The organism is Amycolatopsis sp. ATCC 39116, from assembly GCF_000231075.2.
GTDB lineage: Bacteria > Actinomycetota > Actinomycetes > Mycobacteriales > Pseudonocardiaceae > Amycolatopsis_E > Amycolatopsis_E tucumanensis.
This window is the reverse complement of sequence record NZ_AFWY03000025.1, coordinates 1-53,480: the sequence shown is the minus strand read 5'-3', so window position 1 is coordinate 53,480 and position 53,480 is coordinate 1. Positions and strand designations below refer to the sequence as shown.

The 53,480-nt window shown below is 74.1% G+C and carries 53 protein-coding genes and 1 pseudogene (1 of these 54 running past the window's edge); 29 read left to right on the top strand and 25 right to left on the bottom strand.

Going from position 1 to position 53,480, the window contains the following annotated elements; all coding sequences use genetic code 11:
* The 3 genes in view from bioB to AMY39116_RS0323800 are tightly spaced (each overlapping or abutting the next) and all read left to right on the top strand, a layout consistent with a single transcriptional unit that may run on beyond the window.
* Positions 1-911: the 3' portion of a biotin synthase BioB gene (gene bioB / locus AMY39116_RS0323810; RefSeq protein WP_020420136.1), read on the top strand. It extends 151 nt beyond the left edge of the window; 911 of the gene's 1,062 nt are visible here — the last part of the coding sequence; the start codon falls outside the window, past its left edge; its stop codon occupies positions 909-911.
* Complete coding sequence (locus tag AMY39116_RS0323805) at positions 911-2,170, top strand: adenosylmethionine--8-amino-7-oxononanoate transaminase (RefSeq protein WP_020420135.1); 1,260 nt, start codon at positions 911-913, stop codon at positions 2,168-2,170. The genes bioB and AMY39116_RS0323805 overlap by 1 nt, the downstream gene beginning before the upstream one ends.
* Positions 2,167-3,336: an 8-amino-7-oxononanoate synthase gene (locus tag AMY39116_RS0323800; protein WP_020420134.1), complete on the top strand. Its 1,170-nt coding sequence runs from the start codon at positions 2,167-2,169 to the stop codon at positions 3,334-3,336. Before AMY39116_RS0323805 ends, AMY39116_RS0323800 begins: the two co-directional genes overlap by 4 nt.
* On the opposite strand, the gene AMY39116_RS0323795 is transcribed toward AMY39116_RS0323800, so the two are convergent.
* The 3 genes from AMY39116_RS0323795 to AMY39116_RS0323785 are packed head-to-tail and all read right to left on the bottom strand — an operon-like array spanning position 3,282 to position 5,140.
* A complete protein-coding gene (locus AMY39116_RS0323795) occupies positions 3,282-3,722 on the bottom strand; it encodes a VOC family protein (protein ID WP_039791722.1) in 441 nt (146 codons plus the stop codon). The genes AMY39116_RS0323800 and AMY39116_RS0323795 overlap by 55 nt on opposite strands.
* 45 nt (positions 3,723-3,767) lie before the next feature.
* Entirely contained in the window at positions 3,768-4,319 is a 552-nt protein-coding gene (locus tag AMY39116_RS0323790; RefSeq protein WP_020420132.1) for a TetR/AcrR family transcriptional regulator, read from the bottom strand.
* Between the two features lie 5 nt (positions 4,320-4,324).
* Complete coding sequence (locus tag AMY39116_RS0323785; RefSeq protein WP_020420131.1) at positions 4,325-5,140, bottom strand: mycofactocin-coupled SDR family oxidoreductase; 816 nt, start codon at positions 5,138-5,140, stop codon at positions 4,325-4,327.
* Positions 5,141-5,283: 143 nt separating this feature from the next.
* Between AMY39116_RS0323785 and AMY39116_RS0323780 the strand changes: the two genes are divergently transcribed.
* Both AMY39116_RS0323780 and AMY39116_RS0323775 read left to right on the top strand, forming a co-directional pair.
* Positions 5,284-6,570 carry an MFS transporter gene (locus AMY39116_RS0323780; protein WP_020420130.1) on the top strand — a complete coding sequence of 429 codons (1,287 nt, stop codon included), beginning with the start codon at positions 5,284-5,286 and terminating at the stop codon, positions 6,568-6,570.
* Positions 6,567-7,880, top strand: coding sequence for an alpha/beta hydrolase (locus AMY39116_RS0323775; RefSeq protein ID WP_020420129.1), 1,314 nt, complete (start codon positions 6,567-6,569; stop codon positions 7,878-7,880). Before AMY39116_RS0323780 ends, AMY39116_RS0323775 begins: the two co-directional genes overlap by 4 nt.
* Here AMY39116_RS0323775 and AMY39116_RS0323770 read toward each other — a convergent pair.
* Both AMY39116_RS0323770 and AMY39116_RS0323765 read right to left on the bottom strand, forming a co-directional pair.
* Positions 7,847-8,329 carry a MarR family winged helix-turn-helix transcriptional regulator gene (locus AMY39116_RS0323770; RefSeq protein WP_020420128.1) on the bottom strand — a complete coding sequence of 161 codons (483 nt, stop codon included), beginning with the start codon at positions 8,327-8,329 and terminating at the stop codon, positions 7,847-7,849. The genes AMY39116_RS0323775 and AMY39116_RS0323770 overlap by 34 nt on opposite strands.
* 76 nt (positions 8,330-8,405) lie before the next feature.
* A complete protein-coding gene (locus AMY39116_RS0323765) occupies positions 8,406-9,110 on the bottom strand; it encodes a type 1 glutamine amidotransferase domain-containing protein (RefSeq protein ID WP_020420127.1) in 705 nt (234 codons plus the stop codon).
* Between the two features lie 81 nt (positions 9,111-9,191).
* Here AMY39116_RS0323765 and AMY39116_RS0323760 point away from each other — a divergent pair, with 81 nt between their 5' ends.
* Positions 9,192-10,070 (top strand): LysR family transcriptional regulator, encoded by an 879-nt coding sequence (locus AMY39116_RS0323760; protein WP_020420126.1) that lies wholly within the window; start codon positions 9,192-9,194, stop codon positions 10,068-10,070.
* 1 nt (position 10,071) lies between these two features.
* Here AMY39116_RS0323760 and AMY39116_RS43485 read toward each other — a convergent pair whose 3' ends face one another.
* Complete coding sequence (locus AMY39116_RS43485; RefSeq protein ID WP_020420125.1) at positions 10,072-10,728, bottom strand: hypothetical protein; 657 nt, start codon at positions 10,726-10,728, stop codon at positions 10,072-10,074.
* Positions 10,729-10,829: 101 nt separating this feature from the next.
* Between AMY39116_RS43485 and AMY39116_RS0323750 the strand changes: the two genes are divergently transcribed.
* Entirely contained in the window at positions 10,830-11,828 is a 999-nt protein-coding gene (locus tag AMY39116_RS0323750) for an SDR family oxidoreductase (RefSeq protein ID WP_020420124.1), read from the top strand.
* A 127-nt stretch (positions 11,829-11,955) separates the two neighbouring features.
* On the opposite strand, the gene AMY39116_RS0323745 is transcribed toward AMY39116_RS0323750, so the two are convergent.
* Entirely contained in the window at positions 11,956-12,450 is a 495-nt protein-coding gene (locus tag AMY39116_RS0323745; protein ID WP_020420123.1) for a hypothetical protein, read from the bottom strand.
* 256 nt (positions 12,451-12,706) lie between these two features.
* Here AMY39116_RS0323745 and AMY39116_RS0323740 point away from each other — a divergent pair, with 256 nt between their 5' ends.
* Positions 12,707-13,450, top strand: a complete 744-nt coding sequence (locus AMY39116_RS0323740; RefSeq protein ID WP_020420122.1) for an LPXTG cell wall anchor domain-containing protein — start codon at positions 12,707-12,709, stop codon at positions 13,448-13,450.
* Between the two features lie 43 nt (positions 13,451-13,493).
* Here the strand turns inward: AMY39116_RS0323740 and AMY39116_RS0323730 are convergent, their stop codons facing one another.
* Positions 13,494-16,160: a LuxR family transcriptional regulator gene (locus AMY39116_RS0323730; protein WP_020420121.1), complete on the bottom strand. Its 2,667-nt coding sequence runs from the start codon at positions 16,158-16,160 to the stop codon at positions 13,494-13,496.
* 130 nt (positions 16,161-16,290) lie between these two features.
* Here AMY39116_RS0323730 and AMY39116_RS0323725 point away from each other — a divergent pair, with 130 nt between their 5' ends.
* The 3 genes from AMY39116_RS0323725 to AMY39116_RS0323715 are packed head-to-tail and all read left to right on the top strand — an operon-like array spanning position 16,291 to position 17,797.
* Positions 16,291-16,836 carry a hypothetical protein gene (locus tag AMY39116_RS0323725; RefSeq protein WP_020420120.1) on the top strand — a complete coding sequence of 182 codons (546 nt, stop codon included), beginning with the start codon at positions 16,291-16,293 and terminating at the stop codon, positions 16,834-16,836.
* Positions 16,833-17,306 carry a YceI family protein gene (locus tag AMY39116_RS0323720; RefSeq protein WP_020420119.1) on the top strand — a complete coding sequence of 158 codons (474 nt, stop codon included), beginning with the start codon at positions 16,833-16,835 and terminating at the stop codon, positions 17,304-17,306. Before AMY39116_RS0323725 ends, AMY39116_RS0323720 begins: the two co-directional genes overlap by 4 nt.
* Before the next feature lie 59 nt (positions 17,307-17,365).
* A complete protein-coding gene (locus AMY39116_RS0323715; RefSeq protein ID WP_235716207.1) occupies positions 17,366-17,797 on the top strand; it encodes an archease in 432 nt (143 codons plus the stop codon).
* Positions 17,798-17,799: 2 nt separating this feature from the next.
* Here the strand turns inward: AMY39116_RS0323715 and AMY39116_RS0323710 are convergent, their stop codons facing one another.
* The 3 genes from AMY39116_RS0323710 to AMY39116_RS0323700 all read right to left on the bottom strand — a co-directional run bounded on the left by AMY39116_RS0323710 (position 17,800) and on the right by AMY39116_RS0323700 (position 19,787).
* On the bottom strand, positions 17,800-18,501 hold the full coding sequence (locus AMY39116_RS0323710; RefSeq protein WP_027936182.1) for a 1-acyl-sn-glycerol-3-phosphate acyltransferase: 702 nt from the start codon (positions 18,499-18,501) through the stop codon (positions 17,800-17,802).
* A 367-nt stretch (positions 18,502-18,868) separates the two neighbouring features.
* The gene (locus AMY39116_RS0323705; RefSeq protein WP_020420116.1) at positions 18,869-19,339 is read right to left on the bottom strand and encodes a hypothetical protein; all 471 of its coding nucleotides are present in this window, start codon (positions 19,337-19,339) and stop codon (positions 18,869-18,871) included.
* A 22-nt stretch (positions 19,340-19,361) separates the two neighbouring features.
* Positions 19,362-19,787, bottom strand: coding sequence for a hypothetical protein (locus tag AMY39116_RS0323700; protein WP_020420115.1), 426 nt, complete (start codon positions 19,785-19,787; stop codon positions 19,362-19,364).
* 151 nt (positions 19,788-19,938) lie between these two features.
* Between AMY39116_RS0323700 and AMY39116_RS0323695 the strand changes: the two genes are divergently transcribed.
* On the top strand, positions 19,939-20,445 hold the full coding sequence (locus AMY39116_RS0323695; RefSeq protein WP_020420114.1) for a DUF1269 domain-containing protein: 507 nt from the start codon (positions 19,939-19,941) through the stop codon (positions 20,443-20,445).
* Between the two features lie 3 nt (positions 20,446-20,448).
* On the opposite strand, the gene AMY39116_RS0323690 is transcribed toward AMY39116_RS0323695, so the two are convergent.
* Positions 20,449-21,783 (bottom strand): diacylglycerol kinase family protein, encoded by a 1,335-nt coding sequence (locus AMY39116_RS0323690; protein WP_020420113.1) that lies wholly within the window; start codon positions 21,781-21,783, stop codon positions 20,449-20,451.
* A gap of 111 nt (positions 21,784-21,894) precedes the next feature.
* On the opposite strand from AMY39116_RS0323690, the gene AMY39116_RS0323685 reads away from it, so the two are divergent.
* From AMY39116_RS0323685 to AMY39116_RS0323670, 4 genes are read left to right on the top strand one after another with little or no spacing between them, the layout of a single operon-like run.
* Positions 21,895-23,325, top strand: coding sequence for a DUF2252 domain-containing protein (locus AMY39116_RS0323685; protein ID WP_020420112.1), 1,431 nt, complete (start codon positions 21,895-21,897; stop codon positions 23,323-23,325).
* A gap of 34 nt (positions 23,326-23,359) precedes the next feature.
* Entirely contained in the window at positions 23,360-23,845 is a 486-nt protein-coding gene (locus AMY39116_RS0323680) for a hypothetical protein (protein ID WP_020420111.1), read from the top strand.
* Entirely contained in the window at positions 23,829-24,374 is a 546-nt protein-coding gene (locus AMY39116_RS0323675) for an RDD family protein (RefSeq protein WP_084506146.1), read from the top strand. Before AMY39116_RS0323680 ends, AMY39116_RS0323675 begins: the two co-directional genes overlap by 17 nt.
* Positions 24,375-24,411: 37 nt before the next feature.
* Positions 24,412-24,879 (top strand): hypothetical protein, encoded by a 468-nt coding sequence (locus AMY39116_RS0323670; RefSeq protein WP_235716206.1) that lies wholly within the window; start codon positions 24,412-24,414, stop codon positions 24,877-24,879.
* On the opposite strand, the gene AMY39116_RS0323665 is transcribed toward AMY39116_RS0323670, so the two are convergent.
* Entirely contained in the window at positions 24,845-26,179 is a 1,335-nt protein-coding gene (locus tag AMY39116_RS0323665; RefSeq protein WP_020420108.1) for a hypothetical protein, read from the bottom strand. The genes AMY39116_RS0323670 and AMY39116_RS0323665 overlap by 35 nt on opposite strands.
* The gene (locus AMY39116_RS0323660; protein ID WP_039791719.1) at positions 26,172-26,405 is read right to left on the bottom strand and encodes a hypothetical protein; all 234 of its coding nucleotides are present in this window, start codon (positions 26,403-26,405) and stop codon (positions 26,172-26,174) included. Before AMY39116_RS0323660 ends, AMY39116_RS0323665 begins: the two co-directional genes overlap by 8 nt.
* Before the next feature lie 215 nt (positions 26,406-26,620).
* On the opposite strand from AMY39116_RS0323660, the gene AMY39116_RS0323655 reads away from it, so the two are divergent.
* Both AMY39116_RS0323655 and AMY39116_RS0323650 read left to right on the top strand, forming a co-directional pair.
* Positions 26,621-29,236: a LuxR C-terminal-related transcriptional regulator gene (locus AMY39116_RS0323655; RefSeq protein WP_020420106.1), complete on the top strand. Its 2,616-nt coding sequence runs from the start codon at positions 26,621-26,623 to the stop codon at positions 29,234-29,236.
* Positions 29,237-29,303: 67 nt separating this feature from the next.
* Entirely contained in the window at positions 29,304-31,907 is a 2,604-nt protein-coding gene (locus AMY39116_RS0323650) for a LuxR C-terminal-related transcriptional regulator (protein ID WP_235716205.1), read from the top strand.
* Here the strand turns inward: AMY39116_RS0323650 and AMY39116_RS0323645 are convergent.
* Positions 31,893-32,504, bottom strand: coding sequence for an HdeD family acid-resistance protein (locus AMY39116_RS0323645; RefSeq protein ID WP_020420104.1), 612 nt, complete (start codon positions 32,502-32,504; stop codon positions 31,893-31,895). The genes AMY39116_RS0323650 and AMY39116_RS0323645 overlap by 15 nt on opposite strands.
* Positions 32,505-32,754: 250 nt before the next feature.
* Here AMY39116_RS0323645 and AMY39116_RS0323635 point away from each other — a divergent pair, with 250 nt between their 5' ends.
* From AMY39116_RS0323635 to AMY39116_RS0323625, 3 genes are read left to right on the top strand one after another with little or no spacing between them, the layout of a single operon-like run.
* Positions 32,755-33,165: an SHOCT domain-containing protein gene (locus AMY39116_RS0323635; RefSeq protein ID WP_020420103.1), complete on the top strand. Its 411-nt coding sequence runs from the start codon at positions 32,755-32,757 to the stop codon at positions 33,163-33,165.
* Positions 33,166-33,197: 32 nt separating this feature from the next.
* Positions 33,198-33,782, top strand: coding sequence for a potassium channel family protein (locus tag AMY39116_RS0323630; RefSeq protein WP_020420102.1), 585 nt, complete (start codon positions 33,198-33,200; stop codon positions 33,780-33,782).
* A complete protein-coding gene (locus tag AMY39116_RS0323625; protein ID WP_020420101.1) occupies positions 33,742-35,556 on the top strand; it encodes a glycoside hydrolase family 15 protein in 1,815 nt (604 codons plus the stop codon). Before AMY39116_RS0323630 ends, AMY39116_RS0323625 begins: the two co-directional genes overlap by 41 nt.
* On the opposite strand, the gene AMY39116_RS0323620 is transcribed toward AMY39116_RS0323625, so the two are convergent.
* Genes AMY39116_RS0323620 through AMY39116_RS0323610 form a run of 3 tightly spaced genes read right to left on the bottom strand, consistent with a single transcriptional unit; the run spans position 35,531 to position 37,057 of the window.
* Positions 35,531-35,794, bottom strand: coding sequence for a lipopolysaccharide assembly protein LapA domain-containing protein (locus AMY39116_RS0323620; protein WP_020420100.1), 264 nt, complete (start codon positions 35,792-35,794; stop codon positions 35,531-35,533). The two genes, AMY39116_RS0323625 and AMY39116_RS0323620, sit on opposite strands and share 26 nt — an antisense overlap.
* Positions 35,778-36,617: a YhjD/YihY/BrkB family envelope integrity protein gene (locus tag AMY39116_RS0323615; protein WP_020420099.1), complete on the bottom strand. Its 840-nt coding sequence runs from the start codon at positions 36,615-36,617 to the stop codon at positions 35,778-35,780. Before AMY39116_RS0323615 ends, AMY39116_RS0323620 begins: the two co-directional genes overlap by 17 nt.
* Positions 36,614-37,057 carry a hypothetical protein gene (locus AMY39116_RS0323610; RefSeq protein ID WP_020420098.1) on the bottom strand — a complete coding sequence of 148 codons (444 nt, stop codon included), beginning with the start codon at positions 37,055-37,057 and terminating at the stop codon, positions 36,614-36,616. Before AMY39116_RS0323610 ends, AMY39116_RS0323615 begins: the two co-directional genes overlap by 4 nt.
* A 110-nt stretch (positions 37,058-37,167) precedes the next feature.
* Between AMY39116_RS0323610 and AMY39116_RS0323605 the strand changes: the two genes are divergently transcribed.
* Genes AMY39116_RS0323605 through AMY39116_RS0323590 form a run of 4 tightly spaced genes read left to right on the top strand, consistent with a single transcriptional unit; the run spans position 37,168 to position 41,221 of the window.
* Positions 37,168-38,913, top strand: coding sequence for an MFS transporter (locus tag AMY39116_RS0323605; RefSeq protein ID WP_051123588.1), 1,746 nt, complete (start codon positions 37,168-37,170; stop codon positions 38,911-38,913).
* A gap of 10 nt (positions 38,914-38,923) precedes the next feature.
* Positions 38,924-40,078, top strand: coding sequence for an AI-2E family transporter (locus AMY39116_RS0323600; protein WP_027936179.1), 1,155 nt, complete (start codon positions 38,924-38,926; stop codon positions 40,076-40,078).
* 2 nt (positions 40,079-40,080) lie between these two features.
* Positions 40,081-40,728 (top strand): HD domain-containing protein, encoded by a 648-nt coding sequence (locus AMY39116_RS0323595; protein ID WP_235716204.1) that lies wholly within the window; start codon positions 40,081-40,083, stop codon positions 40,726-40,728.
* Positions 40,709-41,221, top strand: coding sequence for a hypothetical protein (locus tag AMY39116_RS0323590; RefSeq protein WP_020420094.1), 513 nt, complete (start codon positions 40,709-40,711; stop codon positions 41,219-41,221). Before AMY39116_RS0323595 ends, AMY39116_RS0323590 begins: the two co-directional genes overlap by 20 nt.
* On the opposite strand, the gene AMY39116_RS0323585 is transcribed toward AMY39116_RS0323590, so the two are convergent.
* Together AMY39116_RS0323585 and AMY39116_RS0323580 are read right to left on the bottom strand one after the other, a co-directional pair.
* Positions 41,178-42,914: a SulP family inorganic anion transporter gene (locus tag AMY39116_RS0323585; RefSeq protein ID WP_020420093.1), complete on the bottom strand. Its 1,737-nt coding sequence runs from the start codon at positions 42,912-42,914 to the stop codon at positions 41,178-41,180. The genes AMY39116_RS0323590 and AMY39116_RS0323585 overlap by 44 nt on opposite strands.
* Positions 42,915-43,149: 235 nt before the next feature.
* Positions 43,150-44,805 carry a sigma-54-dependent Fis family transcriptional regulator gene (locus AMY39116_RS0323580; protein ID WP_020420092.1) on the bottom strand — a complete coding sequence of 552 codons (1,656 nt, stop codon included), beginning with the start codon at positions 44,803-44,805 and terminating at the stop codon, positions 43,150-43,152.
* Positions 44,806-44,925: 120 nt separating this feature from the next.
* Here AMY39116_RS0323580 and AMY39116_RS0323575 point away from each other — a divergent pair, with 120 nt between their 5' ends.
* From AMY39116_RS0323575 to AMY39116_RS0323565, 3 genes are read left to right on the top strand one after another with little or no spacing between them, the layout of a single operon-like run.
* Positions 44,926-46,578 (top strand): FAD-dependent oxidoreductase, encoded by a 1,653-nt coding sequence (locus tag AMY39116_RS0323575; RefSeq protein ID WP_020420091.1) that lies wholly within the window; start codon positions 44,926-44,928, stop codon positions 46,576-46,578.
* Positions 46,579-46,592: 14 nt separating this feature from the next.
* Positions 46,593-47,060 (top strand): nuclear transport factor 2 family protein, encoded by a 468-nt coding sequence (locus AMY39116_RS0323570; protein WP_020420090.1) that lies wholly within the window; start codon positions 46,593-46,595, stop codon positions 47,058-47,060.
* The gene (locus tag AMY39116_RS0323565; protein WP_027936178.1) at positions 47,060-47,905 is read left to right on the top strand and encodes a mycofactocin-coupled SDR family oxidoreductase; all 846 of its coding nucleotides are present in this window, start codon (positions 47,060-47,062) and stop codon (positions 47,903-47,905) included. The genes AMY39116_RS0323570 and AMY39116_RS0323565 overlap by 1 nt, the downstream gene beginning before the upstream one ends.
* A gap of 2 nt (positions 47,906-47,907) precedes the next feature.
* Here AMY39116_RS0323565 and AMY39116_RS43480 read toward each other — a convergent pair whose 3' ends face one another.
* The 4 genes from AMY39116_RS43480 to AMY39116_RS0323545 all read right to left on the bottom strand — a co-directional run bounded on the left by AMY39116_RS43480 (position 47,908) and on the right by AMY39116_RS0323545 (position 51,952).
* Entirely contained in the window at positions 47,908-49,023 is a 1,116-nt protein-coding gene (locus AMY39116_RS43480) for an LLM class flavin-dependent oxidoreductase (RefSeq protein ID WP_020420088.1), read from the bottom strand.
* A gap of 610 nt (positions 49,024-49,633) precedes the next feature.
* Positions 49,634-50,587 (bottom strand): threonine/serine dehydratase, encoded by a 954-nt coding sequence (locus tag AMY39116_RS0323555; protein ID WP_020420087.1) that lies wholly within the window; start codon positions 50,585-50,587, stop codon positions 49,634-49,636.
* Complete coding sequence (locus AMY39116_RS0323550) at positions 50,581-51,351, bottom strand: inositol monophosphatase family protein (protein ID WP_020420086.1); 771 nt, start codon at positions 51,349-51,351, stop codon at positions 50,581-50,583. Before AMY39116_RS0323550 ends, AMY39116_RS0323555 begins: the two co-directional genes overlap by 7 nt.
* A 1-nt stretch (position 51,352) precedes the next feature.
* Positions 51,353-51,952, bottom strand: a complete 600-nt coding sequence (locus AMY39116_RS0323545) for a GTP cyclohydrolase II (protein ID WP_020420085.1) — start codon at positions 51,950-51,952, stop codon at positions 51,353-51,355.
* 53 nt (positions 51,953-52,005) lie between these two features.
* Here AMY39116_RS0323545 and AMY39116_RS0323540 point away from each other — a divergent pair, with 53 nt between their 5' ends.
* On the top strand, positions 52,006-52,698 hold the full coding sequence (locus AMY39116_RS0323540; RefSeq protein WP_020420084.1) for a creatininase family protein: 693 nt from the start codon (positions 52,006-52,008) through the stop codon (positions 52,696-52,698).
* 70 nt (positions 52,699-52,768) lie between these two features.
* On the opposite strand, the pseudogene AMY39116_RS45645 reads toward AMY39116_RS0323540, so the two are convergent.
* A pseudogene (locus AMY39116_RS45645) lies at positions 52,769-53,440 on the bottom strand (YbhN family protein); the annotation flags it as partial.
* Between the last annotated feature and the right edge of the window lie 40 nt (positions 53,441-53,480).

Sequence of the window (53,480 nt, the reverse complement as noted above, 5' to 3'; positions counted from 1 at the left end):
ACACCGTCAAGGTCAACTACCTGGTGAACCTGAAGTCCGGTCTGTGCCCGGAGAACTGCAACTACTGCTCCCAGGCGCTCGGCTCCGCGGCGCCCATCCTCAAGTACTCCTGGCTGTCCACGGAGGAGGCCCTCAAGCAGGCCGGCGCCGGGATCTCCGGTGGCGCCGGGCGGGTGTGCCTGGTCTCCTCCGGGCGCGGACCGTCCAACCGGGACATCGACCGCGTCGCGGAGATGGTCGGGGCGCTGAAGGCCGAGCACCCGGACGTTGAGGTCTGCGCCTGCCTCGGCCTGCTCTCCGACGGGCAGGCCGAGCGCCTCGCCGACGCCGGGGTGGACGCCTACAACCACAACATCAACACGGCCGAGAGCCACCACCACAACATCGTCCAGACCCACACCTACGCCGATCGGGTGGACACCGTGGAGAAGGCGAAGCGCGGCGGGCTGTCGCCCTGCTCGGGACTCATCGCCGGGCTGGGGGAGACCGACGAGCAGCTGGTCGAAGCGCTGTTCGCGCTCAAGGAGCTGGACGCCGACTCGATCCCGGTCAACTTCCTGATGCCCTTCGACGGCACCCCGCTGGCGGACACGTGGGAGCTGTCCCCGTTGCGGTGCCTGAAGATCCTGGCCATGGCGCGGTTCGTCTGCCCGGACAAGGAGATCCGCATCGCGGGCGGCCGCGAGATGCACCTGCGTTCGCTGCAGCCGCTCGCGCTGCACGTCGCCAACTCGCTCTTCCTCGGCGACTACCTCACCTCCGAGGGGCAGGCCGCCGAGGCGGACCTGGAAATGATCCGCGACAACGGTTTCGTCGTGCTCGGCTCCGAAGAGGACATCGCGGCACGGGAACCCGTCGACCCGGCGATCCGGCGGCGCGGCGCGGGCACCGCCGTCGTCCCCAACGCCTGATGACCCCTGCCGAGCTGCTCGCGTTCGACCGCGGGCACCTGTGGCACCCGTACACCTCGATGACCGATCCGGCCCCGGTGCGGCTGGTCACCGGCGCGTCCGGCAGCCGGATCACCGTCGACGGCGCCGGGGAGGTGGTCGACGGCATGGCGTCGTGGTGGTCGGCGATCCACGGCTACCGGCACCCGGTGCTCGACGAGGCGGCGCGGCGCCAGCTGGCGACGATGTCGCACGTGATGTTCGGCGGCCTCACCCACGAGCCCGCCGTCGAACTCGCAGCGCGGCTGGTCGACCTCACCCCGGCCGGGCTGGAGCACGTGTTCCTCGCCGACTCCGGCTCGGTGAGCGTCGAGGTGGCGATGAAGATGGCGCTGCAGTACCAGCGCGGCACCAGCCACCCGGAGCGGACGCGGTTCCTCACCGTTCGCGGCGGCTACCACGGCGACACCTTCGACTGCATGAGCGTGTGCGACCCGGACGGCGGCATGCACGCGATGTGGTCGGGGGTGCTGCCGGAGCAGGTGTTCGGCGCCCGCCCGCCCCGGTCCGAAGTGGACGTCACCGGGTGGGCGGCGGGTTTCCGCGCGCTCGCGGCCGAGCACGCCGGACGTCTGGCCGGGCTGATCGTGGAGCCCCTGCTGCAGGGCGCCGGCGGCATGCACCCCTATCCGGCGAGCTGTCTGCCGGTCTTCCGGGAGGTGGCCGACGAGCACGGGCTGGTGCTGATCTTCGACGAGATCGCCACCGGTTTCGGCCGCACCGGCACGCTCTTCGCCGCCGACGCCGCGGGCGTGGCGCCGGACGTGATGTGCGTCGGCAAGGCGCTCACCGGCGGTTACCTGTCGCTGGCCGCCACCCTGTGCACGACCGAGGTCGCCAGGGGACTGTCGGCCAGCGACTCCGGTGTGCTCATGCACGGGCCCACGTTCATGGGCAACCCGCTGGCCTGCGCGGTCGCCAGCGCCAGCCTGGACCTGCTGTCCAGTGTGGACTGGCGGGCCGACGTGCTCCGGATCAACGCGGGATTGCAGGCGCTGCACGGGATCGAGGCGGCCGACGTGCGGGTGCTCGGCGCGGTCGGCGTGGTCCAGCTGGACCACCCGGTCGACGTGGCCAAGGCGACCGAGGCGGCGCTGGCGGAGGGCGTGTGGCTGCGGCCGTTCCGCGACCTGATCTACACCATGCCGCCGTACGTGTGCACCGACGACGACATCGCCACGATCTGCCGTGGCATCGCGGCCGCGGCGGCGGTCGCATGAGCTGGGCGGAGTGGCTCGCCGCGCAGCGCGCCGCGCGAGAGGCCGCCGGCCTGCAGCGCACGCTGCGCCCGCGGGCGGCCGGGGATGACCTCATCGACCTGGCGAGCAACGACTACCTGGGGTTGAGCGGCGATCCCGGCGTCCGCCGCGCGGCAGCCGAAGCCGCGCTCGTCTGGGGCGCAGGCGCCGGCGCGTCCCGCCTGGTGACCGGCACGACCACGCTGCACGCCGAGCTGGAGCGCGAGCTGGCCGAGTTCACCGGCCGCGAGGCGGCGCTGGTGTTCTCCACCGGCTACCACGCCAACCTGTCGGCGGTGACCGCGCTGGCGGACCGGGACACCGTGATCGTCTCGGACGCCCACGTCCACGCGTCCCTGATCGACGCCGCGCGCCTGTCCCGGGCCGCCGTCCGGGTGGTCCCGCACAACGACGTCACCTCCGTCCGGGATGCGCTGGCCGCCGCCGGGGGCCGGCGGGCGCTCGTGCTGACCGAGTCGGTGTTCTCGGTCCTTGGCGACGCCGCGCCGCTCGCCGAGCTGGCCGGGGTGTGCGCGGAGCACGACGCGCTGCTCGTCGTCGACGAGGCCCACGGGCTCGGCGTGGCCGGCGACAGTGGCCGGGGACTGCTGCACGGCCTCGGCCTGTCCGGTCATCCGCACGTGGTGATGACGGCGACGTTGTCCAAGTCGCTGGGCGCGATGGGTGGCGCGGTCCTCGGCTCCGCCGCGCTGATCGACCACCTCGTCAACCGGGCGCGCCCGTTCATCTTCGACACCGGGCTGGCGCCCGCGCCCACCGCCGGGGCTCTGGCCGCGTTGCGCACACTGCGCGCCCGGCCGGACCTCCCGGCCCGGATCCACGAGCGCGGCGCGGGACTGGCCGAGCGGCTGAGCGTGCCGCGCTCGGCGGGCGCGGTGCTGTCGGTGCCGATGCCTTCGCCGCGCGCCGCGCTCGCCGCCCAGGCCGACGCGCTCACGGCGGGAGTACGGGTGGGGTGTTTCCGGCCGCCGTCCGTGCCCGACGGGATTTCCCGGCTGCGCATCACGACGCAGGCCGGGCTGGACGAAGAGCGCTGGACGCGCGCGGTCGACGTCTTGGCCCGGATCGCCGCTCAGTCGAGCTCCTCGGCGAGCGCGACGAAGATCCCGGCGGGGCCGCGGACGTAGCAGAGCCGGTAGCTGTCCCCGTACCGCACCACTTCGCCGACGGGTTCCGCGCCGTGCGCCCGGAGGCGGTCGAGCACGTCGTCGATGTCCCGGACGGCGAACATGATGCGGTGCGCGCCCAGCGCGTGCACGGTCTGGGCGCCGTCCGGGCTGGCGGGTGAGTGGTACTTGGTCAGCTCGACCCGTCCGTGGCCGTCGGGGGTCCGCATCATCGCGATGTCCGTCCGGACGCCGTCGAGCCGGAGGAGGCGGTCCACCAGGCTGCCCTCCAGTGTCGCCTCGCCTTCCAGCTCCAAGCCGAGTTCGGTGAAGAACGCCTTGGCGGCGGCGAGGTCGTCGACGACGATGGCGATGTTGTCCATGCGCTGCAGCGCGGTGTCGGTCATGGTGACCACTGTCCCGCCGTCCCGCCGCCCGACGCGAGCTGGAGCTCAGCCGAGCCCGTTCAGCAGCAGGTCCGCCACCACCTTCGCGGCCAGTGGGGGCGCGCCGGGCGTCACCGAGGTCGCCGATGACGTCGCCACGAGCATCCGCGCGGCGGCGTGGTGCCGGGGCGCCGGTCTGGCGTCCCCGGTCACCCGGGCCAGGTAGGCGCTCACCGCCGTGATGATGGAGTCGTGGATTTCGCGGGCGCGGGCCTGCAGCTCCGGGTGGTGCTCGCTTTCCCGGAACACGATCCGGTGCATCGGCGTCTGCTCGCCGAGGTGCCGCGCCAGCCGCCGCCAGAGCTCGGCCACCGCGGCGTGCGCGTCGGGCGGGACGGTGGCCGGCACCAGGTCCGCCAGCGTGCGCGTCGACCGTTCCCGGATCAGCGCCAGCAGCAGGCCTTCCTTCGTGCCGAAGTGGTAGAAGATCAGCCCCTGCGGCACCCCGGCCGCGGCCGCCAGGCGCGCGGTCGACGTGCGCGCGTACCCGCGCTCGGCGAACAGCTCCTCCGCCGCGGCCAGGATCCGGTCGCGGCCGGAGGCGGCGGGTTCGTCCACGGCGCTCAGAACTCGGTCACCCCCGCGTCCGGAGCCAGCTCGTGCGCGGTGACGTACTTCGACTCGTCCGAGGCGAGGAACAGCACCATGTCGGCGACGTCCTCGGGCTCGGTGATCACCACCGGCAACAGGTTCGTCAGCATCCCGGCGAGCTTCGGGTCGCGCTCGAACCCCTTGGCGAACGCGGCCTGCAGCCCCTCGCCGGTCATCCCGGTGTTCACGCCCGTCGGGTGCACGCTGTTGACCCGGATGTTGTGCCGCGCCAGCTCGGTCGCGAAGGCCTTGGCCATGCCGCGCACCGCCCACTTGCTCGTCGTGTACGGCACCAGGAACGGCTGCACCTTCATCCCGGCCGCCGAGCTGATCAGGATGATCGACCCGCCGCCCCGCTCGACCAGGTGCGGCGCGCCCGCCATCACCGTGTTCCACACGCCGCGCACGTTCACGCCGATCGTGTCGTCGAAGATCTCCTCGGTCACGTCGTCCCACGGCGCGGGCACGCAGATCCCGGCGTTGGCCACCACGATGTCCAGCCCGCCCAGCTCGGCGACGCCCGCGTCCACGCCCGCCCGCAGCGCCGCCAGGTCCCGCACGTCCGCCTGCACCCGCACCGCCCGCCGCCCGGTCTTCTCCACCAGGCTCACGGTCTCGTCCAGATCGGCGAGCGTGGGGGAGGCGTAGGTGACGCTGGGCAGCGTGGCGGCGATGTCCACCACGATCACGTCGGCGCCCTCCTGCGCCAGGCGCACCGCGTCCGCCCGGCCCTGGCCCCGCGCGGCGCCGGTGATCAACGCGACCTTGCCCGCAACCCGTCCCGCCATGGTGAGTCTCCTCGTCTCCCGCGCCGTCGCGGGTCGCCGCCGACACTGCCCCTGAGTGAGTACTCAGTCAAGAGCCTTGACGGGTTCGTGCCCCGATGCCATCCTTCCTCCTCATATCAGGGTCTCTGATGATTGGTGGTTCGATGACGCACCAGCCAGCCGTCTCCGCGCAGGCCTCGGGCACCCGCGAAGCCCGGCGGGTCGCCGTGGCGAGTTTCGTGGGCACCGCCATCGAGTGGTACGACTTCTTCCTCTACGGCGCGGCCGCCGCGCTCGTCTTCGGGCCGCAGTTCTTCCCCTCCAGCAACCCCGCGGTCAGCCAGCTCGCGTCGCTGACCACGTTCGCGGTCGGGTTCCTGGCGCGCCCGGTCGGCGGGATCGTGGCGGGCCACTTCGGCGACCGGATCGGCCGCAAGCGGATGCTCGTGATCTCGCTGCTGATCATGGGCACGGCCACCGTGCTGGTCGGGCTGCTGCCGACCTACGCCCAGATCGGCGTGGCCGCGCCGATCCTGCTCGTGGTCCTGCGGCTGGCACAGGGCGTCGGCGTCGGCGCCGAATGGGGCGGCGCGGCGCTGATGGCCGTCGAGCACGCGCCGCCGTCCCGCCGCGGGCTCTACGGCGCGGCGCCGCAGCTCGGCGTCCCGGCGGGCGCGATCGTCGCGAACCTGTTGCTGCTGGTCGCCTCGACCTCCACGCGCGAGGCGTTCGTCGAGTGGGGCTGGCGGCTGGGCTTCCTGGTCAGCTTCGTGCTGGTGATCTTCGGCCTGGTGATCCGGCGCCGCCTCACCGAAAGCCCGCTGTTCGAGGAGGCGGCGCGGCACCGCCCGGCGCGCGTGCCGCTGCTGGAGGTGCTGCGCGACCACCCGCTGGCCGTGCTGCGGGCGGTGTTCGTGACCGGCGCGTCGACCGCGATGGGCTACATCATCCTCACCTACATCCTGTCCTACGGCACCGCGGAAGTCGGCTACTCCCGCAACGAGCTGCTGATCGTCGTGATCCTCACCAGTGTGGTGCAGCTCGGCGCGATCTACGGGCTGTCCGGGCTGGCCGACCGCTTCGGCCGCCGCAAGGTGATCGCCGCGGGCGCGATCGCGCAGGCCGTCGCGGCGCTGCTGTTCTTCCTCGTGTTCGACACCGGCGTGTTCGTGCTGGCGCTGGTGGCGTGCGTGGTCACGGTCATCACGGTGTCCGCCCAGTACGGGCCGCTGCCCGCGCTGCTGTCCGACCAGTTCCCGACCCGCATCCGCTACAGCGGCGTGTCGCTGGGCTACCAGCTGGGGAACGTGGTCGGCGGCGGCCTCGCGCCGGTGGTGGCGACCGCGATCTTCACCGCATCCGGCAGCTCGCTGCTGGTGGGCGTCTACCTCGCCGGGATGGCCCTGTTGGCGCTGGTCGCCGTCGCGCTGACCCCGCGGGGTGAGGCGTGACCCGCCGTCTCGGGGTCCTGCTGCTGGCGCTGGTGCTCGCCGTCGTCCTGCCCGCCGCGCCGGCGAGCGCCGCGACCCGGCTCACCGGGACGTTGCCGAACGGCGCCACCTGGATCGCCGACGTGCCCGCCGGCTGGAACGGCACGCTGGTGTTGTTCAGCCACGGTTTCCGCCCCGGGCCGGACAACCCGCCCGCCGACGCGCCCGACGCGGCGACCGCGCAGGCGCTGCTGGACCGCGGCTACGCGCTCGCCGGATCGTCCTACGCGCACGCGGGCTGGGCGCTCGACACCGCGGTGGCCGACCAGCTCGGCACGCTCGCCGCGGTCGAGGAGCGCATCGGGACCGCGCGCGAGGTGGTCGCGCTGGGGCAGTCGATGGGCGGCCTGGTGTCCGCGCTGCTCGCCGAGGGCGGTCGCGTCGACGGGGTGCTGACCACGTGCGGTCTCGTCGGCGGCGGGGTGAACCTGAACAACTACCAGCTCGACGGCATGCACGCCCTCGCCGAGCTGTTGCTGCCCGGGCAGGAGGTCCAGCTCACCGGGTTCACCACGCCGGCGCAGGCCGCCGCCACCGTCACCGCCCTCACCACCGCGGTGCAGCGGGCGCAGGCCACTCCGGACGGCCGCGCGCGGATCGCGCTCGCGGCGTCGCTGATGAACATGCCGACGTGGTCCACGGGGCCGCGGCCGCCTGCGGACTTCGCCCAGCAGCAACAAGCGCAGTACACGTGGCTGTTGCAGACGCTGCCGTTCGTGATCCCGTCGCGCGTCAGCATCGTCTCGGTGGCCGACGGCGACAGCGGCTGGAACACCGGCGTCGATTACGCGCGGCTGGTGCACCGGTCCGCGCAGCTGCCGCAGGTCGCCGCGCTCTACCGGGAGGCGGGCCTGGACCTGCACGCCGACCTGGACGCGCTCACCCGCGCCGCGGACATCGCCCCCGACGCCGGGGCGCTGGCCTGGATGCGGCGCACGTCGACGCCGACGGGGGAGCTGCGGGTGCCGGAGCTGACCCTGCACACGATCGCCGATCAGCTCGCGCCGGTGGAGTACCAGCGGGACTACGCGCTGCGCGTGGCCCGCGCGGGGGAGAGCACCCTGTTGCGGCAGGCGTATGTGCAGCGGGTGGGGCATTGCGCGTTCACCCCGGCCGAGTACCTCGCCGGGTTGTTCGCGGTGCAGCAGCGCATCCGCACCGACGCGTGGTCGGACGCGGCGCGGCCGGAGCGGCTGCAGGAGGTGGCTTCGACGATCGGGGACGCGGCGTTCGCGCGTTACTCGCCGCCGCCGTTCGTCAACGCGCGCTGAGCGTTGGCGTGCGAGGCGAGCATGCCGTAGCCGTCCTCCAGGTCCCGGCGGAACCCGGCGCGGCGGTCGTCGTCCATGCCGGAGAGCATCCGGTCTTCGAGCTCCCGGACCAGCGGCGTGCACTCGTCGAGGACCTGCTTGCCGCGCTCGGTGAGGGTGGCGAGCAGGACCCGGCGGTTGGCCGGGTCCTCCGCGCGCTCGATGAGCCCGTACTTCTCCAGCGTGAGCACCATGGTGTGCATGGTCTGGGGCCGGACGAACGAGCGGCGCGCGAGCTGCGCGGACGACAGCCCGTTGCGGTGCCGCAGCGCGGTCAGCGCGGTGTACTGCAGGGTGGTCAGCCCGAACGGGCGCAGCGCGTCGTCCATCAGCGAGCGGATCACCAGCTCCAGCCGCTTGACCAGGTAGAGGGTCAGCGGGGCGTCCTCGGCGCGGGATTCGGTCACCACCCCATGCTGCCACGGTCCGCTGTGGACTCCGCGCGCACCAGCCAGTCCTGGTGGCTGGTGCGCGTCGGCTCCTGTGTCAGGACGCGGACCCGGCAGCCAGCAGTTTCAGCAGTTCCGCGGCGAGTAGAGCGGACGAGGCGGGGTTCTGCCCGGTCACCACGGTGCGGTCGGTCACCACGTGCGGCGCGAACGGCTCACCCGTCTCGACCTTCAGGCCCGCCTCCGTGAGCCGGTCCTGCAGCAGCCAGCGCGCCTTGGCGGCGTTGCCGGCCAGCTCCTCCTCGGCGTTGCTGAACGCCGTGATCCGGTAGCCGGCGAAGGCGTTGCCGCCCTCGTCGGTGGTGGCGGCCAGCAGTGCGGCCGGCCCGTGGCAGACCACGCCGAGCGGCTTGCCCTCCCGCAGGGCGCGGACGAGGATCCGGCCGGAGTCGGCGTCGGAGGCGAGGTCCTCCATCGGGCCGTGCCCGCCGGGCACGTACACCGCGTCGAAGCCGTCCAGGTCGACGTCGGCCAGCGCGACCGGGTCGGCGAAGTCGGCGGCGGCCGCCTCGCGCAGGTGGGCGGCGGTCTCCGCGCCGCCGGTGGCCTCCGGGCTCAGGCTGGCCTCGTCGACGGGCGGCACCACACCGCCGGGCGTGGCCACGGTGACCTGGTGCCCGGCCGCGGTGAAGGCCTCGAACGGGACCACGGCCTCCTCGGCCCAGAAGCCCGTCGGGTGCTGGGTGCCGTCCGCCAGCGTCCAGCGGTCGGCGCCGGTCATCACGAAGAGAATGTTCGCCATGCCTGCGACGGTAGGCGGGAAGCCATCGGAAATCGAATAGAAGTGGCGATCGATCCCATAGGTTTTCCGATACCTTGGGGTGTGGACCTGAACCTGCTGCGCACCTTCCTCGCCGTCTACCGGTCGGGCTCGTTCACCGCGGCCGCGCCCCTGCTGGGCCTGTCCCAGCCGACGGTGACCGCGCAGGTGCGCACCCTCGAGCAGCAGCTGGGCCGCGCGTTGTTCACCCGCCTCCCGCGCGGCGCCGAACCCACCCATCTGGCGCACGAGCTGGCGGGCCGGGTCGCGGGGCCGGTCGACGCGCTGGCCGCCGTCGCCGCGACGGCCACCGTCCACTCCGGACCGCCGGAGCCGGTGTACCTGGCCGGCCCGGCCGAGCTGCTGTGCGTGCGTGTGATGCCCGCGCTGGCGCCGCTGGTCGCCGGTGGCGTGCGGCTGCGGGTGGCGACCGGGCTGACCGATCCGCTGCTGGAGCAGTTGCGCGCCGGGCACCACGACCTGGTGATCTCGACCCGCCGTCCCCGCGGCCGTGCGCTGGTGGCGTACCCGCTGATGGACGAGGACTACGTGCTCGTCGCCGCGCCGTCGTGGGCCGCGCGGGCCGGTGACGACCCGTGCGGCGCGGTGGCGGGCCTGCCGCTGGTGACCTACGCCGAGGACCTGCCGATCGCGCGCCGGTACTGGCGGGACGTGTTCGGCAAGCGGCTGACCGCCGAGGCGGCGGTGACCATGCCCGACCTTCGGGGGGTGGTGACCGCGGTGGCCGCCGGCGCCGGGTACAGCGTGTTGCCGCGGTACCTGTGCGCCGCCGAGCTCGCGGCAGGCGCCCTCGTCCCGCTGCACGAGCCGGAGGAGGCGCCGTTCAACACGGTGTTCCTGGCGCAGCGGCCCGGCGCCGAGGTGAATCCGGCGGTCGAGCGCGTGCGGGACCTCCTTCTGCGCGAGGCTCGCACCTGGTAGCTCAGATGACGATGCCCCGTTCCCGGATCGCGTCCCACGTGTCCAGGGGCAGCTCGGTGAGGGCGAAGACGTCGTCGACGGCCGAGAAGCGGGCGCCGGCGCGGGCGTCGACGATCTGCTGCGCGACCGCGGGGTCGACGGCGCAGGTCTGGGCGATCGCCGTGGCCGGGGCGGCGTTGAGGTCGACCAGGCCGCCGTCGTCGTAGTCGCGGGGCAGGTCGGGGCGGCCGATGCGCAGCTCGCGCGCCATCGCCGGGTCGTTCGCCGCCAGCTCGCGAGCCTGCCTGCGGCGTTCCCGGGCGGCCTTCACCCGGGCCACCGCCGGATCCTCGGGTGGCGCGGCCGGGCGCGGGGTGTTCGCGCGGCGCCGCAGGAAGTGCTGCTGTACCGAAGCGAGGGCGATCATCGCGATCATCACGGCGCCGCCGATGGCCGAGCGCGTGTCGTCCGCCGGGGTCGGCGTCGGGTCGGCGGGCGGCAGGACCGCCAGCACGGCCACCAGCACCGCGAAGTACAGGACCGCCCACAGGTGGATCCGCGGCCGGCGCAGCCGCACCGCGGCGTGCACGAACGGCACCCACGCCAGGATGCCGAGCGACAGGATCGTCACCGGCAGGTACCACCAGCCGGTCCAGCGGCCTCGCGTGCTCCTCGTCATCCCGGTCCTCCCCTTGGCTGTTCCTGCTTCGACGCGCGCCGGGGGCGTTTGGTTGCCACCCCGGCCGAGCGGGTACCGCCCCGGGGACGGAAGGAGACGCCATGCCGAAACCGGTGTCCGAGCAGGTGGTCGTCATCGCGGGGGCCTCCAGTGGGATCGGGCGGGCCAGCGCGCTCGCCTTCGCGGAGCGGGGCGCGCGGGTGGTGTGCGCGGCGCGCGGTGTGGAGGCGCTGGACTCGCTGGTGCGGGAGATCCGCGACGGCGGCGGCCAGGCTCTGGCGGTGCCGACCGACGTCGCGGACCCCGCCGCAGTCCGGCGGCTGGCCGACGAGGCCGAGCGCGAGTTCGGGCGGATCGACACGTGGGTGAACGCCGCGGCGGTGGCGGTGTTCGGGTATGTCGAGGAGATCAGCGACGCGGAGTTCGAGCGCGTCATGCGGGTGAACTTCCTGGGCCACGTGCACGGCGCGAAGGCCGCGCTGCCCGCGTTGCGGCGGGCCGGTGGCGGGGTCGTCATCGGGATCGCCTCGGTCGAGGGCGTCCGCGCCGTGCCGTTGCACGCCCCGTACACGGCGAGCAAGTTCGCGCTGCGCGGGTTCTACGACTGCCTGCGGATCGAACTGGCCCAGCGCGGCGACCCGATCGCCGTGTCGACGATCCTGCCCGCGGCGATCGACACCCCGTTCTTCGAGCACTCGCGCAGCAAGATGGGCGCCCTGCCGAAGCCGCCGCCCCCGGTGTACGCGCCGGAAAGCGTGGCCGAGAGCGTGGTGTTCGCCGCGGAGCATCCGCGACGGGAGATCCCGGTCGGCGGGGCGGCGCTGGCGTTCTTCCTGGGGCAGCGGCTGTCGCCCGCGTTCACCGACGCGGTGCTTTCGGTGCGGCGGCTGGGAGCCGGGGCGTTCCGCAACGAGCGCCCGGACAACGGGGTGGACAATGTGGACAGTCCGGTGGCGGAGACGGGGAGCGTGCACGGCAGCGAGGCCGGCCGGGTGTTCCGGGGCAGCGCGTTCAGCCGGGCGGTCGGGCGCCTGCCGCGCCCGGGGGAGCTGCTGACGGCCGCGGTGTCGGCGCTGCACCGCCGGGAGGCGTCGCGCTGACTCGGCTCGCCGTGCCGGCCGGCCTGCGCAATGCTTGCCGCGCCCGTCGCGTGCCGGAGACCGGCCTGCTCGCGACACGAACTGTACGAAGTGGAGCTCGACGGGGCGGGCGGGTTCGTGGTGCGTGCTAGCCCCGGGCGTCCCGCTGCGCCTGGCGGATGAGGTCGAGGACGTGCTCGGCGTCGGGCACCTTGTGCAGCACCAGCGGCGGGACGAGCAGGCCGCTGGCGCGGTGCCCAGGGTTCTCCTGCGCTCGCGGGTCGCCGAAGGCGATCGAGCCGTCCTCCAGGAGCTTGGGCGTGGTGAGGTCGGTGAGCAGTTCGCTGCGCCGCACCCGGAAACCGTTGATCCGCCGCTCGACGATGATCCGCCGCGAGGTCACGGTGTAGTGGCCGAGGGTGAGCGACCACCGCGTCCACAGCGGCCGGGTGAGAACGCTCAGCAGCGCCAGTACCGCCGCGTTGAGCAGACCGTTCCAACCGGACACCAGGATCGAGGGCCCGACGATCACGGCCGCCAGCGTCGCGTACACGCAGACTGCGATGACGGCGTTCCGGCGGCGGTACCAGGGCGGCACCGGACCCGCCTCGCCGGTCCACAGCACGGTTTCCCCCGGATCCACGGTGGAGGAATCGCATGGCCGGTGGAAGTCGTTTCACGACGTTCAGTCAAAGAATCACCCACCACTGCTCTACACCGTGGTTGAAACACACTCGCGTTTACCGGTGTTCTACTTCGGAACGAGCACCAAACGGACTCGAAACGGTCACCGAGCGCATTCCGGCGTGATCAGGTTCCGCCATCCGGGGTAGCGTGCGCCTGCTCGTAGCGCCGCCCGGCGGCGCGCGAAATCCCCGACCCTTCCTGGAGTTCCCACGATGACGTTCATCGGACGCCGGTCGCTGCGCGCGGCCGTCGCCGGGGCCCTGCTGGCCACCGGTTTCGTTCTCGGCACCGCGACGGCCCACGCGGCCGCCGAAGACCCCCGCGCCACGCGGCACGAGGGCAATGCCAGCACCTGCGCCGATGCCAAGCTCGCCGGCTCGATCCTCACCTCGCCGGACGACTACACCTACACCCGCGGCAAGCTCGAGGACGACCAGTACCTCGACATCCTCACCGTCTCCCCGGACATCACGGTGACCGGCATCGTCGTCAAGGGCGGCAGCGCCTACAACGTCTACGAACCCGGCAAGCTCGGCCTGCCGGACAGTCCACCGTGGATGGACCTGCGGGCCCCGGTGACCGGCCAGAACGCCAACATCCCGCAGCTGAGCCACTGGTTCGTCTGCGGCACCGAGAACACGACCACCACCACGACGACCGCGCCCAGCACGCCGGGGACCGGGACCACCACCGCGACGACGACCGCGTCCCCGGGCACGTCGTCGTCGAGCGCCGTGAGCACGACGCCGGAGTCCAGCGCGGGCACCACCAGCAGCTCCGCGGCCGGCGGCGGCGCCGTCGCGACCACCGGTGGCGGCCCGAAGGCGACCACGCAGAACGCCGAGGAACTGGCCTACACCGGGTTCGACGGCGGCTGGCTGATCGCGCTCGGCGCGGCGCTGGTCCTCGGCGGCGCGGCGCTGCTGTTCGTGGTCCGCGCCCGCCGGAAGGCCTGATCCACCCGCCCGGCGGACCGGTCACCTCCGGTCCGCCGGGCGGTCAGCCGACGCCGGCCGTGCGCGCCCACTCCGCGATCTGCGTGCGGTTGGCCAGGTTCAGCTTGTTCAGGATGCTGCGCACGTGGCTCTCCACCGTCCGCTCCGAGAGCACCAGCCGCTCGGCGATGGCCCGGTTGGACAGCGCCGCCGCCAGCAGGCCGGCGATCTCCCGCTCCCGCGCGGTCAGCGGATCGGCCGCCCGCAGGCGGTCCAGCAGCTCCGACGCGCGCCGCACGGCGCCGGGCATGCGCAGGCGCCGCGCTTCCGACAGCGCGGCCCGCGCGAGTGGTGCGTCGCCGGTCAGTGCGGCCAGCGCGAGCCGGTTCAGCGCGACGTACGGGCGCGCGCCGGTGCGGGTGTCGATCGCGATGGCCTCGGCGAACCAGCGCCGCGCGTCCTCGTCCCGGCCCAGCACCGCCGCGGCACGCGCCCGCCACGCCACGAACGTGTCCGAGCAGAACACCCCGGCCCCGCCGGAGACCACCGGTGGCAGCGTGGCGAGGTGGTCGGCCACCAGTCCGGCGATCTCGCGGTCGCCGAACTCGTCCGCGAGCAACAGCAGGTGGAACGCGGTCGCCGGGTTCTGGGCGAGGAACGCGGTGTCGACCTTCGGCCGGACCGACTCGTAGCGGGCGGCCGCCTCCGCGCGCCGCCCGAGCACGAGCGCCACCACCGGTCCCGACACGACGGCGATCGCGAGCGCCGGGGTCGGGTCCAGCGCCAAGTCGGCGCCGTCGGGGATCTCGCCCGGGTCGCCGGTGACCGTGGCCAGCTGCTGGCGGAACGCGAAGGACAACCCGGCCGCGGTCTCGTCCTCGGCGAGCTCGGCGGTGGCGACCTCGGTGGCCAGCTCGTCCAGCTCCCGGGCCGCCGCGAACGACCCGCGGTAGGCCAGGACCGACGCGCGCAGCCGCAGCTCGTGCCAGCGCACCAGCGGCAGCCGGGTGGCGCGCGCCAGCTCGGAGATCGCGGCCAGCTCGACGTCGACGGCGGTCATCGTGCCGACCTCGAAGGCCGCGTCCAGCCGCCACTTGTGCCCCCACAACGCCAGCAGCGGCTGGCCGGTCCGGGCGGCGAGGTCGATGGCGAGTGTGGCGAGCCGGAGCCGTTCCGGCAGCGGCAGCTCGATCGGCCACACCTTGAACCGCGCCCGCACCGCGTCCACGAGCGCCTCCGGGTCGCCGCTGGACTCGGCGAGCGCGAGCGCCTCGTCGGCGAGCCGGGCGGCTTCCGCGGTGCTCCCGGTCTCGGCCGCCAGTGACGCGCACTGGGCCAGCAGCCGGGACCGCGGCGCGGGATCGTGCACGACGCCGAGCGCGGTCGTGGCCAGCTCGGCCAGGCCCGGCACCAGATCCGGGGCGGCGATGTCCCGCACGACCAGTGCCGCCGCGGCCGCGAGGTCGGGACGGCCGCGCGCGGCCTCGCGGGCGTGCTCGAAGGCCTGCCGGAAGCGGCCCGCGCGGTACTCGGCGGTGGCGAGCTCGATCAGCAGCTCGGGCAGGCGCGACAACTCGCCCGCCCGGCGCAGCGCGTCGTGCGCGAAGCCCAGGAACCGGGCCGCTTCGGCGAAGGCGAGCGAGCGCGTCGCCTCCGCGGCCGCTCGCCGGGCCCAGTCCGCGGCGCGCGACAGTGCGGGTGTGTCGGCGGCGGACCGCAGCCAGTGCCCGGCGACCACCCCGGCCAGCGCCGGATCCCGCCGCGCCCGGTCTTCCAGCGCCCGCGCCGCGCGGGCGTGCAGGGACTCGCGGACGCTCGGTTCGAGGCCGGCGTAGATCCCGTCCCGCACGACGGCGTGCGCGAAGCGGCGCAGCCCGGCGCCTGCCGGCACCAGCACCCCGGCCCGCACGGCGGGATCGAGCCAGCGGGCCACATCGTCCACTCCGGACACTTCGGCGAGGACGGCGCTGTCGACCTCCTCGCCGAGCACGGCGGCGATCTCCAGCAGTTCCCGCGTCTGCGACGGAAGCGCCGCGACCGTCGTGCGCACGAGGTGGCCGAGCGGAACGCCGTCGCCGGACCGCGCGATCGCCCGCAGGTACAGCGGGTTGCCGCCGGATCGCCGCAACGCGTGCCGGGCGTCGAGGCCGCAACCGTGGTGGGCCAGGAACTCGCGCACCTCCGCTTCGGACAGCGGCGGCAGGGTGATGCCGTGCGCGCCGGGACGGCCGAGGAGGTCCGGCAGCGCCGCGTCGAGCCGCCCCGGCTCGGTGTCCCGGTAGGTCGCGAGCACGGCGAGCCGGGACCGGTGCAGCTCGCCGGCCAGGTGCCGCAGCAGTCGCAGCGACGTTTCGTCCGCCCAGTGCAGGTCCTCCAGCACGAGCACCAGGCCCTCCGGCTCGGCGGCGGCCACCAGCGCGTCGGTGGCGGCCGCGGCGAAGCGGAACCGCGCGGCGGCCAGGTCGCCCACCTGGTCCGGTTCCGGCACGTCCAGCCCGGCCAGGACGCGGCGCCACGGCCACAGCGGCGGCGCGCCCGGATCGTCGACGCACCGGCCCCACCGCACCGGCGCCGGGCCGCCCGCGGTGGCTTCCTCGCAGAGCCGGGTCTTGCCGATGCCTGCCGGGCCCGCGACGAGCAGCAGTCCGCCCGCGCCCGCGGCGGCGTCGCCGAGCAGGCGCGCGACCTCGCCCCGCGCCGCGGCGCGGCCGACGAACGGCTCGGTGCCCACGCCAGGAGTATCGCCCGCGCGGCCCGCTCCGTGACGGGATTCAGTGCCGCGCATCCGTGCCGGCACTGATGTGGCGGCCCCGCCCGCGGGCGGACAGTCGTGCGGTCACCACAGCGGGAAGGAGAACCCGATGTACGCCACCGTTCACCAGTTCCGGCGCTCGTCCGGCGACGGAGACGAGGACCGGGGCACGTCCCGGCCCGGCTCCCTCGGCGGCTGCGTGCTCGCCGAGATCGCCGGCGCGGCCGGCGCCGAGATCACCTTCTGGCCGGACCGCGACAGCGCTGCCGCGGGCGGCGGTTCGGCGGTCTACCAGGTCGAGTTCGCCGGCACCGCGCCGGGCGAACCGCGGTTCGCGCAGGTCACCTGGTTCGCCGGGCCGCGCAGGCAGGAGGTCTCCGACGCCGGGGCGCGCGCGGGACGCGACCGGATCTGGCCCGCCGTCCGCGAGGTGCCGGGAGCAGGCAACTGCTACGCGCTGGTGGGGGAGGACAACGCCTGCCTGGTGCTGGGTTTCGCCGACAGCGTCGAGGCGATCGAGGCGGCGCAGCGGGCCGTGATGACGACCGAGCTGCTGCCGGGCGAGGACGAGGCCCTGCTCCCCGGCCCGGACCGCGTCGACGTGCACCGCGTGCTCCACGCGGACCTGCCCGCGCCGGTGGGTGATCCCCGATGACCGCCGTGCGCAGTGGGAACTGGACCGTCGTCGCCGCGGGCACCACCGCGCGGTTCGCCGTCCGGAACCTCGGGTTCAATCGGGTCACCGGCACCATCCCGGTGCGCGGCGGCTCGGTGCAGGGCATGGCCGTGCGGGCCGAGCTCGACCTCGCGGGGCTGGAGACCGGCCACGCGAAACGGGACGCCGACCTGCGCAAGCCGAGCCTGCTCGACAGCGCGGCCCGGCCGGTGCTGCGGTTCACCGGCACTGCTGTCGACGCCGGGCGTGTCGACGGCGCGCTGGAGCTCCGGGGCGCCATCTGCCCGATCACGCTGACGGTCCAGCCGGCCCCGGACGACCGCCCGGAGGCCCCGCACCTGATCGCGACCGGCGTCCTCGACCGGGCCCCGCTGCGGATGCGCGTCCCGCGGTTCGTGATCGGCCGTCACATCGAGATCACTGTGGACGTCCGCCTGGCGCCCGGTTGACCACGGTTCATCCCCGGCGGGTGGTGCGTGCGGCCGCGGGCGGGCGGATCGTGGACCGCGTGGGATCGCGGGCACTGGCCGGCCGGGACGGCCGCCGTCCGGTCCACGCCGCGGATCTGCGGATCCGGGCGTGGGCCGCCGGCCGCGAGGCCTGCCTGGCCGAGGCGGTGGAGGCGATGGTCCGCAGCTTCCTGGGCCGGGTGCCGCGGCCGTCGTCCGACGTGCGGTTCAGCGTGTCCGGCGGCAGCGACACCGACCTGCTCCGCGCCCTGCTCACCAGGGCGATCGACTGCATCCGCGTGCTGAACCGCATCCCGGTGTCCGTCACGGTCGTCCGCACGGCCACCGGGTTGTCGGTCGAATGCGCGACGGTGGACGCGGGCGCGATCCTGCCGTGCGGCGCGCTCCCGAAGCGCGTGTCCGCGACGGGGTTGCGCTGCGAGCCGGCGGGTGACGGGCGGTGGCTGGCCACCGCGCTGATCGACGTCTGAATTCAGGGCGCGGGCGCGGTGCCGCCGAGGTGGGCGGGCAGCCACCACAGGTCTTCGGGGCCCGCGGGCTTGTCCGGGTACTCCGCCTGCGCCTTGTCGAGCAGCAGGCTCATCCGGTCGCGCAGCTCGCGGGTGACCGCGTCGGCGTCGTCGTCCGGGCCGGGGCGCAGCGGCTCGCCCATCAGGATCGAGACGGGCACGTGCCGCTGTGTCAGGTTGCGCGGCCTGCCCTTCGTCCACAGGCGTTGCGAGCCCCACACCGCCATCGGGATCAGCGGCACCCCGGCCTGCGCCGCCATGCGCGCCGCGCCCGACTTGACCTCCTCGACGGTGAACGACGGGCTGATCGTGGCCTCCGGGAAGACGCCGACGACCTCTCCGGCGCGCAGCCGGGCGACCGCCTCGTCGTAGGCGCCGCGACCGGCCTTGCGGTCGACCGGGATGTGGCGCATTCCGCGCATCAGCGGGCCGGAGATCCGGTGGTCGAAGACCTCTTTCTTGGCCATGAAGCGCACCAGCCGCTTCGCGGGCTGCGCGCCCAGCCCGCAGAAGACGAAGTCCAGGTAGGAGACGTGGTTGCAGGCGATGACCGCGCCGCCGCGGGCCGGCACGTGCTCGCTGCCCTCGACCCGCAGCTTCAGGTCGAGGACCCGGAACATGGTCTTGGCGAACAGGACGACGGGCGGGTACACGAGCTCTGCCATCCCGTCAGGTTACGGGACCGTAGGTTACTTTCGCGTAGGGTGCGGATGTGACGTTCGTCCGGTTCTCCGGTCGGAAGGTGACGGGCCGGCCAGGGCGTCGAACAGGTCCGGCAGCGGTCATCGCGGCGATCGTGTCCGGCCGACGCCGTGCTCGCCGGCGTTCCCCGCAGTTCCACGGCTCCGGTCAGGAAGAAGTTGCGCCACGTCGCTCTCCGCGGGCGCCTCGGTGCCGGGGGTGACCTGGACGACCACGCGCACGAGGAGCGGGTCGATGACGATCACCCCGGCTTCGCCGTCGTCCGCGATTATCCGGGGATCCGTCAGCGCTCCCAGGAAAATCCGTGTGGCGCAGGGCCCTCCGCGGCCGTCACCGCTGGAGCCGGCGTGCCTCGCCGCCGTGGACGACCACCGCCCAGATGACCACCACGTCGAGCGCGATGACGAGCGTGGCCCACACCGGGTACGCCGACAGGAACGCCAGCTGGGCGACCGCGTTCACCGTGGCCAGGACGACCGCCGTGACACGGGCCCACGCGGCGCCGGTGAACAGCCCGATGCCGGCGGCGACGGCGAGCGCCCCGACGATCAGGTGCACCCAGCCCCAGCCGGTCAGGTCGAACACCAGCGTGCCCGCGGCCCCGACGAGGTAGTACTCGTCGTTGAACAGGGCGACCAGCCCCTCGATGACGTTGAAGATCCCGAGCAGCACCATCATCGCGCCGCCGAACCACACCCAGCCCATCCAGGCCGAGCGTGACTCGTACGGGGCGGGCGCCGGTTCCGGGGGACGGGTGCCGCCCAGCGGCTCGACGTGGGGCTGCGCATGCTGCTGAGTCATGGGTTCCTCCTGCTGGAGCGGATCAGTCGGTGAGCCGCATCTCCCGCCCGTGCGCGATGAGCGCGTAGATCACGAAGACGTCGAGCGTGATGACGATGAGCGACCAGACCGGGTACGCGGGCACGAAGGCGAGGTGGATGATCGCGCTCGCGCCGGCCAGGATCGCGCCGAGGTACTGCGCGACGCGGTTGCCGGCCAGGACGCCGCAGCCGATGACGACGGCGGTGACCCCGAGCCCGAAGTGCACCCAGCCCCACACGTCGTAGGAGACCTCGACGACGAGACCCGACGAGGGCACCGCGAAGTAGTCCTCGTCGAACACCGCGACGAGGCCCTCCACCGCGTGGAAGAGGCCGAGCAGGACCAGCATGATCCCGCCGAAGGAGACCCACCCGGTCCAGCCCGTGGCCGTCCGGGGTGGGGTGGAAGAGGTGTAGCTGTCGGTCATGTCGCGCCTCCCGCGGAAGCCGGGGTCCGGACGTTCCACGGTGCACCGCCGCCCGCGCGGACGCCTCATTCCCCGCGGGTGATGGCACCGGGCCGCGCGCCGCGCACAGTCCCCCGCGTCGAAACCCGAACCGGGTGAACAGGAGGACGGTATGGGCACGTTGAGCGTGTGGAAGTTCGAGTCGCCGCACGGGGCCGAGAACGCACTCGGGCTGCTGACCAGGCTGCAGAAGGAACAGCTGATCAGGATCCAGGACGCGGCGTACGTCAGCTGGCCCGAAGGGCGGAAGAGGCCGAAGACCAAGGAACTGGGCAAGCTGACCGGTGCGGGCGCGCTCGGCGGCAGTTTCTGGGGCTTCCTGTTCGGGCTGATCTTCTTCATCCCGTTGCTGGGCATGGCGGTGGGCGCCGCGATGGGCGCGCTGGCCGGGTCGATGCGGCACGGCGGCATCGACGAGGACTTCATCCGCGAGGTGCAGCGCCAGGTGACGCCCGGGACGTCGGCGCTGTTCGTCGTCACCAGCGAGGTCGTGGCCGACCGGGTGCTCGAACCGTTCAAGGAGACCGGCGCGACCCTGATCACCACCAACCTCTCCGCCGAGCAGGAGACCCGGTTGCGCGAGGCCTTCGCCGAGTCGGAGGAGGCGCAGCGGGTGTGACCGTCAGGTGGTCCGGCCGGACAGCACCCGGAACAGTGCCGCGACCACGGCCCGCGTCCCCGGTGGCAGCAGCGCCGCCGGGGACGCTCCGGGCGCGTCGCGCGGCACCCGCACCCGCAGCGCGCCCGGCAGGATCCGGAACCGCAGCGGCGGCGCCAGCCGCGCCGCCTCACCGTCGACGCCCGCCTCGACCGCGGGCAGTCCCGACTCCACCACGAACTCCGGCGCCGACCACGACCGGTACCCGGGGAACCGGGAGATCCGGCCCGCCATCTCCGCCGAGACCAGCCGCGGCACCTCGGCCGCGCGGTTCACCGTCACGGTGACCACGCCGAGCGATCCGCGGTCCAGGCGTTCCCGCGTGCCGAACCCGCTCAGGTGCTCCAGCCGGTAGGGGCCGTTGGACACCAGCACCACGTCGGCCGATTCGCTGCGGGAACCGTCCGGCAGGCCGAACCGGAGGTCCGGCCGCGGCGCGTCCGGGCCGAGCAGGCCGGGCAGCTGCCGGGCGACCGTCGCCGCCTTGGCGTCGCGGTAGTCGGGCGACTGGACGACCGAGGCGTAGACGCCGAGCGAGACGTTGTTGACGAACACCCGCCCGTTGAGCTCGGCCAGGTCGATGCGGCGTTCCAGCGCGTCGCCGAACGCGGCCAGCGCCGCGGGCACGTCCTCCCGGTCCAGTCCCAGGTCGAGCGCGAGGTGGTTGCGGGTGCCCGCCGGGACGCAGACGAACGCCAGTCCGTGCCGCCGGGCCACGTCGGCGACCAGCGCCTGCGACCCGTCGCCGCCTGCCATGCCGAGCACGTCCGCGCCGCCGTCGGCCGCCTGTTCGGCCAGTGCCCGCAGGTCGTCGCCGGGGCGCAGCTCGACCGGCTCCACCCCGAGCGCGCGGGCCCGCTCCGCCAGCCCGAACCGGGCCGCCTTCCCGCCGCCCGACCGCGGGTTCAGGATCAGCACCCCGTGCCGGGCCGGGCCGACGCGCTTGCCGTCGGCGGACGGCGGGTGCCCGAGCGCGGCCCGCGTCGCCGCCCCGGACAGCGCGACCAGCACGACCACCACGAGGAACCACAGGTAGGCGCGCAGATCCGGGAGGGCCACCGTGGCGGCCAGCGCGAGCACCGCCACCGCGGCGGACAGGACGCGCCGCGGTCCCCGCCGCACCAGCGCCGCCCACGCGGCCGCCACGGCAACCCCCACGAGTACCGCCGCGACCACGAGCTCGAGCGGGTCCCGCAACAGCACCAGGACCGTGACGGCGAGCGCCGCGGCGCCCGCGAGCAGAGCGGCGAGCGCGAACCCGCGCCGCGCCGCGGGGACGCGAACCGCACGACCGGTCATCGCCACACACCGCCTCCCGCTGCCGGGCCACCACTGTGACCGCGGGGCCCGGGACCGGCCTCACCCGGGCCGGAGGAGGCGTTCCGCGGCGCCGGCGCGGACCGTGCCGGGATGACACGCACCACGACACGCACGATGCCCCTGGCGGCCGTGGACGGCGCCGGCCTGACCCGCGCCGAGCGGGCCGGACGCGGAAAGGCCGCGCGGACGCGGGTTCCGCGGTCCCGGCACGCCGCCTGGACCCGTGACGGGCCCGGGCCGCTGGAACTTCTCGCCGGCCAGGACGCCTCCCGCGTGCCCGAGCTGGTGCCCATCCGCTACGGGCGGATGGCGGTCACGCCGTTCACCTATTTCCGCGGCGCCGCGCTGCCGATGGCCGCCGACCTGGCCGGCACGCCGGTCACCGGGTTCACCGTGCAGGCCTGCGGTGACGCCCACCTGATGAACTTCGGTCTCTACGCTTCGCCGGAACGGCGTCTGGTCTTCGACATCAACGACTTCGACGAGACGCTGCCGGGGCCGTGGGAGTGGGACGTCAAGCGGCTGGCGGCGAGCGTCGAGGTCGCCGGGCGGGACAACGGCCACACCGGCGGGCAGCGGACGACCGCCGTGCTCGCGGTGGTCGGCGAGTACCGGCGCGCGCTGCGCGAGTTCGCCGCGAGCACCGCGCTGGAGGTCTGGTACGCCCACGCCGACGTGGAGACCGTGCGCGAGGTGTACGCCGGCGAGCTCTCGGCCGGGCGGCGGCGGCGCCTGGACCGGACCGTGGCCAAGGCCCGCAGCTCCGGCCACAGCGGCTCGTTGCGGCGGTTCGCCGCGGTCGACGGCGGGCGGCTGCGGATCGTCCCGGACGAGCCGCGGATCATCCCGCTGGACCGCGTCGCGGGCGACGGGGTGGACCCGGCCGAGACGGCGGAGCGGCTGGACGCGATCCTGCAGGCGTACCGGCGCTCGCTGGAGCCGGAACGGCGGGCGCTGCTGGACCGCTACGCGGTCGCCGACATGGCGCTCAAGGTCGTGGGCGTCGGCAGCGTCGGCACCCGCTGCTGGATGATCCTGCTGCTCGGCAACGACGAGCACGACCCGCTGTTCCTGCAGGCCAAGGAGGCGGGCGAATCGGTGCTGGAGCGGTTCGCCGGACCGAGCCGGTTCGCCAACGCCGGGCAGCGCGTCGTGGTCGGCCAGCGCCTGATGCAGACGGTGAGCGACATCTTCCTCGGCTGGGTGCGGGTGCGCGGGTTCGACGACCGCAGCCGCGACTTCTACCTGCGCCAGCTGCGGGACTGGAAGGGGTCGGCGGCCGTGTCGGGCATGCGGCCCGAGGGGCTCGCCGCCTACGCGCGGTTGTGCGGCTGGACCCTGGCCAGGGCGCACGCGCGGTCCGGCGATTGCGTGGCGATCGCCGCCTACCTGGGATCGTCTCCGGTGTTCGACCACGCGGTCCGGGACTTCGCCACCACGGCCGCCGACCAGAACGAGCGCGACCACGGTGCGCTGCGCGCGGCGATCGACGAGGGGCGCATCACCACCCGGGACGGGTGAGGCCGGCGCGGGCGGTCCGCGGCACGATCCCGGCATGGTGGCAGCGGAGGGCCCACGGCCGGGTCCGGCCGCCGCGGATCTGGTGCTCGGCGGCGGCGCACTGGCCGTCACCGCGCTGCGAAGCCTGGCGCGCACGGCCCTCGCGCCCGTGCGGCCGGTGCTCGCGCCGGTCGTGCGGACCGGGAACTGGCCGGCCCCGCTGCGCGAGCTGGCCGAAGACGGGCAGCGGCGGCGGCAGGAGGCGGTGGCGCACGGTGTGCGCCTGTTCCGCCGGGTCGCGCCCGCCGTGGTGGTGACCGTGCTCGACGAACTGGACCTGGCCGGGATCGTGCGCGGCGTGATCGAGGAGATCGACCTGCCGGAGATCATCCGGACCTCGACCGGGTCGGTCGCGAACGAGTCGGTGCGTGACGCGCGGATCCAGGCGATGGCCGCGGACGACGCGGTGGCCCGATGGGCGGGGCGGATCTTCGCCGCACGGCGGCGGCCGCTCCCGGCCGGGCATGACGCCGCGACCTGACGGTGGGCCGGGTGCGGCCTGGTTCGCCGCGCTGCCCGCACCCGCGCGCGCCCACCAGGGCAGGCCCGCCGGACTGGTCAGCCGCACCCTCGCCGCGGTCGTGGACTGCGTGGTGCTGGGCGTGGTGCTCGCCGGCCTCTACCTCGGGTGGGCGGTGGTCGAGTACTCGCTCGACCCGGTGCGGTTCACCTTCCCCGCGCCGGCCAGGCTCGTGACGTTCGCCGTGGCCGCCGGGATCGCGGTGCTCTACCTCGCCGTGTGCTGGACCGCGACCGGCCGCAGCGTCGGCGACCAGCTGCTCGCGCTGCGCGTGGTGGACCACCGCGGCCGTCCGCCCCGCCCGGTGCGGGCGCTGGCGCGGGCGCTCGGGTGCGTGTTCGTCCCGGTCGGCCTGTTGTGGGTGGTGGCCGGTGGCCGCCGCCGGTCGCTGCAGGACCTGCTGCTGCGCACGTCGGTCGTCTACGACTGGAACCCCCGGCTCCGGCCGGTCTCACCCGGAACGAGTGACGCCGGGGACAGCGCGGCGTAGTCATCGTGGCGGGGTTTCCGGACGAGGGGAGGCGATCGTGGTGGATGCTCGCGTGCGGTCCGCGGGCGTGGCGCTGGGCGCCGCGGCCGTCCTGTGCGCGGTCGCCTGCGGTGGGGAGGGCGGCTCGGCGACGTCCACCACCACCGCCACCACCGGCGGCAGCCCCGCGACGAGCGCCACGAGCCGTCCCGAGTGCGCAGCCCTCGTGTCCACCGGGCAGGCGCTCGTCGAGACGGTCACCCAGTTCGTCAACGGGCAGGCCACCGGCGAGCAGGTGCGCGTGGCGGCCGAGCAGCTGGCCGCGTCGGTCGAGATCGTGCGCGCCGTCGTCGGCGCGGACACCGCCGCCCGGCTGGACGAGGCGAAGGCCGCGCTGGAGCGCCTGCGGTCCGCGCTGACGGCGCAGCCGCCGGACCTGCCGCAGGTGCGGGCCGCGGCGAACGACGCGCTCGCGGCCCTGCGCGAGGCCGTCACCCTGTGCCAGGCGAGCCCGCCGTCCGGTTGATCACCTCGTCGCCGCGGGGCTGGTCCAGGAACTGCAGCACGCCGAGGGCGAACACCAGCACCAGTGCGATCACCAGCACTGTGAGCCCGCTGGGGCTGCTCAGCGAGACGAAGACCAGCACGGCGACGCCGAGCAGGCCGAACCGGAGCGCGGTGAGGTGCGCGTGCACCCACGGGCCGACCGGGCCGGTGCGCAATCCGGCCTTGGCCTCGCCGCGGCGCAGCCAGCCGATCGCCTTCCCCGCGCCCCGGCGGACGCCCACCGCTGTGGCCGACGGCCCGGCCAGGAACGCGCCCAGCGCGACCACCAGGCCGATGGCGAACACCAGCCGCAGGCCGTCGCGCAGGAACCGGACGATCAGGTCGTAGGAGACCCCGGCGGCCACGGTCGCGCGCGGCGGCACCGCGCCGACCAGCACGCCCCGGGTGATCAGCAGCGCCGCGGCGATCACCAGCATCCCCAGCGACACACCGAGGCCGGCGCCGATCAGCGCGCGCCGGTGGCGCCGGGCGGCGTAGACGCCCAGGGCGATCAGCGCGAGCGCGACCCACGGCAGCCAGGTGGCCGCCTTGTCCAGCAGCGAGTAGCCGTTCTTCGCCCGTTCCAGGGTGGTGGCGTCGGTGATCGCGATCGTCGGGTGGACGTCGGGGATCCGGCTCGCCACGCCGAACCCGGACTGCACCAGCTGGTTCTTGGCCTCGGCGATGAACGGCGCGAGGTCCAGCCGCACCTCGCCGTCGGACACCACCACCGCCTCGCTCCGGCCGGACAGCACCGCGTTCATCTGCTCGCTGGCCGTGCGCAGCGAGCGGTCCCACAGTTCGGCGACGCGGGGGCCGGACACGATCGCCGCGACCCGGTCGCGCACGAACCCGCGCAGGCTCGACTCCAGCGGCCCGGCGAGCCCTTGCAACCGGTCGGTGACCGCGGGCGGGACGCCCTGGGCGCTGAGCACACCCAGCGCGTCGGAGGTCAGCTCGGGCACGTCGACGTACTCGAACACGGTGGCGGTGACCCGGTCGGTGATGGCGGTCTGCACTGACGGTTCGCGGATGACGGGGCTGGTCGTGTCGACGAAGCGGTCGGTGTCGGCCACCTGGTTGTGCACCCAGACGGTCAGCAGGGCGACCGGCATCAGCAGGCACCCCAGCGTCAGGATCACGCCCGTGGCCAGCGAACGCCACCGGATCCGCCGTCTCGGCGTGCGCTCGCGCAGCGTGGCGATTTCCGCGCGCAACCGGTCGAGTTCCGCGCGCTCGCCGTCGGTCAGCGGCGTGGCGCGGCTCGAGGTGTCAGTCATCACCGGTCTCCGTTCTGGGCAGCTCGGGGATCCGGTGCACCGACACGATCTGCAGGCCGAAGTCCTCCAGCAGCAACAGCAGCCCGTGCAGGTGCGCCTGGTCGGAGACCGCGCCGTAGATGATGGTCTCCGGCGGAGCGGGGACGACGCGCACCTCGCTGAACTCGCCCACCGCCTGCCGCAGCTGCGGTGAGCACCGCCCGTGGACACGGAACTCGTAGTTCATCTCCGGCACGACTCCGCCTCCTCGAGCAGGTGGGGGCGACGGCATCCGGCCGCTGCCCGGCAGCGCCACACTCCGTGCCGGGCGGGCCGCTTTCCTCGCCTGCCCTGGGTGAGATGCCACTGGCCGCTGGAAACGGCCGCGCCGGGTGTCCACACTGGGAGCCGGCGAGAGGGAGTGTGATGCGGGACCCGGGGAGCGGGGAGGATCGCGGGCGCGTGCCGAGGAGCAAGATCACGGCGCCCGATCTGCCCGCGCACTTCGTCTCCCGTCCCCGGTTGCTGACGCTGCTCGACCGAGCCGCCGCTCCGGTCACCGTCGTCCGCGCGCCCGCCGGGGCCGGCAAGACCCTGCTGCTCGCCGAATGGGCGCGCAGCCGCGGGGCCGGCCCGGCGGCGATGGTGTCGCTGGATCCGGACGACCGCGACGACCACCGGTTCTGGTCGGCGGTCCTCGACGCGTTCGCCGCGGGACCGGGGATCCCGCCCGGCAGCCCGTTGCGCACGCTGAGCGTGCCCCGCGACCCCGCCGCCGCCCCGGGTTTCCTCGCCGAGGTCCTCGACGCGCTGGACGTCCTGCCCCGGCGGGCGCTGCTGATCCTGGACGACGTGGAGGCGCTCGCCGGCGCGGGGCAGCGGACCGCGCTGGACGCGCTGGTGCGGCACCAGCCGGCCGGCCTGCGGCTGGTGCTGTCCGGGCGGCGCGAACCCCTGCTCCCGCTGGCCCGCCTGCGGCTGTCGGACCAGCTGTTCGAGATCGGCCCCGATGACCTGCGGTTCACCCCGGCCGAGACGCGGGCGTTGTTCGCCGTGAGCGGCGGTGACGTCCCGGCGCGGGTTCTGGGCAGGCTGGACGAGGAGGCCGAGGGCTGGGCGGTCGCGCTGCGGCTGGCCGCCGCCGCGGCCGTGCGCGAGGGCGGTCTCGACGAGTTCTTCGCCGGGCACGACCGGGCGCTGGAGGAGTACCTGGACCAGGAGGTGCTGGCCGGGTTCGACGAGGCCGTGCGGGAGTTCCTGCGGCTGATCAGCGTGTGCGCGGACACCTCGCCCGCGCTGGCCGCCGCCCTGGCCGGCCGGTCCGACGCCGCGGCCGTGCTGCACGACCTGGCCGGGGCCGGTGTCGTCGTGCGGGAAACGGGCGCGGCGGACGGCTACCGGATCCTGCCGCTGCTGCGCACCTACCTGCTCGCCGATCTCGCGCGGCGCGACCCGGACCGGCTGGCGGGCCAGCACCGGCTCGCCGCGGCGTGGTTCGAGGGCCGGGGTGACGCCGCGCAGGCGCTGCTGCACTCCGCCCGCGCCCCCGACGCCGCTCGCACGGCCGCCCTGCTGCGGACGGACGCGGTGCCGCTCTTCCTCGCCGGCGAGCACACCGTGCTGCGGGAGGCGCTCGGGGTGCTCGGCGAAACGCCGGTGGCGCGGGAGCCGCGGCTGGCGTTGCTCGCGGCGGCGCTCAGCCTCGAGACCGGTGAGACCGGCACGGCCGAGCTGCACCTGCGCCACGCGGAGGACGCGTGGCCGGCGGAGCCGCAGCCGGAACTCGTGGTGCTCCGGCAGCTCGCCCGCTCCCGCCAGGCCCAGCTGGACGGCGACCTGGCCGAAATGGCGAGCGCCGCGCGCGAGGTGGACGCGGAGCTCGCCCGCGACACGGATCTGGAGGCGCTGGCCGGGCTGCAACGCGAAACGGAGGTGCTGCTGACCGGCGAGCGCCGCGGCGCGCGGGACCACGTCGGCGCGGTGGCGAACCGGGCCGGGGCGACCGGCCAGCGCCACGTCGAGGCCCGCGCGCTGACGATGCTCGGTGAACTCGCCGTCCTGGACGGGGATTTCCCGGCGGTGGACCGGATCGGCGAACGTCTCGACTCGGTGGCGGCCAGCGCCCGGGGCACGATCGAAGGCGCGACCACCGGCGTGGTCCGCGCGTACCGCGCCCTGCTGCGGGCCGAGCCCGAGGAGTGCGTGCGGCTCGTCGTGCAGACCACCCGCGCCGTCGACGGCATGGCCGCGCGGATCGGGGGGAACCTGGAGGTGGCCGCGGAGATGCTCGGCGGCGCCGCGCAGTTCGACACCGGCGACTGGCAGGGCGGCCTGCGGCGGATGCGCCGGGTGCGCCTCGGCCTCGGCGACCGCGCGCTGCAACCGGAGTACGCCGCGGTCTCGGGTGTCCTCGAGCACCGGGCGGCGCTGCTGGCCGGCGCGGCCGACCACGCCCGCGAAGTCGTGGCGTGGTGCCTGAACGAGTTCGGGCGGACCGCCGAGCTCCTGCTGATGCGAGCGCGCGCGCAGATCGCGCTGGGCAGGCACGGGCCCGCCGCCAAGGCACTGCAACCCGTCGTCGACGGCAGCGTCACCGCCGTGCTGCCGTGGTCGGCCATCGAGGCGCGCCTGTTGCGCACCCGGATCGTCCTGCACCACGGCGACCTCGACACCGCGCGGCGGCTGGTGGCCGAGGCCCTGGCCGACGCGGAACGCCTCGACGTCTGGCGGCCCTACGTGTTCGCGCCGGAGGAGGTGATCTCCGTGCTGATCGGACTGCTCGGCAGGCTCGGCGGGCGGGAGGGCTTCGCCGCGAAACTCCTGGAACGCAGGCGGCACCTGGGCGGCAGCGCGATGCCCGAGCCGCTCACCGAACGCGAGCGCAGCGTGCTGCGGCTGCTGCCCACGCTGCGGTCCGTCGAGGAGATCGCCAACGACCTGACCGTGTCGCCGAACACGGTGAAGACCCACGTGCGCGGGATCTACGCGAAACTGGGCGTGCACCGGCGGCGGGACGCCGTCGCGGTGGCGATCGCGCGCGGACTGCTCGACGTGCACGGCGCGGAACCGGGGGAATGACGACCCTGTCCGGTGAGGACCCTTGGCCCTACCCCGGACACACCGTCCGCCCATAGTTTCTCCAGTCATGCAGGAAAAGGCGGCGAATCCCGCCGGCGGGCGGCGGTGGGGTGTCCCGCACACGAAGGTCGTGCCACCGCGGTTGCCGGGAAATTTCGTGCGCCGGCCGGGGTTGTGCGAAAAGCTCGCCCACGCGGTGGCCACCAGCCCGGTCACGCTCGTCTGCGCGCCCGCTGGGTGCGGGAAGACGCTGCTGCTGGCCGAATGGATGTCCACACTGGCGCGGGACGCGGTGTGGGTTTCGCTCGACCACGACGACGACACCGCGCAGCACTTCCTGACTTCGCTGCGGTTCGCCATCACCGAGCACACGCTCGCCACGGTGGAACCCGCGCTGCGGCACCGGTCCGCGCCGCCCGGCGACGCCGCGGTGACGGTCGCCGAACTCCTGCAGGCGATCGAGGCGCTGCCCCACAGGCTCGTCGTGGTGCTGGACAACGTTCAGGAGATCCCCGGCCGGGACGTGCTGCGCGTGCTCGCCGCGGTGATCCGCCACCAGCCCCGCAACCTCCGCCTGGTGCTGGCCGCGCGGTCGGATCCCCTGCTGCCGCTGGCGAAGCTGCGCGTGCAGGGCCGTCTGACGGAATTCCGGGCGGACGCGTTGCGGTTCGGCCCCGCCGAGGCGCGTGAGCTGCTCGACGGGTGTGGTGTCCGGCTCAGCGAAGACCAGTTGCTGCGCCTGGTGAGCCAGACCGACGGCTGGGCCGCCGGGCTGCGCCTGGCCGCCCGCTCGCTGCGCACCACCCAGGACCCGGACCGGTTCGTGCCGTACTTCGCCGGCCACGACCACGCCATGGCCGACTTCCTCACCGGCGAGGTGCTCGCGCACCTGCCTGGCGACTCCCGTGAGATCCTGGCCATGCTGAGCGTGAGCGACCGGGTGACGCCGCGGCTGGCCGCGGCGCTGACCGGGCGCGACGACGTCGGCGGCCTGCTGGCCGGGCTCGAGCGGGAGGGCGTGCTGGTCACCGCGGTCGAGGGCGAGCCGCCGTGGTACCAGCTCCACCCCCTGCTGCGGGCCTACCTGCGGACCGAGCTCACCCGGCACCAGCCGGACCTGGTGACCGTGCTGCACCAGCGGGCCGCGCGGTGGTTCGCCGGCCAGGACCGCCCCCGGGAGGCGCTGTTGCACGCCGAGCAGACCGGCGACGAGCGCGCGGCCGCGGAACTGTTGCACGCCAAGGGAATGGACGTGCTGCTCGACGGCGGGCCCGGGCTCGTGCTGCGTGCGCTGGACGCCGCGGGGAGCCTCGTCGCGCGGGACGCCCGGCTCCTGCTCTTCGCCGCGCTGGCCCACCTCGAGCTCGGCGAGCTGTCCGCGGCCGAGTCGGACATCGCGCGCAGCTCCCGGGTGTGGCCCGAGCGGCCGGACGAGGGGCTCGCCGGGTTCCGGCGGCTCGTGGTGTCCGCGCACGGGCTGGCCTGCGGCCGTGCCCCGGCGCCCGGTGGCGCCGGGGTGTGCCGGTCGGCCGCGGCGGAGGCGTGGGCCCGCCTCGACCACGGTGTCGCGTTGCTCGCGGCGGGCGACCACGGCGGCGCCGCCGGGGAGCTGGCGGCCGCCGACCGGCTCAGCGACGAGCAGGACCTGCACTACCTGGAAGTGCACACGAAGGCCGCGCACGCCCTGCTGGCGGTGGCCGCGGGCGACGACGCCGGGGCCGCGGAGGCGAGCGAGCTCGCCCTCACCCTCGCCGGGCACGGCACTTGGAAGCGCTCGCCCTGGCTGGCGGTGTGCCGAGCGATACTCGGCTTCGCCCGCTTGCTGCGGACCGATCTGCGCGGCGCCCTGGAACTCGCCGCCGGCCTGGACGGCGTCGAGCCGAGCGCGCTGCGCTTCGCGGGCGGGGTCATCGAAGGCGCCGCCCGGTACGACGGCGGCGACCGCGCGGCCGGCCTGAAACTGTTGCAGGACAGCCGGAGCGCCCTCGCCGGCGCGCCGGTGCCGCGACCGCTCGCCGCGATCGCGATGGCGCTGGAGCACCAGTGCGCGCTCGTCCTGGCGCAGGCCCCGCACGCCCGCGACGCCGCCGAGTGGGGCGCGCGCCGCCTCGGCCCGGTGGCGGAAGTGCACCTCACCGTGGCGCGTGCCCGGTTCGCGCGCGGTGACGTGGACGGATCCGTGCGTGCCCTGCGGGCCGCGCGGGAGCCGGGCGTGCCCCGGCTGGTCGCCGGCACGGAAACCGAGCTGGCGCTGCTCGACGCCGCGACCGCCCTGCGGCTCGGCTGCCGCACCAAGGCCAGGGGATCGCTCGAAGAGGCGCTCGTCTCCGCCGTTCCGGCCGGGATCGTCCGTCCGTTCGCCTACGCCGACCCGGAGGTCAAAGTGCTGCTGCTGGACCAGATGGGCGGGTTCGGCGCGGCCGAGACCTTCGCCGCGCGGGTCCGGCGGGTGCTGACCGAGGACGGCGCGGCGACCGCGGCGGTGCTGACGAACCGGGAACTGGTCGTGCTGACGCGCCTGACCTCACCGCAGCCGCTCGACGAGGTGGCTTCGGAACTGCGGGTGTCGGTGAACACGGTGAAGACCCACGTGCGGGCCATCTACGCCAAGCTCGGCGTGAACAACCGGCGGGCGGCCGTGGTCGCGGCGCGTGAGCTAGGCCTCGGCTGAGCGGTGGCCGTGGCGCGGCAGCGTGCCGTGCTCCTCGCGGCGCACCTCCACGCCCCAGCCGAACAGCAGCGCGCCGCCCAGCACCAGCTGCAGCCCGAGGATCCAGACCAGCACGACCAGGCTCGCCGAGGTGTAGGCGAGCACGAGGACGCCGGTGACCAGCGCGAGCGCACCGCAGGCGACGCGCCAGGCGCTGCCGGTCTCGCGTTCCGCCAGCCCGTGCACGATCTGGATCAGGCCGGCGACCACCCAGAACATCCCGAGCAGCAGCGTCAGCGCCGCCAGCGTCGGGAACGGGTACCGCACGAAGACGATGCCCACCAGGATCGACAGCACACCGGCCAGCACGGGCAGCGTGCGCTCCCCGGCGGACCGGTCCCCGGCGGACAGCGCCGAGACGAGCCGGACCACGCCGTCGACGATCGCGGAGATCCCGAAGACCACGGCGATGACCTTCAGCGTGGCCTCCGGCCAGGCGAGGACCACCGCGCCGGCGGCGATGGTCCCGACGCCGATCGCCATGACGGCCCCGGACGAGCCTGCCGCGCCGGCGAGTGAGTGGACGGTCCCGCGTCGCGGGCTGGTGTTCGCGGTCATCGCGCCTCCTCGGTCGTGTCCTGGCGGCAGCGTCCTCCCGCGCGGGAGCGGGGAACTCACCCCGGCCGGGTGATGCCGCACCGGTCACCCGGAGTGACGCTGCCGGGGTGACCACGCGCGGGACGTGCGCATCGAGGCGCGGGCACCACGTGCGGGCGGCGCGCCCGGGGAAGCCGACGGGACGCCGGCCCCGGGGGATGCGCCGCCCGCGGCGCGTGATCCCCGGCGGGTGTCGAGCAACGGAGGCGTCATGACACTGGCACAATCGGAGTACCCGTTCCTGGACCTGATCTGGACCATGCTGGTGTTCTTCGGCTGGGTGATCTGGTTCTGGCTCCTCGTCGTCATCTTCGGCGACCTCTTCCGGCGCTCGGACGTCTCCGGGTGGGGCAAGGCGGGCTGGACCGTGCTCGTGCTGGTGCTGCCCTTCCTCGGGGTGCTGATCTACCTCGTCGCGCAGGGCAGGCACATGGGCGAGCGCAGGCGGGCCGAAGCGGTCGCCGCGCAGAACCAGTTCGACGACTACGTCCGCGACGTCGCCCACGGCGGCGGCGGGAACGGCGCGGCGAGCCAGATCGCCGAGGCCAAGAAACTGCTGGACAGCGGGGCCATCGACGACAGGGAGTACCAGGACCTCAAGGCGAAGGCACTGGCCCGATGAGACCGGCGTCCGGATGACCGGGGCGGTCCGGGATGGCGCCCGGTGTGGGGGAGCGGGTACGGGCGCACCGGGGGCGGTTGTTCGTCCTCGGTGTGCTCCGCCCCTCGCTGACCGTCGCGCTGCTGGTCACCGCGTACTACGTGCTCCCGCTGGGGGACCGGGTGCGCGGCGGCGGCGCGGTGTTCCTGGCGGCCGGACTGCTGGTGGTGACGGCGGTGGTCGTGTGGGAGGTCCGCGCGATCCTGCGGTCGCCGTACCCGCTCCTGCAGGGTGTGCAGGCGCTGGCACTGGTGGTCCCGTTGTTCCTGCTCCTGTTCGCCGGGGCCTACCACAGCATCGAGGAGGTGCGGCCGGGCAGTTTCACCGGCGCCCTCGGCAAGACCGACGCCCTCTACTTCGTGGTGACGGTGTTCGCCACGGTGGGCTTCGGCGACATCACCCCGGTCGCGGAGCCGGCGCGGATCCTGGTCACCGTGCAGATGCTCGGTGACCTGCTCCTGCTTGGCCTCGGCCTGCGGGTGATCCTCACCGCCGTGCGGCACGGCCGCGACCGGACTGAGAAAACCGGAGGAGACGATGACCGAGACCGCGATCTCCGAGCACGGGATGATCGGTGACCTGCACACGGTCGCACTGGTGACGACGGACGGGTCGATCGACTGGTTCTGCTGTCCGCGCTTCGACTCGCCGAGCGTGTTCGGCGCGCTGCTCGACGACGAGCGCGGCGGCCGCTTCCGGGTGCGGCCGGCGGGCGATTTCACCAGCCGCCAGGTGTACTACCCGGACAGCGCGGTGCTGATCACGCGGTTCTTCACCGCGGAAGGGGTCGGCGAAGTCGTCGACTTCATGCCGCCCGCCGGGGAGCACGCGACCGGCAACCACCGGATCGTGCGGCTGATCCGGTGCGTGCGCGGCCGGATGCGGTTCGAGGTCGAGCTGGCGCCGCGGTTCGACTACGGCCGCCGTCCACATCGGACGGAACTGGCCGGTGCGGGCGCGGTGCTCGACGGCGGTTCGACGGTGCTCACCGTCCACCCGGTGCGGGAACCCGGCGACGAGCGGCTCGCCGAAGTCCGGCACGCGGGCCAGGACCTGGAGATGTCGGTCGAGCTCTCCGCCGGGCAGGTCCGCGGCGTCGTGCTCGAAGCGGACGCGGACGGGCCGCCGCGGGAGATCCGGGTGGCGGAGGTCCGGCGGCTGTTCGAGGAGACGACCGCGTTCTGGCAGAACTGGCTCGCCGGTTCGTCCTACCGCGGCCGGTGGCGCGAGGCGGTGGAGCGGTCGGCGATCACGCTGAAGCTGCTCACCTACGCGCCGACCGGCGGGATCGTCGCCGCGCCCACCGCGGGGCTGCCCGAGCAGGTGGGCGGCGAGCGCAACTGGGACTACCGCTACACCTGGGTGCGTGACGCGTCGTTCTCGGTGTCGGCGTTGCTGGGGCTGGGGTTCGACGGCGAGGCGGAGCGGTTCGGCCGCTGGCTCGGCGACCGCGTGCGCGAACGGGCGGGCGGGTCGTCCGGGCCGCTGAACATCATGTACCGGGTCGACGGTTCCAGCGATCTCAAGGAGGACGTGCTGGACCACTGGTCGGGGTACCGGGGTTCGCGTCCGGTCCGGATCGGCAACGGCGCCGCCGAACAGCTGCAGCTGGACATCTACGGCGAGGCGATGGACAGCCTGTTCGCCGGCGACCGGGCCGGGCTGCCGATCCCGCACCAGGGCTGGCGGGCCGTGCGCGACGTGCTCGACTGGGTGTGCGCCAACTGGGACCAGCCGGAGGAGGGCATCTGGGAGACCCGTGGCGGGCGGCGCCCGTTCACCTACGGCAGGCTGATGTGCTGGGTCGCGCTGGACCGCGGCATCCGGCTCGCCGCCGAGCACGGCAGGCCTGCCGACCAGCAGCGGTGGGCGGCGGAACGCGACCGCATCTACGAGGAGGTCCACGACCGCGGGTGGCACCCGGGGCGGCGCGCGTTCGTCCAGCATTACGACACCGATGTGCTCGACTCCTCGCTGCTGCGCATGCCGCGGCTGGGGTTCATCGCCGGGCGTGATCCGCAGTGGCTGTCCACACTGGACGCGATGGCGGACGAGCTGGTCACCGACAGCCTGGTCTACCGCTACGACCCGGCCGCCTCGCCGGACGGGCTGCGGGGCTCGGAGGGCACCTTCTCGCTGTGCACCTTCGCCTGGGTGGACGCGCTGGCGCGGGCCGGGCGGGTGCGGGAGGCCCGCGGCGCGTTCGAGAAGATGGTCACCTACGCCAACCACCTCGGCCTGTTCTCCGAGGAGATCGCGCTGACCGGCGAGCAGATCGGGAACTTCCCGCAGGCCTTCACGCACCTCGCGCTGATCGACGCGGCCCTCACCCTGGACGCTGCCCTCGCTTAGCGCGGTGAGCGCCGCGGCCAAGCAGGAGCCCGGCGAGCAGGCCGAGCACGAGGACACCCGCCAGCGCCGCCCACAGCGGCCCGGTGATCGTCGTGGTGAACACGCGGATGTCCACGGTCTGGCGGTTCTGCAGAACGAACGTCAGGCCGAGCGCCACCAGCACCGCCGCGGCGATCAGCTTGACGGGAACCTTCTTGGACGGCGGCGCCTTCGGGGCGCCGTCAGGACGCGCTGTCATCGGAACTCCTCGGCAGTCGGTCCTCCTGCTCGGACAGCAGGAGGTTGAGCACGTGGGCCAGCACGACGAAGCGGGCCATCAGCATGAGCCAGACGAGCACGGCGGCGGCCACCCCGAGCGTCCCGTACAGCTCGGAGGCGCGGGACAACTTGCCCGGCAGGAAGTGGACGGCGACCGCGCGCAGGCCTTCCAGCCCGAGGCCGAACAGGACGGCCCCGGGCAGGAACGCGCGGTGCGGCCGGGATTGCCCGGCGCGCAGCAACGGCAGCCCCAGCAGGGTGAACACGGCAGCCATCACCAGCGACATCACCGCCGCGGGGATCTGCAGGGCGGATTCCAGGAGTGGCCCGCCGAGGCAGGCCACCACGACCCCGAGCAGGGCGGCGGTGTAGCGGCCAGCCCTGGCCAGTGCGGTGAAGTCGCGCGGGCAGGTCCCCGGGCGGACCCGGTTCGCGACGCCGTCCAGCGCCCGCCCGAGCGTGAACGACGCGACCGCGAGCGAGCCGATGCCCACCCCGAGCGCGAACAGCCTGCTCTGTTCGGCCTGCCGCCCCACGTTCTCCAGCAGGCTCGCGGTGAGCGGGCTGAGCCCGGTGGTCCGCACCAGCTCGCGCAGGGTCGTCCCGGACCACCAGAACCCGAGGAGCGCGACGAGGATCAGGACACACGGCAGCAGCCACACGAAGATCCGGAAGGCCAGCGCGGCGGCCAGCAGCGGGCCGGCGATCTCCAGGTCCCGCCGGAGCACCCGCCCGGTCAGCCGGACCGCGGGGAACCGGCCCGCCGCCGAGGCGAACCCCGCGCGCGCGGCGGTGGTCCTCACTCCCGGCCGTGCGCGACGACCGCCCAGATCACGAGCACGTCGATGGCGATGACGATGGTGGACTGCACCGGCGCGACGTTGAGGAACGCCAGGTGCGACAGCGCGTTGAACCCGACCAGCAGCACCGCCACCACGCGGGCCCACATCGCCCCGAACCCGAGCGCGACGCCGGTCGCGACCGCGAGCACGCCGACCACGAGGTGGATCCAGCCCCAGCCGGTGAGGTCGACGACCAGGGTGCCCTCGGGGCCGACGACGTAGTGGTCGTCCGCGGCCAGCGCGACGATGCCCATCACCGTGGTGAACAGCCCGGCCAGGACCACCATCACGGCGCCGAACAACAACCACCCGCTGCCGCGTTCCCCCGTCACCCTGCCGAGCCCGGTGGCCCGCTGGGAATTCATGTAAGCCTGGTCGCGCAGGTACGCCTGATCCGCCATGGCCGCCTCCGATCCGCGGGAACGTCCGGCCACAGTGCGCCCTCGCGCCACGCCGCTCTTCGCCTGCGACGGGTGAGCGCACGTGCCCGTGGCCCGGTTACCGTCGCCGGATGGGGACGACGGCTGTGACGCGGCGCCGTGGCGGCACGGTGCTGCTCACCCTCGCGACCGGGCAGTTCCTGATGACCCTGGACACGTCGGTGATGAACGTGTCGATCGCGACCATCGCGAACGACCTGGGCACGACCGTCACCGGGATCCAGACCGCGATCACCCTGTACACGCTGGTGATGGCGATGCTGATGGTCACCGGGGGCAAGATCGGGGCGCTGATCGGGCGGCGGCGGGCGTTCGCGATCGGGTGCGTGGTCTACGGCTGCGGCTCGCTGACGACCTCGCTCGCCCCCGGGCTGGGCGTGCTCATCGTGGGCTGGTCGGTGCTGGAGGGGCTCGGCGCCGTGCTGATCATGCCGGCGATCGTGGCGCTGGTCGCGTCGAACTTCGAGCAGGCGCAACGGCCGCGGGCCTACGGGCTGGTCGCCTCCGCCGGCGCGATCGCGGTCGCCGTCGGCCCGCTCGTCGGCGGGCTGGTGACCACCTACTTCTCGTGGCGCTGGGTGTTCGCCGGCGAGGTGCTGATCGTGCTCGTCATCCTGGTGCTGGCGCGCCGGATGGCCGACCCCGGGCGCGGCGAACGCCCGGCGCTCGACTTCGCCGGGACGGCGATGTCCGCCCTCGGGCTGGGCCTGGTGGTCTTCGGCGTGCTCCGGTCGGGGACGTGGGGCTGGATCCTGCCGGGTCCGGGCGCCCCGGCGGTGCTCGGGCTGTCCCTGGTCCTGTGGCTGGTGCTGGCGGGCGGGGTTGTGCTGTGGTTGTTCCTGCTGTGGGAGCAGCGGCGGGTCGCCCGCGGCCGGGAGCCGCTGGTGGACCCGGCGATGCTGGGCAACCGGCGGTTGCGGGCCGGCCTCATGGTGTTCTCCGGCCAGTACCTGATCCAGGCCGGGCTGTTCTTCGTCGTCCCGCTGTTCCTGTCCATCTCGCTCGGTCTGTCCACGGTGGAGACCGGGTTGCGGTTGCTGCCGCTGTCGGTGACGTTGCTGGCCGCGGCGGCCGGGATCCCGAAGCTGTGGCCGCGCATCTCGCCGCGCCGGGTCGTGCGGGCCGGGCTGGTGACGTTGTTCGTCGCGCTCGTGGCCTTCTTCGCCGCACTGGACGCGGGCGCCGGTCCGGAGGTCACCACGGTCCCGATGCTGCTGGCCGGGCTGGGCATCGGCGCGCTGGCCTCGCAGCTGGGCAGTGTCACGGTGTCGGCGGTGCCCGACGAGCGCAGCAGCGAGGTCGGCGGGCTGCAGAACACGTTCACCAACCTCGGCGCCTCGCTGGGCACCGCGCTCGCCGGCTCGGTCCTCATCGCGGTCCTCACGTCGTCGTTCCTCGACGGCATCCGCGACAACCAGGCCGTGCCGCCCCAGGTGACGGCGCAGGCGGAGGTGCGGCTGGCCGGTGGCGCGCCGTTCGTCTCGGACGCGGCACTGGAGGCGAACCTGGCCGCGGCGGGGGTTCCGGCCCCGACGGCGGACGGCATCGTGGAGTCCAACCGGGACGCCCGCGTCCAGGGTCTGCGCGCCGCGATCGCGGTGCTCGCGCTCGCCGCCGTCGTCGCGCTCTTCTTCACCCGCCGCATCCCGCAGGAGCAGCCGGGCGGCTCACCCGGGGCGGGTGAGGACAGCCGCCGCGGCGGTCCGGGCGGGCACGGCGGAGACGGTGACGGCGGTGCGGGAGCAGGCGGGCTTGCCGCTCCGCCGGGGGCCGGATCGCCCGGCCGGGATGAGCAGCACCCGGTGCCGCCGCTCTAGCCTCCCGCGGATGGAAGAGCCCCCGAACCCGCGGCTGTCGCCCGACGGTCTGGCGCCGTCCCGCGATCTGCTGCCGCGGGCGCTGGTGGTGCTGCTCGGCGCGGCCGCGGTGGTCGTGGTCGTCGCCGGGGTCCGCGCCGCCGGCTGGCTGGTCGGCCCGGTGTTCACGGCGCTGGTGATCGTGATCGCCGTGTCGCCGGTGCAGGACCGGCTCCGCCGCCGGGGGTGGCCGGCGTGGCTGACCACCACCGTGCTCGTCATCCTGGTCTACGGGGTCCTCGCGCTGCTGACGCTGGGCATCGTCGTGTCCCTCGCGCGGCTGGCGGGCCTGGTGCCGCAGTACACCGGGCAGGCCGCCGAGGTCGTCCGCGACGCCTCGGTGGGGCTGTCCCGGCTCGGCATCGGACCGGATCAGCTGCGCGCCGCCGCCGAATCCCTCGACCTGGGCAGGCTCACCGGCCTGCTGACCGCCCTGCTCGCCGACATCGCCGGACTGGTGTCGAACCTGGTGTTCCTGCTCGCGTTGCTGCTGTTCCTGAGCGTCGAAGCGGGTGGCGCGGGGCAGCGGATCGCCGCGATCGCCACCGACCGCCCGTCCGTGAGCGCCGCGCTGCGCGGGTTCACTCGCGGCACCCGGCGCTACCTCGTGGTCACGACGGTGTTCGGGCTCGTCGTGGCGGCCCTGGACGCGCTGGTGCTCGCGGTGATCGGCATCCCGCTGGCGCTGACCTGGGGGCTGCTGTCGTTCGTCACCAACTACATCCCGAACGTCGGGTTCCTGATCGGGCTGGCCCCGCCCGCGATCCTCGGCCTGCTCACCGGCGGCGTCGGCCGGATGGTGCTGGTGATCGTCTGCTACGGCGTCATCAACTTCGTGCTGCAGTCGCTGATCCAGCCGCGGTTCGTCGGCGACGCGGTCGGATTGTCGGTGACGGTGACGTTCGTGGCGCTGGTCTTCTGGGCGTGGCTGCTGGGGCCGCTCGGCGCGATCCTGGCGATCCCGATGACCCTGCTGGCCAAGGCGCTGCTCGTGGACCTCGATCCACGCGCCCGCTGGGCGGACGTGCTGCTGCGGTCCGGGCAGCGCGGGCCGCCGGAATCCCGGCGCCGGGAGGCGCTGTTCGCGCGGTGGCCGCACCGCGCGGCGGCCGGACGGAAGGAGTAGCGATGTCTCGCCTGTCGATGGGGCCTGGATCCGGCGTGGTGGCCGGGTACCGCGACGCCATCCCGCTGGACCGGTGGGCGCGGGTCACGGCGGGCCGTCTGCTCGCCGACGAACAGCCGCGGCGGTGGGCGCACAGCCAGGGAGTCGGGCGCAAGGCCGAAGGCACGGCGCTCGCGCTGGCGCCGGCCGACCGTCCGGTGCTGGTCGCCGCGGCCTGGTTGCACGACATCGGGTACGCCGCCGCGGTCGGGGGCGTGGGCTTCCACCAGCTCGACGGCGCGTGCTACCTCCGCAGTGTCGGCGTGCCGCTGCGCGTGTGCGCGCTCGTCGCGCACCATTCCGGCGCGGACGCGGTGGCCGCGCGGGTCGGTCTCGGGCGGCGGCTCGCGGAGTTCCCGGACGAACGCGGACCGGTCCGGGACGCCCTGTGGTACTGCGATCTGACCACCAGCCCGGACGGGCTGCCGGTGTCGTACCGCACCCGGCTGCTGGAACTGCGGGCGCGCCGCGGCCCGGACGATCCCGTCGTGCGCGCGCTGGCCGTCAACGGCGAGGAGCGGGCCGCGGCGGTCCGGCGCACCGAGGACCTGCTGTTGTCCGTCCGGTTTGGACAGCGGGCGGAGGTGGACGGTGATCGGCGGACCGGCTGACCGGACCGCCGTCCGGACGGCGGGCAGACGGCGCGCGGCCGGCATCTACGGCGCGATCGTCACCGCGGCGATCCTGACCGCGGTGGGCGAGCAGCTGCCCACCGCGGCACTGGCGGTCGCCGTCGTGGTCACGCTCCTGGTCTACTGGTCCGCCGAGGAGTTCGCGGAGATCGTGGGGGAGCAGACCTCCGGCGGCGGGCTGCCGACCCGCGCCCAGGTGCGGGCGGAGTTGCGCGCGACGTGGCCGATGGTGACCGCGTCCTACGGTCCGCTCGCCGCGCTCCTGCTGGCCCGGCTGGCCGGCGCCACACCGCTCACGGCGGCCAACGTCGGGCTCGCGACCGCGGTGGTCCTCCTGGTGGTCCACGCCTGGTCGGCGGCGCGGACCGCGCGGCTGCGCGGGGTCCAGCTGGTGGTGACGACGTGCGTGGCCGGTCTGCTCGGGGTGGTCATGATCGTGTTGAAGAACCTGGTTCTGCTGCACCTGCACTGACCGGGACCCAGCCGTTCCCGGTGCGGCGGCGGAACGCGTCCACGGCGGCGGAGACGGTGGGGTAGAAGTGGTCCGGATCCAGCGTGCGGGTCAGCTCGTAGCGGTCGATCTTGCGCCGCACCGGGTCCTTCAGCTCGGCGAGCACGAGGTGCGTGCCGCGCGCGTTGAGCTCGTCGTCGAGGTCCCGCAGAATGTCCGCGGCCGTGGTGTCCACATCGGTCATCGGTTCGGCGGCGACGACGATCCAGTGCGGCGCCGGGTCGCGCGCCGCGAGCCGGCGCACCGCTTCCCGGAAGGTCTTGGCGTTGGCGAAGATCAGCGGCGCGTCGAACCGGAAGATCACCAGCCCGGCCGGCCGCCGCGCGTCCGGGTAGGACCGGACGTCGTGGTAGCCGGGCACCCCGTCGGCCTTGCCCAGTTCGGTCTGGTACGGCAGCCACGCGTGCCGGAACACGTTGAGGATGGACAGCACCACCGCGACCGCGATCCCGGGCAGCACGCCCAGCAGCGCGACGCCGAGGAGGGCCGCGGCCGACAGGAGGAACTCGGTCCGGCGTTGCCGCCACAGCCGCGCGGTCCCCCGGAGGTCGGCGAGCGACAACGCCGCGGTGATGACGATCGCGGCGAGCACCGGTTGCGGCAGGTTCCGGAACAGGCCGGGCGCGACCAGGATCATGATCGTGATCAGGACGGCGCCGACGACGCCGGTCAGCTGGGTCCGCGCGCCGGCCTGCTGGGCGACCGCGGTGCGCGATCCGCTGGTGCTGACCGGGAAACCCTGGAACAGCCCGGCCGCCAGGTTCGCCACGCCGATGCCCGCCATTTCCCGGTTGCCGTGGACCTCCTGCCCGGTGCGGGCGGCGAACGCCGACGCCGTGGAGATCGTGTCGGCGAGCGAGACCAGCGCTATGCCCAGTGCGCCGGCGAACAGCGGAGCGAGGTCGGACAGGCCGATGTCCGGAATGGACAGCGGCGGGAAACCCCGCGGCAGCACACCGACCAGGTCGACGCCGCGTGCGGCGAGGCCGAACAGCGGGACCGCGGCGATCGCCAGCACCACCACGACGAGCACCGCGGGGATCTTGGGCAGCCAGCGCTGCAGCAGCAGGATCGCGGCGACGCCGGAGATCCCGACCGCGGCGGCGGCGCCGTTGACCTCGCCGCCGAAGATCCCCCGCGCCACGGCGCCGATCTCGGCGACGAGGCCGTCGGCGTCGACGCTGAACCCGCACAGCTTCGGCAGCTGCCCCACCACGATGGTCAGTGCGAGGCCGTTGAGGTAACCGATCATCGTCGGCTTGGATATGAGGTCCGCGATGAAGCCCAGCTTGGCCACCGACGCGACGATCATGATGGCGGCGACGAGGATCGCGAGCATCGAGGCGAGCGCGACGGCGCGCCCGGGGTCGCCGTCTGCCGCGGCGAGCGGCAGGATCGTCGCGGCGATCATCGGCCCCAGGGAGGAATCCGGCCCCAGCACGAGGATCCGCGACGGCCCGAACACGGCGTACCCGAGCAGGCACAGGATCGACGTGTACAGCCCGGTGATCGCGGGCAGGCCGGCCAGCTCCGCGTACGCCATTCCCTGCGGCACCAGCAGCGTCGTGAGGACGACGCCGGCCACGAGATCCTTCGCCAGCCAGCGGCGCTGGTACGACCTGATCTGCCGCAGGCCGGGAACCCAGTGGGACATGACGAAACCCTTCCCCAGGCGATGGTAACCGGGCGGCCGCTTCCCGGCCCGGGGCCTCGGTCCCCACCGGAGGAGACGAAAGACCCTTGACGGAACAGCCTGCCGTTCCGATGCCAGGGCGAGTGCGCGCCGACCGTCCGGTTCGGACAGTGGGTGCGCCGCCGGCTCAGGCGGGGCCGGGTGGGGGAGGAGCGCAGGCGGCCGGGCGCCGGTCGTGCCGCCACGTGCCTCCGGCTCAGCCGAGCCCGTAGCGCTTCAGCTTGCGGTAGAGCGTGGCGCGGCCGATGCCGAGCTGGGCGGCGGCCCGGACGCGGTTGCCGTCCGCGGTGCGCAGCGCTTCGGCGACCGCGGCGCGTTCGGCTTTCTCGAGTTCGCTCAGGCGGGGCCGGGTGGGGGAGGAGCGCAGGCGGCCGGGCAGGTGGCGGGCGCCGATCGAGCCGCCGCCTGCCTCGGCCGCGGCTCCATTGATCACGGCCTTCAGCTCGGCCAGGTTGCCCGGCCAGTCGTGCCGCTGCAGGACGGCCCGGGCTTCGTGCGTGAGCCGCGCCCCGAAGCGGTTCGCCAGCTCCGGGATGTCCGCCGTGCGCTCACGCAGGCTCGGCACCCGGATCTCGGCCGGCGCCCAGCGCGTCCGCAGCGGAGCCAGCGCGGGACCGGGGACGATCGTCGCCACCACGTGGGCCGCGTGCTCGCCGGCGAGGAGGTCCGCCAGCCGCCCGGCGCGGGCGGGATCGAGCCGTTCCAGGTGCCGCACCAGCACGGCTTCTCCCGCGAGCGCCCGCGCCACCGCCTCCACCGGCTCGTCCGCCTCGACGACGACCGGTTCGCCCAGCAGCGCCCGCGCGACGCTCGCCTTGCCCACGCCCGGCTCGCCGAGCAGCAGCACCGGCCGGGACCGGGCTCGCGTCAGGGCCCGTTCCAGCGACCGCCATGGTGGGGAGCTGCCTGCGAGCCCGGCGGCGGCGAACAGGCCGGGCCCGGCTCGTCGCCGGGGCGGGCGGGCCGCGGTGACGGTGACCAGCAGCCCGCCCGGCGCGGCGGGGGCGAGGCGGACGGTGAGCCGGTCGCCGAGCGTGAGTTCGCCGGACGGCGCCCGCCCGTCCCGGGCCGCCTCGACCGCGTACGACTCCAGGGTGTCCAGGTCCTGGGGGCTCAGCAGGTCCGCCGCCGCGTCGCTGACGATCCGCGTCCGCCCGTCGAGCACGGCGACCGCCTCCCGGCCGGGCGCGGCGGCGAGGTAGGTCTCCAGCAGCCGCCGCTCGCGCGCCGGGGCGGCGTGCAGCAGCTCCCGCTCGATGGTGCGGCTCGCCGTGCGCGCGAGGGCGTCCAGCACGGCCAGCGGCGCGGACAGGTCGCACACCACGGCGATCGCGCCGCTGATCCGGCGGGTGATCGGGTCGGTCACCGGCGCGCCCGCGCACACCGTGTCCTGGTACAGCTCGAACAGGTGCTCCGGGCCGCCGATCAGGACCGGTTCGCGGGTGCTCAGGACGTGGCTGATGCCGTTGGCTCCGGTGGTGCCCTCGGACAGGTCCGCGCCGGGCCGGGTGTCGATGCGCTCCAGGTGCGCCCGCATCGGCTCGTCGCCGGCCCAGCAGCCCACGATCCGCGCGTGGCTGTCGCTGAGCACCACTGCCGCACGCAGCCCGGACAGGTCTTCGGCGAGGCCGGCCAGCACCGGCGTGGCGGCCCGCACCAGCTGGCTCTCCGGCGCCACCGGCACCGCGGGCACGTGGTCACGCGTCACGTCGGCGCCGGTGAACCACGACCGCCGCCAGGCCGCCGACAGCCACTCGGGCAGGTCGTCCGGCAGGCGCCGCTCGGTGAGGAACTCCTCGCGAGCCCGGCGCAGCCGCGCGAGCCCGTCCCGCGTGTCGATCTGATACGCCATCCGCTGTCACTCCGTTGTGGTCACGGATCTTTCCGCCCCCAGTGTGCCCGGGCGCGCGGCCGCCGGGGGTGTCTCAAAGTGAGACAACCGCGCGGCGGGCCGGATTTCCATCCTGGGCGCATGACGAACGATTCGGTAGCCCCACGGGAGAGCGCCCGGCCGGCGGCCCGCTCGGCGGCCGACGCCGAAGCCGACGTGGTCGTGGTTGGCGGCGGTGGCGCGGGCCTGCCCGCCGCCCTGTTCAGCCGGTGGCTCGGCAACGAGGTCGTGCTGCTGGAGAAGGCGCCCGAGCTGGGCGGCACGGCGAAGAAGGCGGCGTTCTGGTACTGGGTGCCCAACAACGAGGCGATGCGCGCGCTGGGCATCGAGGACCGGTTCGAGGACTTCCTCCGCTACGTCGCGCGGCTGTCCCAGCCCACCCGCTACGACCCGGCCCGGGCGGACGCCGGGCTGAGCGAGTGGGAGCTGTCCATGGTCCGCGCCATCTACGACAGCGCCGCCCCGGCCGCCGAGCTGCTGCGCGACCGCGGCGCCCTGACCTACCGGCACTGCCCGGACGTGCCGGACTACTGGTCGCAGCTGCCCGAGGACAAGGCGCCGACCGGGCGGGTGCTGGTGCCGGCGGACGCGCGGGAGTCGATGTCCGACGGCGGGGTGTGCGCGGTGCGGCAGATGTCCGCCGCGGCCGAGCGCGACGGGGTGGACGTGCGCACCGGGCACCGCGTCCAGCGGCTGATCCTTGACGGCGGCCGGGTCGCCGGGGTCGAGGCGACCACCGCGGGCGGGCGGACGGTGCGGGTGCTGGCGCGCAAGGGCGTCGTATTCGCCACCGGCGGCTTCACGCACGACGACGAACTGCGCCGCGACCACCTGAGCGTGCCCGCCTACCGGGGCTGCGCCGCCTCGACCAACGAGGGCGATTTCGTGCGCATCGCCGCCGGGGTGGGCGCGCAGCTCGGGAACATGAACTACGCCTGGATGTGCCCGGTGCCGCTGGAGCGCTCCGGCAGGCCGGACCTGGTCGGGATGTTCTCGGTGGCAGGCGATTCGACGATCTTCGTCGACCGGCACGGCCGGCGCGTCGCCAACGAGAAGATGCCCTACAACGAGGCCGCTCAGACGTTCTTCCAGTGGGACCCGGCCGAGGGCGGCTACCCGAACCTGGTGCTGGTGCAGATCTGGGACCAGCGCAGCCAGGACCACTCCGCCAGCGACGAGTACGGCCGTCTCATCGTCCCGCCCGGCGCGGACGACTCGCACGTGATCCGGGCGGACACGCTGGAGGAGCTGACCGAACGGATCCGCGAACGGCTTGCCGCCAACGCGGGCAGGACCGGCGGCTTCACCCTCGCCGACGACTTCGCCGCGAACCTGCCCGCCACCATCGAGCGGTTCAACGGCTTCGCCCGCGCGGGCAAGGACGCCGACTTCGCGCGCGGTGAGACGCCGATCGAGCTGGTGTTCAACGGCCCGGTGAAGGACGAACCCGGCCGCGCCAACCCCACGATGTGGCCGATCAGCGACACCGGCCCCTACTACGCCGCCCTGGTCACCGGCGGGACGCTGGACACCAAGGGCGGGCCGCGCACCGACGCCGACGGCCGTGTCCTGGACGACCTCGGCGAGCCGATCCCCGGCCTGTTCGGGGTCGGCAACTGCGTCGCGTCCGCCTCCGGGCGCGCGTACTGGGCCGGGGGCGCGACGCTCGGCCCGATCCTGGCGTTCGCCCACCGCGCCGCCTCCGCCGTCGACCGGGCCGCCGTGCCCGCCTGAACCGGGAGCAATCCATGGCCGTCACCACCCAGACCATGACCGACGAGCAGCGCAAGTCCGTCGCGCTGGAGTACCTCAAGGCCTTCGACAACGGGGGCGTCACCTCGACCGGTGGCAGCATCCTCGACCTGTTCGCCGACGACGCGCAGGTCTGCTTCCCCAAGTGGGGGCTCGCCGACGGGAAGGAGGAGATCGGCAGGCTGTTCGGCGACGTCGGCGGCACGCTGAAATCCATCAAGCACCACTACGCCGAGTTCACCTGGGTCTTCTCCGGCGGCGACCTGCTCGTCGTGGAGGGCACCAGCCACGGCGAGCACCGGGACGGCCCGTGGCGGGCCGGGGTGCCCGAGTGGGGCGCCGGGCGCTGGTGCGACGTGTTCGAGATCCGCGACTTCAAGATCCAGCGCTGCTTCATCTACCTGGACCCCGACTACGCGGGCCAGGACACCGACCGCTACCCGTGGCTGAAGGGACAGTCCTGATGGGACGCATGGACGGCAAGGTCGTCGCGATCACCGGCGCCGCCCGCGGGCAGGGCCGCGCGCACGCCCTGCGGCTGGCCGAGGAGGGCGCCGACGTCATCGTCACCGATCTCGCGGCGCCGGTGGACACCGTCGCCTACCCGGCGTCCACACCGGACGATCTCGCGGAAACCGTGGCGGGCGTGGAGAAACTGGGCCGCCGCGCGGTGTCGTTCGTGGCGGACGTGCGCGACTTCGACACGCTGAACGCGGGCCTGGCCGGTGCGGTGGCCGAGCTGGGGCGGCTCGACGTGGTGGTCGCCAACGCCGGGATCCTCAACGCGGTCAAGCCGTCGTGGGAGCTGTCCGGCGCGGAGTGGCAGACGATGATCGATATCAACCTGGGCGGCGTCTGGCACACCACGAAGGCGGCGATCCCGCACCTGATCGACGGCGGCGCCGGTGGAGCGATCATCCTGATCAGCTCCACCGCCGGCCTGCGCGGCATCCCCAACATCGCGCACTACAACGCCGCCAAGCACGGCGTGCTCGGGTTGCAGCGCACGCTGGCCAACGAGCTGACGCCGCACCGGATCCGGGTCAACTCGGTGCACCCGACCAACGTCCGCACGACGATGATCGAGAACGACTCGAGCGCCCGGATCTACCGGCCGGATCTGGAGAACCCGGCCTTCGCCGACACCACCGACGCGCTCGCGCGCATCAACATGTGGCCGGTGCCCTACCTCGACGTCGAGGACGTGGCCAACGCCGTGTTGTTCCTGGCCAGCGACGAGGCCCGCTACATCACGGGCGTCGCGCTGCCGGTCGACCTCGGGATGAGCCAGAAGTACTCCGGCGCCTGAGGTCAGGCCGTGGTCGCGGCGGTCTCGTCCGCGGCGGCCTTGGCCTGCGCGGCGGCGACCCGCTCGGCGTGGCTGGGCGGGTTCGCCGGCACGTGCTCGGGGCGCTTGGCTTCCATCTCCTTGCGCAGCACCGGCACGACCTCCTCGGCGAGCAGGTCGATCTGCTCCAGCACCGTCTTCAGCGGCAGGCCGGCGTGGTCGATGAGGAACAGCTGGCGCTGGTAGTCGCCGACGTCCTCGCGCATGCTCGCGTACCGGTCGATCACCTGCTGCGGGCTGCCGACCGTCAGCGGGGTCGTCGCGGTGAAGTCCTCCATCGACGGGCCGTGGCCGTAGACCGGGGCGTTGTCGAAGTAGGGGCGGAACTCGTTCCACGCGTCCTGCGAGTTCTTGCGCATGAAGACCTGCCCACCGAGACCGACGATCGCGGTGTCGGCCGGGCCGTGGCCGTAGTGCTCGAAGCGCTGGCGGTAGAAGCGCACCATCTGCTTCGTGTGCGACATGGGCCAGAAGATGTTGTTGTGGAAGAAGCCGTCGCCGTAGTAGGCGGCCTGCTCGGCGATCTCCGGGCTGCGGATCGAGCCGTGCCAGACGAACGGCGGGACCCCGTCGAGGGGGCGCGGGGTGGCGGTGAAGCCGCGCAGGGGGGTGCGGAAGTTGCCCTCCCAGTCGACCACGTCCTCCTCCCAGAGGCGGCGCAGCAGGGCGTAGTTCTCGATCGCCAGCGGGATGCCCTGGCGGATGTCCTGGCCGAACCACGGGTAGACCGGGCCGGTGTTGCCGCGGCCCATCATCAGGTCCATCCGCCCGCCCGAGATGACCTGCAGCATGGCGTAGTCCTCGGCGATCTTCACCGGGTCGTTGGTGGTGATCAGCGTGGTCGAGGTGGACAGGATGATGTCCTTGGTCACGCCGGCCAGGTAGCCGAGCATGGTGGTGGGGGAGGACGCGACGAACGGCGGGTTGTGGTGCTCGCCCGTGGCGAAGACGTCGAGCCCGGCCTGGTCGGCGTGCTGGGCGATGGTCAGCATCGACCGCACGCGCTGGGTGTCGTCCGGAGTTTCGCCGGTCGTCGGATCCGTGGTCACGTCGCTGACGGAGAAGATCCCGAACTGCATGACAGCCTCCTGCTGATCTGGTGTTCGGCCGGTAAAACGTCTCGCGCGGAAGAATATTCCTGGCGAGACTATCAGGGGGCGGTGCCGAAGTGCGGTGGACCGCAGCGTCGCGCCAGGGAGGGCCCGCCGGTGCGGCTACCGGCCGGCCCGGCGCCGGTGCGCGTCCGGGCCCAGGTTGCTTCCGCAGATGGTGATCAGTGCCGCCCGGCGGAAGGGGTGCCCGTGGCCGGGCAGGCCGCGGGCAGCTCGTGCGGCGGCCAGGGCCCTTCGCGGATGTGGCGATCCGGCGGCCCCGGCGGGCGTCCGGGGCCAGGTTGCTCCCGCGGAGGGTGGTCACTGCTGCCCGGCGAAGCACGGCCCGTGGTCGGCAGCCAGTGGGCAGCTCGTGCGCCGGCCAGCGCCCCTCACCGTGACGGTGGCGGTGGTCGGCGCAGGCCGCGGGCCGGTGCGGCTGTCCGCCGGCCCGAGCCGGTGCGTGTCCGGCGACACGCTGCTCCCGCAGAGAGGATCACTGCCGCCTGGCGAAGCGGTGCCGCGCAGCCGGTGGGCAGCTCGTGCGGCGGCCAGCGCCCCTCGCCGTGGCAATGACCGTGGTCACCGCAGGGTGCGGCTACCGGCTGGTCCAGCGCCGAAACGCGTCCGGATCCACGTTGCTCCCGCAGATGATCGTCACCACGTGCCGCCCGGCGAAGCGCTCGCGGTCCTCCAGCACCGCGGCCACGCCGAGCGCCGCCGACGGCTCCACCACCAGTCCTGCGTGGTCGAGCAGCAACCGCATCCCCGCGGTGATCGACTCCTCGCGCACCAGGACCGCGTCGTCGGCCACCTGCAGCAGGTCGTCCAGCACCTCCGGGATCGGGAAGCGCCCGGCGACGCCGTCGGCGATCGTGTCCGCCGACTCCGTCGTCACGACCCGCCGCTGCCGCCAGGACAGGGTCATCGCGGGCGCGCCCAGCGGCTGCACGCAGATCACCTCCACCCCGGGCGCGAGCGACTTCACCACGTGTCCCACCCCGGTCGCCATCGCCCCGCCGCCCAGGGCGATCAGGACGACATCGGCCGACGGCGCCTGCTCCACCAGCTCCAGCCCGATCGTGGCCGCGCCCTCGCACGTTTCGAGGTCCAGGCTGTCCTCCACCAGCCGGATCCCGTGCTGCCGCGCGATGTCCGCCGCCCGCTCCCGCGCCCGCTCGAAGTCGCCGTCCACCAGCTCCAGCCGCGCGCCCAGCGCCCGGATCCGGTCGAGCTTCGCCACGGGCGCGGACCGCGCGGCCACGACGGTGACGTCGAGCCCGCGGCGGCGGCCGGACCAGGCCAGCGCCTGCCCGAGGTTGCCCGCGCTCGCGCACACCACCGAGCCCGAGCCGAGCGCGTGAGCGATCACCTCGGTCGCGCGGCCCTTGAAGCAGCGCACCGGGTTGGCCGTTTCGAGCTTGACGCTCACCGCGCACCCGAGGACGGGTTCCAGCGCATCGCAGCGGTACAGCGGCGAATCGAGGAACACCGGGTCGATCACCCGGCGGGCGGCCCGGATCCGGCCGGTGTCCAGGCGGGTCGTCAGCACAGCAGGTCCAGCACCACGTCCCGCAGCCCCGGCGCCAGTGCGATCGTCGACGCCGAGGACACCGTGTGGTCGCTGCCGTCGGCGTCCAGGACCAGCCCGCCGGCCTCCCGCACCAGCAGCACGCCCGCCATCGTGTCCCACGGCAGGTTCGACAGGATGATCGTCGCGTCCAGGCGGCCGTGCGCGACCCACGCCAGGTCGGCCGCGGCGGTGCCGATCATCCGCACCCGCTCCGCCCGCGCGCCCAGCTGCTCCAGCAATGCCAGGCGCAGCCGGTTCTTCGGCCCGGCGTCCTCGCCCACCGCGAAGTCGCCCAGCGACACCATCGCTTCGGCCAGCGCGGTCGCCCCGGACACCCCGATCCGCGTGTCCCCGGCGAAGGCGCCGTAGTCCTCGACCGCGGTGTAGACCGTGTCCAGGAACGGCAGGTCGATCGCCGCCACGACGCTGCGCTCGCCGGACACCAGGGCCAGCGAGATCCCGGTGAGCGGGATGCCGCGGGCGAAGTTCGCGGTGCCGTCGACCGGGTCCAGCACCCACCACAGCTCGCCCCGCTCGCCGCCGTGCTCCTCGCCGACGAGCCCGATGTCCGGCGTCTCTCGCGCGAGGAACTCCCGCACCGCATCCTCGACCGCCAGGTCGATGTCGGTCACCAGGTCGCGTTCGCTCTTCGCGGTCACCGACCGCGGCGCGCGCGAGGTGACGATGCGCCGCCCGATCGCGACGGCCTCCCTGGCGACGGGCAGCAGGCTCAGGTGGTCCACGTCAGTGCTCCGCGACGTCGAAGGCGTCCACCTGCGGCAGGACGTGCCCGAGGCGGTCGCGCTTGGCGGTCAGGTACCGGATGTTGTCCGGGCTGGCCGGCGCCAGCAGCGGGACCCGCGCCGACACGCGGATCCCGTTCGCCTCCAGCGCCGCGATCTTGTCCGGGTTGTTGGACATCAGCCGCACCGACCGCACGCCCAGGTGGCGCAGCACCCGCGCGGCGGGGCTGTAGTCGCGCACGTCGACCGGCAGCCCGAGGCTGGTGGCCGAGTCGACGGTGTCCAGCCCTTCGTCCTGCAGCACGTGCGTGCGCACCTTCGCCACCAGCCCGATCCCGCGTCCCTCGTGCCCGCGCAGGTACACCAGCACTCCGCTGCCTTCGCGCACGATCGCGTCCAGCGCGGCGTCCAGCTGTTCGCCGCATTCGCAGCGCACCGCGCCGAACACGTCGCCGGTGAGGCACTCCGAATGCACCCGCACCAGCACGTCGTCGCGGCGCAGCCGTCCGTGGGCGAGCGCGAGGTGCTCGGCACCGTCGCGGAAGGCCACGCTCCGGAACTTGCCGCGCCGGGTGACCAGCGTCGATTCGGCGATCTCCATGGGTTCCCCTCGTCGTCGACCGGGAACTTGCCCTACCCGGTATACCTGATCTGATGAGTCCGCTGCCGCCGGAGACCACCGACGACGTGCGCGGGGCCGCCGTGGCGGTGCTGCCCGTCGGGAGCCTGGAACAGCACGGCCCGCACCTGCCGCTGACCACCGACACCCTGATCGCCTGCGCGGTCGCGTCGCGGATCGCGCACGACCACGGCTTCTGGCTGCTGCCGCCGGTCACGGTGTCCTGCTCGCACGAGCACGCCGCGTGGCCGGGCACGGTGAGCATCTCGGTCACCACGCTGGTCGCGGTGGTCCAGGACGTCGCCGCCTCCCTGCGGGCCTCGGGCGTCGGCAGGCTCGTGCTGGTCAACGGGCACGGCGGCAACCACGTCCTGGCCAACGTCGTGCAGCAGGCCGGCGGCTCGATGGTCCTGTTCCCCACGTACGGCGAGTGGCAGGAGGCGCGCGTGGCGGCGGGCGTGCGCACCTCCAACGACGAGGACATGCACGCCGGCGAGCTGGAGACCTCGATCCTGCTCTGCACCGCCCCGGAGGTGGTCAGACCGGGCTACGAGACGGCGGACTCGCCACCCGGCGATCTGCGCCACCTCCTCTCGCTCGGACTGGCCCCCTACACGGAATCGGGCGTGGCCGGTCATCCGTCACTGGCTTCGCCGGAGAAGGGCCGGGCGGTGCTGGACGCGCTGGCCCGCGCGTTCCAGGTGCACCTGCCCCTTCTCGGCTCCTGAGCGCCAGGACGCCCGGCAGCGCCGCGACGAGCGAGAGCACCCCGTAGACGACGGCGGTGGTGATGCCCGCGCCCGCGCCGAGGCCGGTGGCTGAAAACGCGACCGCGGTGAACCCCTCGCGCGGTCCCCAGCCGCCGACGTTGAGCGGCAGCGCCATGACGACCAGCGCGAGGACGATCAGCGGGACGAGGGTGGTGACCGGCGCGGTCACCCCGGCCAGCCGCGCGGCGAGGAGGAACAGGGCGACGTGCCCGGCGATGGTGAGCGCCGACAGCGCCACGATGCCCGCCGCGGTGCGCCCGCCGAGCAGGGCCCGGGCGTCGGTGAGGGTCCGGGTTGCCGCGGCGCGCCAGGCCGGTTTCGCGGCGAGCAGCCCGGCGACCGCGAGCGCGGCGCCGAGCAGGACGAGCAGCCCGGGGCCGGTGGACAGGCCGGGCAGCAGGTCCGGGTGGAGGGCGAGCGCGGTGACGCCGGCGACGAGCAGCACGGCCTGCCCGGCGAACCGTTCGAGCACGACGGCGCGGACGCCGCGGCCCACGTCGCCGGAGTCGCGGCCGTGGCTGACGGCGCGGTCGACGTCGCCGAGGACCCCGGCGGGCAGCACCGAGTTGAGCAGGGTGGAGCGGTAGTAGGCGGCGACCGCGGCCGGCAACCGCAGCGGCAGGCCGAGACCGCGGGTGACGAGGACCCACCGCCCGGCGGCGGTGACGGTGGTCAGCAGCCCGATCGCCAGCGCGAGCACGACTGATCGGGTGTCGATGAGCCGCAGCCCGGTGAGGAAC

Coding starts and splice junctions, on each gene's coding strand:
- AMY39116_RS0323805 (WP_020420135.1), top strand. CDS start 911: ATGACCCCTGCCGAGCTGCTCGCGTTCGACCGCGGGCACCTGTGGCAC.
- AMY39116_RS0323800 (WP_020420134.1), top strand. CDS start 2,167: ATGAGCTGGGCGGAGTGGCTCGCCGCGCAGCGCGCCGCGCGAGAGGCC.
- AMY39116_RS0323795 (WP_039791722.1), bottom strand. CDS start 3,722: ATGACCGACACCGCGCTGCAGCGCATGGACAACATCGCCATCGTCGTC.
- AMY39116_RS0323785 (WP_020420131.1), bottom strand. CDS start 5,140: ATGGCGGGACGGGTTGCGGGCAAGGTCGCGTTGATCACCGGCGCCGCG.
- AMY39116_RS0323780 (WP_020420130.1), top strand. CDS start 5,284: ATGACGCACCAGCCAGCCGTCTCCGCGCAGGCCTCGGGCACCCGCGAA.
- AMY39116_RS0323765 (WP_020420127.1), bottom strand. CDS start 9,110: ATGGCGAACATTCTCTTCGTGATGACCGGCGCCGACCGCTGGACGCTG.
- AMY39116_RS43485 (WP_020420125.1), bottom strand. CDS start 10,728: ATGACGAGGAGCACGCGAGGCCGCTGGACCGGCTGGTGGTACCTGCCG.
- AMY39116_RS0323750 (WP_020420124.1), top strand. CDS start 10,830: ATGCCGAAACCGGTGTCCGAGCAGGTGGTCGTCATCGCGGGGGCCTCC.
- AMY39116_RS0323740 (WP_020420122.1), top strand. CDS start 12,707: ATGACGTTCATCGGACGCCGGTCGCTGCGCGCGGCCGTCGCCGGGGCC.
- AMY39116_RS0323725 (WP_020420120.1), top strand. CDS start 16,291: ATGTACGCCACCGTTCACCAGTTCCGGCGCTCGTCCGGCGACGGAGAC.
- AMY39116_RS0323720 (WP_020420119.1), top strand. CDS start 16,833: ATGACCGCCGTGCGCAGTGGGAACTGGACCGTCGTCGCCGCGGGCACC.
- AMY39116_RS0323710 (WP_027936182.1), bottom strand. CDS start 18,501: ATGGCAGAGCTCGTGTACCCGCCCGTCGTCCTGTTCGCCAAGACCATG.
- AMY39116_RS0323705 (WP_020420116.1), bottom strand. CDS start 19,339: ATGACTCAGCAGCATGCGCAGCCCCACGTCGAGCCGCTGGGCGGCACC.
- AMY39116_RS0323700 (WP_020420115.1), bottom strand. CDS start 19,787: ATGACCGACAGCTACACCTCTTCCACCCCACCCCGGACGGCCACGGGC.
- AMY39116_RS0323695 (WP_020420114.1), top strand. CDS start 19,939: ATGGGCACGTTGAGCGTGTGGAAGTTCGAGTCGCCGCACGGGGCCGAG.
- AMY39116_RS0323690 (WP_020420113.1), bottom strand. CDS start 21,783: ATGACCGGTCGTGCGGTTCGCGTCCCCGCGGCGCGGCGCGGGTTCGCG.
- AMY39116_RS0323685 (WP_020420112.1), top strand. CDS start 21,895: ATGACACGCACCACGACACGCACGATGCCCCTGGCGGCCGTGGACGGC.
- AMY39116_RS0323680 (WP_020420111.1), top strand. CDS start 23,360: ATGGTGGCAGCGGAGGGCCCACGGCCGGGTCCGGCCGCCGCGGATCTG.
- AMY39116_RS0323675 (WP_084506146.1), top strand. CDS start 23,829: ATGACGCCGCGACCTGACGGTGGGCCGGGTGCGGCCTGGTTCGCCGCG.
- AMY39116_RS0323665 (WP_020420108.1), bottom strand. CDS start 26,179: ATGACTGACACCTCGAGCCGCGCCACGCCGCTGACCGACGGCGAGCGC.
- AMY39116_RS0323660 (WP_039791719.1), bottom strand. CDS start 26,405: ATGAACTACGAGTTCCGTGTCCACGGGCGGTGCTCACCGCAGCTGCGG.
- AMY39116_RS0323650 (WP_235716205.1), top strand. CDS start 29,304: ATGCAGGAAAAGGCGGCGAATCCCGCCGGCGGGCGGCGGTGGGGTGTC.
- AMY39116_RS0323645 (WP_020420104.1), bottom strand. CDS start 32,504: ATGACCGCGAACACCAGCCCGCGACGCGGGACCGTCCACTCACTCGCC.
- AMY39116_RS0323635 (WP_020420103.1), top strand. CDS start 32,755: ATGACACTGGCACAATCGGAGTACCCGTTCCTGGACCTGATCTGGACC.
- AMY39116_RS0323630 (WP_020420102.1), top strand. CDS start 33,198: ATGGCGCCCGGTGTGGGGGAGCGGGTACGGGCGCACCGGGGGCGGTTG.
- AMY39116_RS0323625 (WP_020420101.1), top strand. CDS start 33,742: ATGACCGAGACCGCGATCTCCGAGCACGGGATGATCGGTGACCTGCAC.
- AMY39116_RS0323620 (WP_020420100.1), bottom strand. CDS start 35,794: ATGACAGCGCGTCCTGACGGCGCCCCGAAGGCGCCGCCGTCCAAGAAG.
- AMY39116_RS0323610 (WP_020420098.1), bottom strand. CDS start 37,057: ATGGCGGATCAGGCGTACCTGCGCGACCAGGCTTACATGAATTCCCAG.
- AMY39116_RS0323605 (WP_051123588.1), top strand. CDS start 37,168: ATGGGGACGACGGCTGTGACGCGGCGCCGTGGCGGCACGGTGCTGCTC.
- AMY39116_RS0323600 (WP_027936179.1), top strand. CDS start 38,924: ATGGAAGAGCCCCCGAACCCGCGGCTGTCGCCCGACGGTCTGGCGCCG.
- AMY39116_RS0323595 (WP_235716204.1), top strand. CDS start 40,081: ATGTCTCGCCTGTCGATGGGGCCTGGATCCGGCGTGGTGGCCGGGTAC.
- AMY39116_RS0323585 (WP_020420093.1), bottom strand. CDS start 42,914: ATGTCCCACTGGGTTCCCGGCCTGCGGCAGATCAGGTCGTACCAGCGC.
- AMY39116_RS0323580 (WP_020420092.1), bottom strand. CDS start 44,805: ATGGCGTATCAGATCGACACGCGGGACGGGCTCGCGCGGCTGCGCCGG.
- AMY39116_RS0323575 (WP_020420091.1), top strand. CDS start 44,926: ATGACGAACGATTCGGTAGCCCCACGGGAGAGCGCCCGGCCGGCGGCC.
- AMY39116_RS0323570 (WP_020420090.1), top strand. CDS start 46,593: ATGGCCGTCACCACCCAGACCATGACCGACGAGCAGCGCAAGTCCGTC.
- AMY39116_RS0323565 (WP_027936178.1), top strand. CDS start 47,060: ATGGGACGCATGGACGGCAAGGTCGTCGCGATCACCGGCGCCGCCCGC.
- AMY39116_RS43480 (WP_020420088.1), bottom strand. CDS start 49,023: ATGCAGTTCGGGATCTTCTCCGTCAGCGACGTGACCACGGATCCGACG.
- AMY39116_RS0323545 (WP_020420085.1), bottom strand. CDS start 51,952: ATGGAGATCGCCGAATCGACGCTGGTCACCCGGCGCGGCAAGTTCCGG.
- AMY39116_RS0323540 (WP_020420084.1), top strand. CDS start 52,006: ATGAGTCCGCTGCCGCCGGAGACCACCGACGACGTGCGCGGGGCCGCC.